Origin of the sequence: uncultured Sphingomonas sp. (assembly GCF_964243315.1) — a bacterium.
In the GTDB taxonomy this organism is placed as follows: Bacteria; Pseudomonadota; Alphaproteobacteria; order Sphingomonadales; family Sphingomonadaceae; genus Sphingomonas.
This window is the reverse complement of record NZ_CAXTEM010000014.1, coordinates 1-57671: the sequence shown is the minus strand read 5'-3', so window position 1 is coordinate 57671 and position 57671 is coordinate 1. Positions and strand designations below refer to the sequence as shown.

51 protein-coding genes, 1 tRNA gene and 1 pseudogene (1 of these 53 running past the window's edge) are annotated in these 57671 nt (G+C 66.1%); 22 read left to right on the top strand and 31 right to left on the bottom strand.

What is annotated here, in order from left to right; all coding sequences use genetic code 11:
• From ACFE77_RS06830 to ACFE77_RS06800, 7 genes and pseudogenes are all read left to right on the top strand, one after another.
• Positions 1 to 2358 carry the 3' portion of a bifunctional [glutamine synthetase] adenylyltransferase/[glutamine synthetase]-adenylyl-L-tyrosine phosphorylase gene (locus ACFE77_RS06830; protein ID WP_375420884.1) on the top strand. It extends 294 nt beyond the left edge of the window, so the window shows 2358 of its 2652 coding nt (coding positions 295–2652); its start codon lies off the left edge, out of view; the stop codon is at positions 2356 to 2358.
• Complete coding sequence (locus tag ACFE77_RS06825) at positions 2351 to 2806, top strand: peroxiredoxin (protein WP_375420879.1); 456 nt, start codon at positions 2351 to 2353, stop codon at positions 2804 to 2806. Before ACFE77_RS06830 ends, ACFE77_RS06825 begins: the two co-directional genes overlap by 8 nt.
• A 311-nt stretch (positions 2807 to 3117) precedes the next feature.
• Positions 3118 to 3783 (top strand): annotated as a pseudogene (locus ACFE77_RS06820) (M23 family metallopeptidase); the annotation flags it as partial.
• Positions 3784 to 3836: 53 nt separating this feature from the next.
• Positions 3837 to 4175, top strand: a complete 339-nt coding sequence (gene erpA, locus ACFE77_RS06815; protein ID WP_375420878.1) for an iron-sulfur cluster insertion protein ErpA — start codon at positions 3837 to 3839, stop codon at positions 4173 to 4175.
• Positions 4145 to 4945 (top strand): exodeoxyribonuclease III, encoded by an 801-nt coding sequence (gene xth / locus ACFE77_RS06810; RefSeq protein ID WP_375420877.1) that lies wholly within the window; start codon positions 4145 to 4147, stop codon positions 4943 to 4945. Before erpA ends, xth begins: the two co-directional genes overlap by 31 nt.
• A complete protein-coding gene (locus tag ACFE77_RS06805) occupies positions 4942 to 5733 on the top strand; it encodes a transporter (protein WP_375420876.1) in 792 nt (263 codons plus the stop codon). The genes xth and ACFE77_RS06805 overlap by 4 nt, the downstream gene beginning before the upstream one ends.
• A gap of 189 nt (positions 5734 to 5922) precedes the next feature.
• Positions 5923 to 6162, top strand: a complete 240-nt coding sequence (locus ACFE77_RS06800; RefSeq protein ID WP_375420875.1) for a hypothetical protein — start codon at positions 5923 to 5925, stop codon at positions 6160 to 6162.
• Positions 6163 to 6206: 44 nt separating this feature from the next.
• Here the strand turns inward: ACFE77_RS06800 and ACFE77_RS06795 are convergent, their stop codons facing one another.
• The gene (locus ACFE77_RS06795) at positions 6207 to 7361 is read right to left on the bottom strand and encodes an N-acetyltransferase (protein ID WP_375420874.1); all 1155 of its coding nucleotides are present in this window, start codon (positions 7359 to 7361) and stop codon (positions 6207 to 6209) included.
• Between the two features lie 138 nt (positions 7362 to 7499).
• Here ACFE77_RS06795 and ACFE77_RS06790 point away from each other — a divergent pair, with 138 nt between their 5' ends.
• Entirely contained in the window at positions 7500 to 8594 is a 1095-nt protein-coding gene (locus tag ACFE77_RS06790; RefSeq protein WP_375420873.1) for a fatty acid desaturase family protein, read from the top strand.
• Between the two features lie 20 nt (positions 8595 to 8614).
• On the opposite strand, the gene lptG is transcribed toward ACFE77_RS06790, so the two are convergent.
• From lptG to ACFE77_RS06745, 9 genes are all read right to left on the bottom strand, one after another.
• Positions 8615 to 9712 (bottom strand): LPS export ABC transporter permease LptG, encoded by a 1098-nt coding sequence (lptG, locus tag ACFE77_RS06785; protein ID WP_375420872.1) that lies wholly within the window; start codon positions 9710 to 9712, stop codon positions 8615 to 8617.
• Entirely contained in the window at positions 9709 to 10908 is a 1200-nt protein-coding gene (gene lptF, locus ACFE77_RS06780; RefSeq protein ID WP_375420871.1) for an LPS export ABC transporter permease LptF, read from the bottom strand. Before lptF ends, lptG begins: the two co-directional genes overlap by 4 nt.
• Before the next feature lie 87 nt (positions 10909 to 10995).
• Positions 10996 to 12957, bottom strand: coding sequence for an ATP-binding protein (locus ACFE77_RS06775; protein ID WP_375420870.1), 1962 nt, complete (start codon positions 12955 to 12957; stop codon positions 10996 to 10998).
• 120 nt (positions 12958 to 13077) lie between these two features.
• The gene (locus ACFE77_RS06770) at positions 13078 to 14340 is read right to left on the bottom strand and encodes an aminotransferase class I/II-fold pyridoxal phosphate-dependent enzyme (protein WP_375420869.1); all 1263 of its coding nucleotides are present in this window, start codon (positions 14338 to 14340) and stop codon (positions 13078 to 13080) included.
• 132 nt (positions 14341 to 14472) lie between these two features.
• Entirely contained in the window at positions 14473 to 14718 is a 246-nt protein-coding gene (locus ACFE77_RS06765) for an acyl carrier protein (protein WP_375420868.1), read from the bottom strand.
• Between the two features lie 45 nt (positions 14719 to 14763).
• On the bottom strand, positions 14764 to 15651 hold the full coding sequence (locus ACFE77_RS06760) for an NAD-dependent epimerase/dehydratase family protein (protein ID WP_375420867.1): 888 nt from the start codon (positions 15649 to 15651) through the stop codon (positions 14764 to 14766).
• Positions 15652 to 15823: 172 nt separating this feature from the next.
• Complete coding sequence (proB, locus tag ACFE77_RS06755; protein ID WP_375420866.1) at positions 15824 to 16924, bottom strand: glutamate 5-kinase; 1101 nt, start codon at positions 16922 to 16924, stop codon at positions 15824 to 15826.
• A 13-nt stretch (positions 16925 to 16937) separates the two neighbouring features.
• On the bottom strand, positions 16938 to 17987 hold the full coding sequence (gene obgE / locus ACFE77_RS06750; RefSeq protein ID WP_375420865.1) for a GTPase ObgE: 1050 nt from the start codon (positions 17985 to 17987) through the stop codon (positions 16938 to 16940).
• A 22-nt stretch (positions 17988 to 18009) separates the two neighbouring features.
• Positions 18010 to 18600, bottom strand: coding sequence for a TetR/AcrR family transcriptional regulator (locus ACFE77_RS06745; RefSeq protein ID WP_375420864.1), 591 nt, complete (start codon positions 18598 to 18600; stop codon positions 18010 to 18012).
• 67 nt (positions 18601 to 18667) lie between these two features.
• Between ACFE77_RS06745 and ACFE77_RS06740 the strand changes: the two genes are divergently transcribed.
• Complete coding sequence (locus ACFE77_RS06740; protein WP_375420863.1) at positions 18668 to 19513, top strand: metal-dependent hydrolase; 846 nt, start codon at positions 18668 to 18670, stop codon at positions 19511 to 19513.
• A 256-nt stretch (positions 19514 to 19769) separates the two neighbouring features.
• Here the strand turns inward: ACFE77_RS06740 and ACFE77_RS06735 are convergent, their stop codons facing one another.
• The 11 genes from ACFE77_RS06735 to ACFE77_RS06685 all read right to left on the bottom strand — a co-directional run bounded on the left by ACFE77_RS06735 (position 19770) and on the right by ACFE77_RS06685 (position 30016).
• Positions 19770 to 20087, bottom strand: coding sequence for a hypothetical protein (locus ACFE77_RS06735; RefSeq protein WP_375420862.1), 318 nt, complete (start codon positions 20085 to 20087; stop codon positions 19770 to 19772).
• A gap of 101 nt (positions 20088 to 20188) precedes the next feature.
• The gene (locus ACFE77_RS06730) at positions 20189 to 21826 is read right to left on the bottom strand and encodes an ATP-binding protein (protein ID WP_375420861.1); all 1638 of its coding nucleotides are present in this window, start codon (positions 21824 to 21826) and stop codon (positions 20189 to 20191) included.
• 97 nt (positions 21827 to 21923) lie between these two features.
• Positions 21924 to 22622, bottom strand: coding sequence for a PilZ domain-containing protein (locus tag ACFE77_RS06725; protein WP_375420860.1), 699 nt, complete (start codon positions 22620 to 22622; stop codon positions 21924 to 21926).
• Positions 22623 to 22680: 58 nt separating this feature from the next.
• On the bottom strand, positions 22681 to 23466 hold the full coding sequence (locus ACFE77_RS06720) for a PP2C family protein-serine/threonine phosphatase (RefSeq protein ID WP_375420859.1): 786 nt from the start codon (positions 23464 to 23466) through the stop codon (positions 22681 to 22683).
• Positions 23463 to 24473 (bottom strand): type VI secretion system-associated FHA domain protein, encoded by a 1011-nt coding sequence (locus ACFE77_RS06715; protein WP_375420858.1) that lies wholly within the window; start codon positions 24471 to 24473, stop codon positions 23463 to 23465. Before ACFE77_RS06715 ends, ACFE77_RS06720 begins: the two co-directional genes overlap by 4 nt.
• A 14-nt stretch (positions 24474 to 24487) precedes the next feature.
• Entirely contained in the window at positions 24488 to 26164 is a 1677-nt protein-coding gene (locus tag ACFE77_RS06710; protein ID WP_375420857.1) for a protein kinase, read from the bottom strand.
• Entirely contained in the window at positions 26161 to 26916 is a 756-nt protein-coding gene (locus ACFE77_RS06705) for a LysM peptidoglycan-binding domain-containing protein (RefSeq protein ID WP_375420856.1), read from the bottom strand. Before ACFE77_RS06705 ends, ACFE77_RS06710 begins: the two co-directional genes overlap by 4 nt.
• Positions 26913 to 28481: a putative bifunctional diguanylate cyclase/phosphodiesterase gene (locus ACFE77_RS06700; protein ID WP_375420855.1), complete on the bottom strand. Its 1569-nt coding sequence runs from the start codon at positions 28479 to 28481 to the stop codon at positions 26913 to 26915. Before ACFE77_RS06700 ends, ACFE77_RS06705 begins: the two co-directional genes overlap by 4 nt.
• A gap of 352 nt (positions 28482 to 28833) precedes the next feature.
• A tRNA-Gly gene (locus ACFE77_RS06695) sits at positions 28834 to 28907 on the bottom strand.
• A 286-nt stretch (positions 28908 to 29193) separates the two neighbouring features.
• Positions 29194 to 29541, bottom strand: a complete 348-nt coding sequence (locus ACFE77_RS06690; protein ID WP_375420854.1) for an ArsR/SmtB family transcription factor — start codon at positions 29539 to 29541, stop codon at positions 29194 to 29196.
• A gap of 1 nt (position 29542) precedes the next feature.
• Positions 29543 to 30016, bottom strand: a complete 474-nt coding sequence (locus tag ACFE77_RS06685) for an SRPBCC family protein (protein ID WP_375420853.1) — start codon at positions 30014 to 30016, stop codon at positions 29543 to 29545.
• Between the two features lie 547 nt (positions 30017 to 30563).
• On the opposite strand from ACFE77_RS06685, the gene ACFE77_RS06680 reads away from it, so the two are divergent.
• Genes ACFE77_RS06680 through ACFE77_RS06670 form a run of 3 tightly spaced genes read left to right on the top strand, consistent with a single transcriptional unit; the run spans position 30564 to position 33290 of the window.
• Entirely contained in the window at positions 30564 to 31010 is a 447-nt protein-coding gene (locus ACFE77_RS06680; protein WP_375420852.1) for a DUF2231 domain-containing protein, read from the top strand.
• Complete coding sequence (locus ACFE77_RS06675) at positions 31007 to 32374, top strand: PQQ-dependent sugar dehydrogenase (protein ID WP_375420851.1); 1368 nt, start codon at positions 31007 to 31009, stop codon at positions 32372 to 32374. The genes ACFE77_RS06680 and ACFE77_RS06675 overlap by 4 nt, the downstream gene beginning before the upstream one ends.
• Before the next feature lie 34 nt (positions 32375 to 32408).
• Positions 32409 to 33290: a hypothetical protein gene (locus ACFE77_RS06670; protein WP_375420850.1), complete on the top strand. Its 882-nt coding sequence runs from the start codon at positions 32409 to 32411 to the stop codon at positions 33288 to 33290.
• A 161-nt stretch (positions 33291 to 33451) separates the two neighbouring features.
• On the opposite strand, the gene ACFE77_RS06665 is transcribed toward ACFE77_RS06670, so the two are convergent.
• Positions 33452 to 35821 (bottom strand): TonB-dependent receptor, encoded by a 2370-nt coding sequence (locus ACFE77_RS06665; RefSeq protein ID WP_375420849.1) that lies wholly within the window; start codon positions 35819 to 35821, stop codon positions 33452 to 33454.
• A 326-nt stretch (positions 35822 to 36147) separates the two neighbouring features.
• Here ACFE77_RS06665 and ACFE77_RS06660 point away from each other — a divergent pair, with 326 nt between their 5' ends.
• Entirely contained in the window at positions 36148 to 37332 is a 1185-nt protein-coding gene (locus ACFE77_RS06660; RefSeq protein ID WP_375420848.1) for a carbohydrate porin, read from the top strand.
• Between the two features lie 245 nt (positions 37333 to 37577).
• Here ACFE77_RS06660 and ACFE77_RS06655 read toward each other — a convergent pair whose 3' ends face one another.
• Positions 37578 to 37886 carry an ArsR/SmtB family transcription factor gene (locus ACFE77_RS06655; protein ID WP_375420883.1) on the bottom strand — a complete coding sequence of 103 codons (309 nt, stop codon included), beginning with the start codon at positions 37884 to 37886 and terminating at the stop codon, positions 37578 to 37580.
• A 130-nt stretch (positions 37887 to 38016) separates the two neighbouring features.
• Between ACFE77_RS06655 and ACFE77_RS06650 the strand changes: the two genes are divergently transcribed.
• Positions 38017 to 38751, top strand: coding sequence for an SDR family oxidoreductase (locus ACFE77_RS06650; RefSeq protein ID WP_375420847.1), 735 nt, complete (start codon positions 38017 to 38019; stop codon positions 38749 to 38751).
• A 319-nt stretch (positions 38752 to 39070) separates the two neighbouring features.
• Positions 39071 to 40510 (top strand): NAD-dependent succinate-semialdehyde dehydrogenase, encoded by a 1440-nt coding sequence (locus ACFE77_RS06645; RefSeq protein WP_375420846.1) that lies wholly within the window; start codon positions 39071 to 39073, stop codon positions 40508 to 40510.
• Positions 40511 to 40723: 213 nt separating this feature from the next.
• On the opposite strand, the gene ACFE77_RS06640 is transcribed toward ACFE77_RS06645, so the two are convergent.
• Positions 40724 to 41143 (bottom strand): TfoX/Sxy family protein, encoded by a 420-nt coding sequence (locus ACFE77_RS06640; protein ID WP_375420882.1) that lies wholly within the window; start codon positions 41141 to 41143, stop codon positions 40724 to 40726.
• Positions 41144 to 41366: 223 nt separating this feature from the next.
• Here ACFE77_RS06640 and ACFE77_RS06635 point away from each other — a divergent pair, with 223 nt between their 5' ends.
• The gene (locus ACFE77_RS06635) at positions 41367 to 41666 is read left to right on the top strand and encodes a hypothetical protein (RefSeq protein WP_375420845.1); all 300 of its coding nucleotides are present in this window, start codon (positions 41367 to 41369) and stop codon (positions 41664 to 41666) included.
• Between the two features lie 270 nt (positions 41667 to 41936).
• On the opposite strand, the gene ACFE77_RS06630 is transcribed toward ACFE77_RS06635, so the two are convergent.
• A complete protein-coding gene (locus tag ACFE77_RS06630) occupies positions 41937 to 44927 on the bottom strand; it encodes a TonB-dependent receptor domain-containing protein (RefSeq protein WP_375420844.1) in 2991 nt (996 codons plus the stop codon).
• 202 nt (positions 44928 to 45129) lie between these two features.
• Positions 45130 to 46269, bottom strand: a complete 1140-nt coding sequence (locus ACFE77_RS06625; RefSeq protein ID WP_375420843.1) for an SDR family oxidoreductase — start codon at positions 46267 to 46269, stop codon at positions 45130 to 45132.
• A 199-nt stretch (positions 46270 to 46468) separates the two neighbouring features.
• On the opposite strand from ACFE77_RS06625, the gene ACFE77_RS06620 reads away from it, so the two are divergent.
• The 5 genes from ACFE77_RS06620 to ACFE77_RS06600 all read left to right on the top strand — a co-directional run bounded on the left by ACFE77_RS06620 (position 46469) and on the right by ACFE77_RS06600 (position 51544).
• On the top strand, positions 46469 to 46972 hold the full coding sequence (locus ACFE77_RS06620; protein WP_375420842.1) for a hypothetical protein: 504 nt from the start codon (positions 46469 to 46471) through the stop codon (positions 46970 to 46972).
• Between the two features lie 74 nt (positions 46973 to 47046).
• Positions 47047 to 48387, top strand: a complete 1341-nt coding sequence (locus ACFE77_RS06615; RefSeq protein WP_375420841.1) for a L,D-transpeptidase family protein — start codon at positions 47047 to 47049, stop codon at positions 48385 to 48387.
• A 457-nt stretch (positions 48388 to 48844) separates the two neighbouring features.
• Positions 48845 to 49132, top strand: a complete 288-nt coding sequence (locus tag ACFE77_RS06610; protein WP_375420840.1) for a hypothetical protein — start codon at positions 48845 to 48847, stop codon at positions 49130 to 49132.
• Positions 49133 to 49197: 65 nt separating this feature from the next.
• Positions 49198 to 49530: a DNA primase gene (locus tag ACFE77_RS06605; protein ID WP_375420839.1), complete on the top strand. Its 333-nt coding sequence runs from the start codon at positions 49198 to 49200 to the stop codon at positions 49528 to 49530.
• Positions 49531 to 49687: 157 nt separating this feature from the next.
• Positions 49688 to 51544 carry a M61 family metallopeptidase gene (locus ACFE77_RS06600; RefSeq protein WP_375420838.1) on the top strand — a complete coding sequence of 619 codons (1857 nt, stop codon included), beginning with the start codon at positions 49688 to 49690 and terminating at the stop codon, positions 51542 to 51544.
• Between the two features lie 28 nt (positions 51545 to 51572).
• Here the strand turns inward: ACFE77_RS06600 and ACFE77_RS06595 are convergent, their stop codons facing one another.
• Positions 51573 to 51983: a DUF4174 domain-containing protein gene (locus ACFE77_RS06595; protein WP_375420837.1), complete on the bottom strand. Its 411-nt coding sequence runs from the start codon at positions 51981 to 51983 to the stop codon at positions 51573 to 51575.
• Positions 51984 to 52019: 36 nt separating this feature from the next.
• Positions 52020 to 53117, bottom strand: coding sequence for an NADH:flavin oxidoreductase/NADH oxidase (locus tag ACFE77_RS06590; protein WP_375420836.1), 1098 nt, complete (start codon positions 53115 to 53117; stop codon positions 52020 to 52022).
• 276 nt (positions 53118 to 53393) lie between these two features.
• Here ACFE77_RS06590 and ACFE77_RS06585 point away from each other — a divergent pair, with 276 nt between their 5' ends.
• Complete coding sequence (locus ACFE77_RS06585) at positions 53394 to 54977, top strand: Na+/H+ antiporter (protein ID WP_375420835.1); 1584 nt, start codon at positions 53394 to 53396, stop codon at positions 54975 to 54977.
• Between the two features lie 49 nt (positions 54978 to 55026).
• Here ACFE77_RS06585 and ACFE77_RS06580 read toward each other — a convergent pair whose 3' ends face one another.
• The 3 genes from ACFE77_RS06580 to ACFE77_RS06570 form a co-directional block, all read right to left on the bottom strand.
• Entirely contained in the window at positions 55027 to 55545 is a 519-nt protein-coding gene (locus tag ACFE77_RS06580; RefSeq protein ID WP_375420834.1) for a hypothetical protein, read from the bottom strand.
• Positions 55546 to 55944: 399 nt separating this feature from the next.
• Positions 55945 to 56265, bottom strand: coding sequence for an HNH endonuclease signature motif containing protein (locus ACFE77_RS06575; RefSeq protein ID WP_375420833.1), 321 nt, complete (start codon positions 56263 to 56265; stop codon positions 55945 to 55947).
• Positions 56266 to 56305: 40 nt separating this feature from the next.
• Positions 56306 to 57361, bottom strand: a complete 1056-nt coding sequence (locus tag ACFE77_RS06570; RefSeq protein ID WP_375420832.1) for an NAD-dependent epimerase/dehydratase family protein — start codon at positions 57359 to 57361, stop codon at positions 56306 to 56308.
• Positions 57362 to 57671 lie beyond the last annotated feature (310 nt).

Sequence of the window (57671 nt, the reverse complement as noted above, 5' to 3'; positions counted from 1 at the left end):
CGCACGCCCGGTGCCGAACCGACCGGTTTCGCCGCGATCGCGCTCGGCAAACAGGGCAGTCACGAGCTCAATTATTCGTCCGACATCGATCCGATCCTGGTCTTCGATCCCGCGACGTTGCCGCGTCGCGCGAAGGAGGAGCCGGTCGAGGCGGCGGTGCGGATCGGGCGCCGTGCAGTCGAGCTGCTCCAGGCGCGCGACGGCGACGGTTATGTGCTGCGGGTCGATCTGCGACTGCGGCCGTCGCCCGAGGTCACGCCGATCGTGCTGCCGGTGGACGCGGCCATCGGTTATTACGAGTCGCAGGCGCTCGCCTGGGAACGCGCCGCCTATATCCGTGCTCGGGCCGCAGCAGGGGATATCGCGCTCGGCGAGGCGTTCCTCGATGCGGTACGTCCGTTCGTGTGGCGGCGGGGGCTCGATTTCGGCGCGATCGGCGAGATCCGCGCGATCTCGCGACGGATCCGCGACCATCATGGCGGGCAGGTCTTCGGTCCGGGCTTCGACCTCAAGCGGGGCAGGGGCGGGATCCGGGAAGCCGAATTCTTCGCGCAGATCCACCAATTGATTCATGGCGGGCGCGATCCGTCCTTGCGTGCGCCGGCGACCCGCGACGCGCTCGCGCGGCTCGCGGCGGCCGGGTGGATCGGGGCGGAGGAGGCGGGCGCGCTCACCCGTTCCTATGCACTGCTGCGGACGATCGAACATCGCGTGCAGATGATCGACGATCGCCAGACCCATGTCCTGCCCGAGGGCGAGTCGCTCGACCGGGTGGCGCGGTTGCAGGGGTTGTCGGACGGGGCGGCGCTGCTCGCGCTGCTGGCGGAGCCGGTGGCGACCGCGGGCAAGATCTACGACGCGCTCGACGAAGGACGCCCGTTCGGCCTGCCGCACGACACCGCCGCGCTCGGCAATGCGCTGGTCGCGACCGGGTTCGCCGACAGCGCAGGTGCCGCGCAGCGGCTCGCCGCGTGGCGGAGCGGGCGCTATCCGGCGCTGCGCAGTCCGGCAGCGCGCGAGGCGCTGGAGGCGGTGCTGCCGGTGGTGATGCCCGCGTTCGCGGCCGCGCCCGATCCCGCGGCGGCGCTGCTGCGCTTCGACATCATGCTCGAACGGCTGCCGAGCGCGATCAACTTCTTTCGACTGCTCGAGGCGCGACCGGCGCTGGCGACGCTGCTCGTCGCGATCCTCAGCCATGCGCCGCCGCTCGCCGAGGCGCTGGGGCGGCGCGCCGATCTGCTCGATGGACTGATCGACTCATCGGCGTTCGACGAGATGCCCGCGGCCGACCGGCTGGCGGCGGAGATGCGCGGCGGTGACGTCGCCGATTACCAGTCGCGGCTCGATCATGTCCGGCGGGTGGTGGGCGAGAAGCGGTTCGCGCTGGGAGCGCAGATCGTCGCGGGGGTCGCCGATCCGCTCGCGGTTTCCGCCGGCTACGCTCGGGTCGCTGATGCCGCGATCGAGGTGCTGGCGCGGGCGACGATCGACGCCTTCGCGCAATTACATGGGACGGTGCCGGGGAGCGAACTGCTCATCCTCGCCTTCGGGCGGCTCGGTGGCGGGGCACTGACGAACGCATCGGACCTCGACCTCGTCTATCTGTTCACGGGCGATTTCCACGGCACGTCCGACGGGGCCAAGCCGCTCGGCGCGACGCTATATTTCACCCGGCTCGCGCAGCGCGTGACCGCGGCGCTGTCGGTCGCGACCGCGGCGGGTCCCCTCTACGAGATCGATACGCGACTGCGGCCGTCGGGCACGCAGGGGCCGCTGGTGGTGTCGCTCGATTCGTTCGCCCGGTATCAGCGCGAGGACGCCTGGACGTGGGAGCATATGGCGCTGGCGCGGGCGCGCGTGGTGTTCGGGTCGGCGCAGGCGCGCGCTTCGGCCGAGGAGGTGATCGCCGCGGTGCTGCAGGGGGACCGGCGCGAGCGGGATGTGTGCGCCGATGCGCGGCAGATGCGCGCCGACATGGCCGCACACAAGCCGCCGACCGGGCCGCTGGATGCGAAGCTGCTGCCCGGCGGGCTCGTCGATCTCGAATTCACGGTGCATGTCGCGCAACTGGTCGGGCGTGCGGGGTTTGACGCGAACCTCGGCCGCGCGATCGCCCTGTTGGCGGAGGAGGGGCTGGTGCCGCCTTCGCTGATCACGGCGCATGATTTCCTGACGCGGTTGCTGGTGACGCTGCGGCTCGTCGCGCCCGATGCCGCCGAGCCCGCACCGGCGACTCGCGGGCTGATCGCGCGGGCGCTCGCCGCCGCGGATTGGGAGGAGGTGCTTGCCACCTTGGCGGCCACTCGGCAGGAGGTCGCGCGGTGCTGGGACTCGATGACGGGAGAGACGGATGGATGACGGTGCGACGATCCCCGACGTGGCGGTGACCACCGTGGACGGCACGCCGGCGCAGTTGCGGGATCTGCCGCGGCCGTTGGTGGTGTATTTCTATCCGAAGGACGACACCCCGGGCTGCACCCGCGAGGCGCAGGATTTTACCGCACTCGCGGCGGATTTCGCAGCGGCCGGCGCATCGGTGATCGGGATCTCCAAGGACACGCCGGCGAGCCACGCGAAGTTCGGCGCCAAGCATGGACTCGGCGTCGCTCTCGGTAGCGATGTGGACGGCAGCGTTTGCGATTCGTTCGGAGTCTGGGGCGAGAAATCGATGTACGGCCGGACCTATATGGGCATCGAGCGCGCGACCTTCCTGTTCGCCGCCGACGGCACGCTGACGCGCGCGTGGCGCAAGGTCAAAGTACCCGGCCACGCCGCCGCTGTGCTGGACACCGTCAAGACCTTGTAAACACTTGGCCGGGTTGGTTCCGTCGATCGATCGTCGGTAGAGCGACGAATTCAACGGCTCGGCGCGGTGCCACGTCCATCCGGCGCGCGAAGGCCGTCACGCTATTGCGGACGAACGCGCGATCCGCCCACAAGATGAGCGTCTGATACGCGGTGGGGCTGCGAATTAGGACGGAGTTTACGAGTTCGCATCCGCCGGTCGGATGTGGCGCATAGTGTTGGGGTCCGATGATCAGCATTGCCCGGAATTTGACGTCGATCGGTCTTGCGATCGCAGCAACGCTGAGCGTCGCTCTCGCAGGACCTGCTCTCGCCGCCGAGCGGCTGGAGCAGCCGGTCGCATCGACCCCCGGCACCGCCAAGATCGCGAAGCGCGGCACCGCCGTCGGTGGCATGTTGGTCGAGGCGAGCAGCGCCGAAGCGGCTGCCGACCTGAAGGCCGACAGCCAGTTCCGCACCTTGTTCCAGAGCTGGAAGAAGCTCGATTTCGGGCCGCGCGGCGGCATCGCCATCCCCTCGGTCCAGCCGGTTCAGAAGCTGCTGTTCACCAGCAATTTCGGCATCCGCTCCGATCCGTTCCGCGGCACCGCGGCGATGCATGCCGGCGTAGACATTCCCGGCCCGACCGGCACGCCGATCTACGCGACCGCCGACGGCATGATCAGCCACGCCGCGCGCCAGGGTGGTTACGGCAACATGGTCGAGATCAACCACGGCAAGGGTATCTCAACTCGTTACGGCCATCTGTCGAAGATCCTCGTCGCCGACGGCGCGCGCGTCACCCGCGGTCAGTTGATCGCGCTGATGGGGTCGACCGGCCGCTCGACAGGGCCGCATCTCCATTATGAAGTCCGGATCGACGGCCACGCGGTCAACCCGATCCCGTTCCTGACGACCGCGGATTACCTGCTGGCCGCACAGGACCGCGCGGTGCACGCCATCCCTGTGTCGACCGACGGCCCCGCCGCGCAGGATTGATCGCCACGCCGCGCTCGGTTGCCGAGCGCGGCTCCAGCGCCTATCTGAGCCGCATGGCAACACTCGCTTCAGACATCGCGTTGACGCCCTCCGCCGCGGCACGCGTCGCGGCGATCGCCACCAAGCAAGGCAAGCCGGCGATCCTGCGGCTGTCGGTCGACGGCGGCGGATGTTCGGGCTTTCAGTATAAGTTCGGGTTCGCCGACGCGGTGGAAACCGACGACACGATCGCCGAGACGGACGGCGTCCGGCTGGTGGTCGATAGCGTCAGCCTCGATCTGGTTCGCGGCTGCGCGGTCGATTATGTCGAGTCCCTTGGCGGCGCGGCGTTCAAGGTCGAAAATCCGAATGCCGCTAGCGGATGCGGCTGCGGTTCCAGCTTCGCGATCTAGTGAAGCTCGTCACCTACAACGTCAACGGGATCAAGGCCCGGCTACCGCGGCTGATCGAGTACCTCACCGAACAGCAGCCCGAGATCGTGTGCCTTCAGGAGTTGAAGGCGAGCGACGAGACCTTCCCGATCGCGGAGATCGAGGCGGCGGGTTACGGCGCGGTATGGCACGGGCAGAAGAGCTGGAACGGCGTTGCGGTCCTCGCGCGCAGTCGCGCGCCGATCGAGCGGCAACGTGGTCTGGCGGGCGAGGACGAGGACGATCACAGCCGCTATCTTGAGGCCGAGGTCGACGGCCTGGTGGTCGCGTCGATATACCTGCCCAACGGCAATCCGCGGCCGGGGCCCAAGTTCGATTATAAGCTGCGCTGGTTCAATCGCCTCGCCGACCGCGCGCGGGCGCTGCTGGCGGAGGAAGTGCCCGCGGTGCTGATGGGCGATTACAACGTCATCGCCAATGACGACGACACCTTCTCGGTGCGGGCGATGGCCGAGGACGCGTTGATGCAGCCCGAGAGCCGCGCCGCGTATCGGCGGTTGCTCGCGCAGGGCTGGACCGATGCGCTCCGCACCCGGCATCCGACCGGGCGTGTGTGGACCTTCTGGGACTATCAGGCTGGCGCGTGGCAGCGCGATGCGGGGTTTCGGATCGATCATCTGCTGCTCAGCCCGCAGGCCGCGGATCGGTTGGTCGATGCGGGCGTCGACAAGGAGTATCGTGGCCGCGAGCGCGCCAGCGATCATGCACCGACCTGGGTGAGGTTGCGTTGAAGATCGCCGCGGTCGTGCTCGCCCTGGCGCTCGCGGCGCCGGCGGCGGCGCAGGAACGCGATTACTGTCCGGCGCGGCCCGGCCTCGGCACGCCGGCTTGCACCATCGCGCCCGGCCGCGTCTCGGTCGAGACCAGCATCGCCGATTGGGAGCGCGACGAGGGCGCGGACCAGCGGTCCGACACCAGCCTGTTCGGCGACACCGTCGTCCGCGTCGGCTTGGCGGACACGATTGAGGGCATCGCCGGCTGGACCCCGGTCGGCATCGCCCGCGAGCGCGACAAGATGACGGGCACGACCGATCGCAGCACCGCGGTCGGCGACGCGTATCTCGGGCTGAAGGCGAACCTCGCTCATCCGGACGGCAGCGGCTTCTCCTTCGCGGTCCAGCCATTCGCAACGTTGCCGGTCGGGCGCTCGCCGATCGGCGCGGGTGACTGGGGCGCGGGGCTGCTCGCGCCGCTGAGCTATGATCTGGCGGGCGGCGTGAACGTGCAACTCACCCCGGAGGTCGACGCGGCAGTCGACGAGGACGGCAGCGGCCGGCATCTGGCGTACAGCGCCGTCGCCGGCGTCGAAGTGCCGTTCACGAAGACGCTGTCGGCGACCGGGGAGGTGCAGGCGCTGCGCGACCAGGATCCCAGCGGCCGATCGACCCAGACCTTCGCGGCGCTGTCGCTTGCTTGGATGGCAAACGACGACTTTCAGGTCGACGCTGGCTGCGTCGCGGGCCTGAACCACAGCGCGCCCGGGGCGCGGCTCTATGCGGGGCTGTCCCGCCGGTTCTAAGCGCAAGCACGGTTGGTTCGTTGCGCCAACCGATCGGGAATCCGGCCAACTTCTTGGTGAGTGGCCAAATGCGGACATCACACCGCCTTGCTATCTCATTGATCTTCCACCGTTCAGGTGTTTGGCATGCATAATGCAGTGCTACACATGCAGGCGCGATTGTCGCCTGAGATCGAATGGAGAGAGACGATGATCAAGGCCCTTCTACCAATGACCGCCGTCGCAGCGATCCTGCTCGGCACCCCCGCGCTTGCGGCTGATCGCCCGGAGCCGACTGCCTCGGCTGCTCCTGCGCCAGTAACTGCATCCCCGCAGCAGAACGTCCGGTATTGCGATGTGGGCGAGATCACCGGCTCGCGTATTCCGCGGCGGATCTGCAAGACGCGCGCCGAATGGCTGAAGCACGGCGTCGATCCGTTGGCGAAGTGACCGCGCATCGTCCGCACCCGCGCAGCCGGGTGCGGACGCGATGCCTACAGTGTCCGTTCGTAGATCAGGTAGACCTTGTTCACCTTGCTATCGATCGTCTCGGCGATCGATCGCATGCCTTGGTTGTCCTCGAGGATCCATCCGATCTCGCTGCGGGTCGCGCCGTATCTTTCGACCGATGCGCGCTTGATGTATTCGATCATCATGAAGGCCAGCTGGCTCGCCATGCGCGACGATTGCAGCTCCTTCAGCACGCCCATCAAGGGTACGCGCATCGTCCGCACCTTCGGCTTGCGCAGCCAGAGCAGCAGCTTGGCCCAGCCGAACGGCAGCAGATTACCCTTCAGCGGCGCGATCGCTTCGTTGAGGTCGGGTAGCGTGATCATGAAGGCGACCGGCCTGCCGTCGACCTCGGCGATGCGGATGAGGTCGTTGAACACGATCGGCTTCAACTTGACGCCGACGTCGCGAATCTCGGGCGGGGTGAGGGGGACGAACCCCCAATTGTCCGACCAGGCGTCGTTGAGGATGGCGAGGATGATCGCGGCTTCCTCGTCGAACCGGCGCTTGTCGACTTCACGGATGACGATGCGCGGATTGCGCTCGCCCGACTGGATGATGCGCTTGACGATGGGCGGGAAGTCACCGGTGATGTCGAGGTCGTAGGTCAGCAGCTTCTTGACCTGACGATAGTCCGCCGCCTCGATCCAGCCGCGATAGTCGGGCTTCGCATGGCCCATCATGATCGTCGGCGGGTGATCGAAGCCCTCTACGAGCAAGCCGGGTTCTTCCCAGATCGACATGCTGATCGGGCCCAGCGCGCGGACCATGCCACGCTTGCGCAGCCATTCCTCGGCCGCGGCGAGCAAGGCGCGGAACACGTCCTCGCGCTCTGCTTCCATCAGGCCCCATTGGCCGACCCCGGGGCCGAAACCCTGCGCGGCGGGCATCGTCAGCGCGAGGGTGTCGATATGCGCGGAGATCCGCCCGACGACGCGCTTGTCCTCCCAGGCGAGGAACAACTGCGCCTCGGCATGGCTGAACCAGCCGTTCTTTGCGGGATCGATCAACCCGAGCGCCTCGCCCCGCAACGGCGGCACCCAATTCGGATCGTCGGCATAGAGGCGGAACGGAAGATCGATGAACGCTACGCGATCGCGCTTCGTGGTGACCGGGCGGATCGTCAGGGGTGCTGCCATCGTCGTCGTCCAACTGCCAAGCGCGGTTCCTAACCGCCGCAGTCGATCATAGCGAGTGGCCTTTCCACGCGCCGGGCGCGCGTCGACGACCTGTTAAAGCCACCGTATCGCCACTATCTCAGTGCAATGGCGACGAATATGGATACCATTCTTACCCTCGATCGTACGGCGGCGGCTACGCCGCGTGCCAAGGTCGCGACGCATCTGGTTGCCGACGACAAGGCGATGCTGCGCACCGCCGTCGAACTGACGCGGGATCTGACTGCGGCCAAGCCTGCTATCTACTGGGCCGATCTGGTCGCGTCCGCGTTGGTCGGCTGGGGCGGTCTTGCGGTGGCGATCCTGGCATCGTCGACCGCGCTGGCGATCGTTGCTGGGTTGGTGTCGATGTTGGCGCTGTACCGTGGCATCAGCTTCATCCATGAACTGACGCATGTGAAGCACGCATCGCTGCCGGGTTTCCGCAGCGGCTGGAACGCGCTGATCGGTGTGCCGATGCTGACCCCGTCCTTCATGTACGAGGGGGTGCACAACCTCCACCATGCGAAGACGCGTTATGGCACCGCCGAGGATCCGGAGTATCTGCCGCTCGCGCTGATGAAGCCATGGACGCTGCCGCTGTTCATCGTGATCTCCGCGCTGGCGCCGATCGGGCTGCTGATCCGCTATGCGGTCTTGTCGCCCTTGTCGGTGGTGATCCCCGGGCTGCGGCGCGTCGTGGTCGAGCGATTCTCGGCGCTGGCGATCAACCCGTCGTTCCGCCGCCGCATGCCGGAGGGCGCTTTCCGCACACAGTGGAACCGGATCGAGGCCGCCGCTAGCCTGTGGGCGATCACTTTGCTGGTTCTGGTCGCATCGGGTGTGGTGCCGCTGCGGGCGTTCCTGATCTTCCTCGCGGTCGCTGCCGGTGTCGCGGTGGTGAACCAGGTACGCACGCTGGTCGCGCATCTGTGGGAGAATGAGGGCGAGTCGATGAGCGTCACGGCGCAGTATCTTGACACCGTCAACGTGCCGCCGCCGGCGCTGCTGCCGATGCTGTGGGCGCCGGTCGGCCTGCGCTATCATGCGCTTCACCACCTGCTGCCGAGCGTACCGTATCATGCGCTGGGCGAGGCGCATCGCCGGTTGTCTGCGGCGCTGGATGCGATCTCGCCCTACCATCAGGCGAGCTATCCGGGGTTGCCTGGCCTCGTCGCGCGGATCGCGCGCAGCACGATGGTCTCTCGGCGCTAGGGTTAGCAGAACCCGGCCGTTTATTCCTCCGTGCGGAACAGCACTGCTTCGCCGATCAGCAGGAACAGCAGGAACGGCGCCCAAGCGGCGAGGAAGGGTGGATAGGCGCCGAGGCTGCCCATCGCGAGCGCGAAATTGTCGGCGACGAAGTATAGAAAGCCGAGCGCCATACCGATGACGGCGCGGATGAACAGCTTGCCCGACCGCGCGATCCCGAACGCTGCGACCGCACCGAGGAGCGGCATCAGCACCGACGACAACGGGCTTGACAGCTTGTGCCACAAGGCGCCTTCGAGCGCGGCGGTAGGCCGCCCGGATTCGGAGAGGTCGTCGATCGCCGCCTTCAACGCACCGAACGACAGGCCGTCGGCATCGACGCTCGCCAGCGTGAACTGATCGGGACGAACCCCGCGGCCGATCACGACCGAGCCGAGCGGGGTCAGCGTACCCTTGGCGACGTCGAAGCGGGTGGCAGGCTCGATCCTCCATCCGTCGCCGTCGCGCCGACCGCGATCGGCGCGGATGATGCCGACCAGACTGCCGCCGGCCCGATCATAGACCGTCACCGCACCGAGCAACGCAGCATTGCCGCGGCCGCGAATCTGCCCGACCTCGATCAGGTCGTCGCCGTCGCGCACCCAGACATTGGAGCGATCGCCGCGATCGATCGGCAGCGGTCCGTAGTCGACCTTGTTCCACTGGGTCAGCGTCGCGGTGGCGCGCGACACGACCCGGTCGTTGAACGCGAAACTCAGGACCGCGACGCCGAGGCTGGCGACGAGCAGCGGGGCGAGCACCTGGTGCGCGGACATGCCGGATGCCTTCAGCGCGATGATCTCGCTATTCTGGTTCATCGTGATGAGCGTCAGGATCGTGCCGAGCAGCACCGAATAGGGCAGGCCGAACGCGATCAGCTCGGGCCCGCGCAGCGATACGTAGCGCCACACCTGCGCGTCGCCGTTGCCGGGCTGAGCGAGAATATTGCCCGATTCGCTCAACAGGTTGAGGGCGAGCAGCACCAGCACCAGCCCGCCAAGGATCGCGAAGGTGCGCACCAGGAACAGCCGCGCCATGTAGAAGGCGACGGTGCGCGAGGGAAAGAAACCGACGGTGCTCATGCGCCACTCTCCACGCGGCGGCGCCTGCCGGGCAGGCGATTGGTTATCGCCTTGGCGATGCGCGAGAAGGTTCGCTCGAGCGCGCCGATCGGCTGCCCGCCCGGCACATAGGCGATGGTGTAGTACATCCACAGCACGAGCGCCGCGAACAGTGCGAACGGCACCCAAAGCGCGATCAGCGGATCGACCTTGCCGGCTTCGCCTATCCCGGCGGCATATTGGTTGATCTTGAAGTAGGTGACGATCATCACGATCGCGAGGAAGACGCCGAGGGCGGAGGAAGAGCGTTTGGGCGGAACGCCGAGGGCGAGTGCGAGCATCGGCAGCAAGAACATCGTCGCGACCTCCGCCACGCGGAAATGGAATTCGGATCGGCTGCTGTCGCGCTGTTCGACGGTTGCCGCATGCTGCCCCTGTCGGGCGAGTTCGGGCAACGTGTATTCGAGGTTGCGGCCACCGCGCTGCCGGAAGCTTTCGAACTTGGGCAGATTGATCGGCAGATCGTGCGCGCTGAAGGTCAGCACCCGTGGCGCCTTGAAGGCGGCGTTGTTATGGATCAGCGTGCCGTTGGTCAGCCGGAAGATGATGACATTGGGATCGTCGGTGGCGAGGAACCGTCCGCGTTCGGCGGTGACCCCGATCCAGTCGCCCTTGGCGGTCAGCGCATGGACGAAGATGCCGGTGAGATCTCGGCCCTTGTCGCGGCTCTGTTCGATTCGCAGCGTCATCCGGTCGCCGAGATGCGTGAACTCGCCGACCTTGATCGACGCGCCCAGCGCCCCGGTGCGCAGCTCGAACCGCAAATTCTCGTAATAATAGCGCGAGATCGGCTGGAGATAGCCGACGATGAGCAGGTTCGCGATCGCGAGCGCGATCGCGTACATATAGGGCACGCGCAACAGTCGCCCGTAGCTCATCCCAACGCCGCGCATCACGTCGAGCTCCGAGGTGGTCGCGAGCCGCCGGAAGGCGAGCAGGACGCCGAGCATCAGCCCGATCGGAATGCCCAGGCCGAGATATTCGGGCAACAGATTGGCCAGCATCCGCCACACCACGCTCACCGGCCCGCCCTCGGTGGCGACGAATTCGAACAGCCGGAGCATGCGATCGAGCACCAGCAGCATCGCCGAGATGATCAGCGTCGCGAACAGCGGCAACGCGATCAGCCGGGCCATGTAGCGGTCGATGGATTGCATGAAGGATCGGCTCGGCGGCTGGGGAGCCACGGGCTATAGGCGGGACGCGAAGGGTCGTCAGCTTCTATTTCGGACGCGTCCCCGCGTCTATTCGGCGGCGATCTGTTCGGGCGCGGCCGGACGGTCGCGCGCCATCGCATCGGCGACCGCGCGCTCCAGTGCCGACAGCGTAAACGGCTTGCGCAGAACGTCGTGGTCGACGAATTCGGCAGCGTTGACGTCGCCCGCGAAGCCGGTGACGAACAGTACCGCGACGTGCGGGAAACGCGGCGACAATTGCGCGATCATCTCCGGCCCGGTCTGCCCCGGCATCAGCACGTCGGACAGGATCAGGTCGATACCGCTATGCCGTTCGAGCAGCGACTCCGCCGCGAAGGGATCGTCGCAGGGGATGCCGACATGGCCGAGTTCCTCCAGCGCGCCCAGTGCGGCGGCCATCACCCGCGGATCGTCCTCGACCACCAGCACGGTCAGCCGCGCGGTCGGGCCGGGCGCGACAGGCGCGATCGAGACGATGTCGCTGACCGTTTGGGGATCGTCGTCACGCGGCAGGTACAGCGTCACCGTGGTGCCCTGATCGGGCGCGGTGCGGATCGCGATCTCGCCCTCCAACTGGCGGACCAGGGCGAAGATCTGGCTGAGGCCGAGCCCGGTGCCCTGGCCCACCGCCTTGGTCGTGAAGAACGGCTCGTAGACTCGCTCGACCACTTCGGCAGTCATGCCGCAGCCATTGTCGGTGACCGCGATGGTGACGTATTCGCCGGCGGCACATTGCCCCACTGCGTCCTTGCCGAGCAATATCGTTCCGGTCGCGATCGTCAGCGTGCCGCGGCCGTTCATCGCGTCGCGCGCGTTGACGGCCAGGTTGAGGATCGCATTCTCCAGCTGGACGCGGTCGGCGCGGACCCGCCAGCCCTGAGCGCGGTCTTCGGTCAGGATCGTGACCTCGTCGCCGAGCGTGCGGTCGAGCAGTTCCGACATGCCCGTCACCAACGCCGCCGCGCCGATCGGCTCGGGTTTCAACGAATCCTCGCGGCTGAACGCGAGCAGCCGGCGGGTCAGCGCCGCAGCGCGGTTCGCGCCTTCGGTCGCATTGTCGAGGTGACGCGCGGCGGCTGCGGGATCGGTGTCGATCGAGCGTCGGGCAAGCTCGAGCCCGCCGAGCACGACCGCCAGCATGTTGTTGAAGTCGTGCGCGATGCCCCCGGTCAGCTGGCCGACCGCTTCCATCTTCTGGACCTGGCGCAGCTTGCGTTCCTGGACGCGCAGTTCGTCGGTCGCTTCGGTGACGGCGGCGGACAGTTCGTCGGCGCGGGCGTGCGCGGCGTCGGCGTCGGCACGCGCATTCGCACGTTCCTCTACCGCGCGAATCGTCAACCAGCCGAGCAGGATCGCGCCGAGCACCAGCAGGATGCCGAACACCGCCAGCACGCCCGCGATCCGGCTCGACTGGTTGACCGTCCGCATCGCCGTCGCGGTGCGCTTATCGAGCAGTTCGCGCTCATGATCGATGATCTCGTCGAGCAGCCCGTCGATGCGTTTGAGCGATGGCGCCTTGCGCGCCAGATAATAGCGCGACAGCGCTTGGTCGTTCTTGTGGTAATAGGTGCTGAGCGCTGTGAGCGAGAGTTCGCGACCGCGGGCTTCGTAGGCGTCGCGCAATGCGTCGATCGGTTCTTGCTGCGCGGGGTTGTCTTCGGTGATGTTGTCGAGCCGGGTGATCTGCGAGGCCGCAAGGCGCCACTGATCGAAATACACCTGCCCCAGCGATCGATCGGCGGAGATCACGTAACGCCCCAATGACGCCTCCGACCGCGCGATCGTGCCGGACAAGGTCCGCGCGAGGATCATCACGTCATAGCTATGGGCCTGAAGTTCGAGCGCGCGGTCACGCTGACGGTTGGCGCCGCTCAGCGTAATCAGCAGACCCACCAGGACCGCGACCGCAAGCAGCCCCATCACGACCAGCATGATGGTGCGCCAGGGGGCTAGGCCGCCATGGGCCGTCCCGTCGGCCTCTTCCTGCGTCACCGTACCGGTATAGCTCATCGACCGGACGGCGCAAATCGGATGCGCCGGGCCGAGACTGGGCGTTCCGAGAAGGCAGGCCGGTCGATCATGAAGCGATCGTGCCGCAACATGGTTGACGGATAGTTAAGGTGCGGATGCTCAGCCGAGGACGCCGATCGCGGTGCCGGCGGCACGGAACATCTCAATGACGCGGCCGATCTGCTCGTCGGTATGTTCAGCGCAGAGCGAGCAGCGCAGCAGGAAGGTGCCGGCGGGGGTCGCGGGCGGGCGTGCCATGTTGACGTAGAGCCCGCCCTCCAGCAGCGACTGCCACATCGCGACCGCCTGTTCCTGGTCGTCGAGGATCACCGCGATGATCGCGCTGTCGGGCGTCTCGGTGCCAAGCTTGAAGCCCATCTCGCGCAGGCCGCCATGCAGCCGGCGGGCATTCTTCCACAGTTGCGCGCGCTTCGCGTCGGCATGCATCAGCTTGCGGATCGATGCCGCGGCGGTTGCGACCACCGAAGGCGGCAGGCTCGCGGTGAAGATATAGGCGCGGCAGGCAAGGCGGATCGCCTCGAACTTCGGGTGGTTCGACACGCAGAAGCCGCCGACGGTGCCGACCGACTTGGAGAAGGTGCCGACCACGAAATCGACGTCGTCGCCAAGCCCGGCCGCTTCGTACACGCCGCGGCCGTGCTCGCCGAAGAGGCCCATCGAATGCGCTTCGTCGCTGAGTACCATCGCGCCGTGCTTCTTGGCGACCGCGACCATCTCCTTCAACGGTGCGATGTCGCCAAGCATCGAATAGACGCCTTCGAGCACGACCAGCTTGGCGGGCTCCTTGGGCAGGCGACCGAGCCTTTTGTCGAGATCCTCGACCGAATTGTGGCGGAAGCGGACGATCTCGGCATTGCCCTGCTGGCAGCCGTCATAGATCGAGGCATGGCTGTCGGCGTCGAGGATGACGTATTCGCCCTTGCCGACCAGCGTCGAGATCATCCCGAGATTGGCCATGTAGCCCGTCGAGAACACGATCGCGCCGGACACGTCGTAGAATTCACGGAGCGCCTGTTCGACGTCCATGTGATCTGCGAAAGTGCCGTTGAGCATGCGGCTGCCGTTGGTGCCGGAGCCAAACCGGTCGAGCGCGTTCTTGCCCGCCGCAATGACGTCGGGGTCGAACGTCATGCCCATGTAGTTGTAGGTGCCGAGCAGGATCGTGTCGCGGCCCTTGATCACCGCCTCCGTCGGCGACTTCACCTGTTCCATCACGATCGCGAAGGGGTCGGTGACGCCGGTGTCGATCAACGCCTTGCGTTCGGCGATGAGGCCGTCGAATTTCGACATCAGGTCGCGTTCGGGCGCGATCACCGGCGGATCGATCGGCAGTGCATGGGCGGTGGTGGCGGCTTCGGTCATGCTGTCGATCCAAATATTCCGTTCGTGGTGAGTAGGCGCTGAGCGTAGCCGAAGCGCCGTATCGAACCACCTGTCCCTCGATACGCCATTTCGACTTCGCTCAATGGCTACTCAGGACGAACGGGGTGGGGCTTAGTCTTGCTTCAGTTTCGCGACCGCGTCGACGAGCTGGCCGACCGTCTCGATCTCCGCCTGCATGTTCATCGTGATGATGATGTCAAACTCGTCCTCGATCGCGGCGACGAAATCCATCACCGTCAGGCTGTCCCATTCGAGATCGCCCTGGAAGGTGGTGGCGTCGGTCAGCGCGACGCCCTTCTTGTTGAAGGGCGCGATCTGCGCGGTGACGGTGTCGAAGATCTGTTGACGGTCGCTCATGGGGTCATCCGGTTGGCAGCCAAATGCGGCGGCGGTACGGCGAGGCTATAGCAAAGCATGAGCGCGATACCATCGCGCGGTCGCGGCGAGCCCCGCCGGGGTGTCGATCAGCGGCGCCCACAACGCGGCGGGCGGGCGTCGATCGGGTGCGGCCGACCAGTCGGGATGGCAGAGATAGCCGACGCGGTCGGGGGTCAGCTTCGCCTTGTCGCCGCGGATCAGCCGGTCGATCCTGGCGCCGAGCCGCATCAGTGGCTTCGGCAAATGGAGCGGCAGTACCGGACGGCCGACCGCCGCGCCCAGTGCGCGGGCGAACTCGACATGCGTCCAGGCGCGACCGTCGTCCACCTCGTAGGTATCGCCACCATCCGGGCGTTGGGCGAGGATCAGCAGGAGGCGCGCGAGGTCACTCACCTCCACCGCCGACATCAGGCCGGGTGGAGGGAGAAAGGCGAGGCCGAGCTTCGCGGCGCGGAACAGGTCGCGCATCTCCATGTCGCCGGGGCCGTAGATCGCGGTCGGGCGGACGATGGTCCAGGTTAGCGCGCTGGCTTCGACGAGCTGTTCCGCCTCGCGCTTCGACCAACCATAGTCCGATAGCTGGGGTTCGCGCGCGGACAGCGACGATACGTGGATGAACCGTCGCACGTCGGCCTCTGTGGCAGCGGCCAGGATCGTGCGGGTGCCGTCGACGTTTCCGGCCGCGAGGCCGGCGCGGTCGGGAGCGTTGACGATGCCGGCGACGTGGATCACCGCGTCGGCGCCCTGGGCGAGTGAGCCGGGTGTGGCGAGGTCGCCCTCGATCCAGATGACGCCGTCGCGCGGCGGCTGGGTGCGGCGGGTGAGGGCGCGGACCTGGTGGCCGGCGGCGAGGGCGCGGTCGATCAGGTGGCTACCGACGAAGCCGGTGCCGCCGGTGATGGCGAGAATCATGTCTCGCTACTCGAACGCGAAGCCAATCTACCAAGCACCACCCCGGCGGAGGCCGGGGCCCAGGTGGAAAGGCAGATGTAACGGCGTGCAGCGCTTACCAAGTTACGTCTCCCAACTGGGCCCCGGCCTTCGCCGGGGTGGTGGCGTAAATCGGGGCTAAACAGCTGCCGCATCACAGCAGCGCCAGATGATTGCGATGCACCAGCGCAGAACGTGGCGCGTAACCGAGCAGCGCAGCGTGTTCGTCGCTCCGCCGGCCGAGCAGCCGCGCGGCGTCGGCGGCGTCATACTCGATCAAGCCCCGGGCGACCGCCCCCGACGGCCCGTGGATCGCGACCAGATCGCCGCGCGAGAAGCCGCCCTCGATGCGGGTCACGCCCGCCGCGAGCAGGCTGCGTCCCGCGCCGAGCGCCTGCGCCGCCCCGGCATCGACATGCAGCACGCCCTTCGCGGTAAGCCCGCCCGCCAGCCAAGCCTTGCGTGCGGACGCGGTCTTTTCCGCCGCGAACAACGTGTGGCGCGCGGTCGCGGAGAGCGGGTGATCGATCCGTCCCGACGCGATCACCAGCGGCACCCCGGCGCCGGTAGCGATGCGTGCCGCGGCAATCTTGGAGATCATGCCGCCCGATCCCATGCCCGACGCCGAGCGTGCGTCGGCCATCGCCTCGATCGCGCTGTCGATCCGCTCGACCAGCGGCAGGTGTCGGGCGTCCGCATCGGCGGGGTTGCGGTCGTAGAGGCCGTCGATGTCCGACAACAGGATCACGCCCTGCGCCCCCGCCGCCTGCGCGACCCGCGCCGCGAGCCGGTCGTTGTCGCCGAAACGGATCTCTTCGGTCGCGACGGTGTCGTTCTCGTTGATCACCGGGACCACGCCGAGCCCGAGCAGCCGATCGAGCGTCGCCGCGGCGTTGAGGTAGCGGCGACGATCCTCGAGATCGTTCAGCGTCACCAGGATCTGCGCGGCGGTCAGGCCCTCCGCCGCCAGCAGTTCCGCCCAGGTCTGGCTGAGCGCGATCTGCCCGGTCGCGGCGGCGGCCTGCGCATCCTCCAGGCTCGCGCGGCCGCCCTTCGGCAGCGACAGCCGACGCGCGCCGAGTGCGATCGCGCCCGACGAGACGATCGCGATCTGCTGCCCCGCCCTGTGGCGTACGGCGAGATCGGCGACCAAGGTCGCGAGCCATTCGCGTCGCACCGCGCCGTCGGGATCAACGAGCAAGGCCGAGCCGATCTTGACGACCAGCCGACGGCACGAGGCAGGCGCGAAGATCATGCCCCGGCCGGCGTCAGGCGAGCGGCGACCAGGAGATCGCGTCGCCCTCGTCATTGTCGGGCACCGCGCCACCCGGGGCAGGGCCAATCGCCTCGATCATCTCGTCTAGCACCCAGTCGACGCCCGTGCCGGACACGCCCGAGATCGGCAGCACCGGCCGGCCGCTTGCCGCTTCCAGCTCGGCGGACAGCGCGGCGATCAGTTCGTCGTCGAGCGTGTCGATCTTGTTGAGCGCGACGACATAGGGCTTGTCGACCAACCCGGCGCCGTAGTTCTCCAATTCGCCGCGGACGACGCGGTAGCTCTCCGCGACATCGTCGTCATTGGCGTCGACCAGATGGAGCAGAACGCGGCACCGCTCGATATGGCCGAGGAAGCGGTCGCCGATCCCGGCGCCTTCGGCTGCGCCCTCGATCAGGCCGGGGATGTCGGCGATGACGAATTCGCGCTGCTTGTGGCGGACCACGCCCAATTGCGGGCGAGTGGTGGTGAAGGCGTATTCGCCGACCTTGGCCTGCGCGTTGGTGACCGCGTTGATGAAGGTCGACTTGCCCGCATTGGGCAGCCCGACGAGCCCGGCGTCGGCGAGCAGCTTCAGCCGCAGCCAGATCCAGCCTTCCTCGCTCGGCCATCCGGTGCCGTGCTGGCGCGGCGCGCGGTTGGTCGAGGTCTTGTAGCTGGCATTGCCGCGGCCACCGTCGCCGCCGCGCATGAACACCTCGCGCTGGCCGACCTGAGTGAAGTCGAGCAGCACCTCCTCCTTGTCCTCGGACAGGATCTGGGTGCCGACGGGAACCTTGATGACGAGATCGTCGCCACCGGCACCCGTGCGGTTGGATCCCGATCCGCCGCTGCCGCGGGGCGCGCGGAAATGCTGGGTGTAGCGGAAGTCGATCAGCGTGTTCAGCCCGGCGACGGCTTCGAACACGATGTCGCCGCCCTTGCCGCCGTTGCCGCCGTCGGGCCCACCGTATTCGATGAACTTTTCGCGGCGAAAGCTGACCGCGCCGGGGCCGCCCGAGCCGGAACGTACGAAGATCTTGGCCTGGTCTAGAAAATGCATTCGCGCCCTCTAGCGAGTCGGGCTATTTTTCGCCAGCGTCGGTGCGCGCCGCGACCAGCGTCTCGAGGGCGAGCTCGCGCGCCTTGCCGCGGTCGAGCCCCAGCGCGCGGGCCATCGGCGCGCCGAGCAACGCATCGCCGAGCGCCATCAGCACGAGCTGCAAGGTTTCCTCGTGGATCGGCTTTTCGGCGGGGGAGTGACCCTCGGCGAGCTGATCGACCAGATCGTGGATCGCGGTGAGGATCGGGTCGAGCGCGTCTTCGTTGCCGTTGAGGATCATCCAGCTGGCAAGCGCGCCGGCGCCATTCTTGCCGAACGCGTCGAAGGTGAGGTCTACCACCTCGCGCGGATCCTGGTCGCCGGCGCGGACGCGAAGCACTGCCGCGCCGATCGTGCCGACGATGTCCTCCGCGATCCGCGCGATCAGCGCCTTTTGCAGGCCCTCGGCCGAGCCGAAATGATGGAGCACATTGGCGTGGGTGCGCCCGATCCGCGCGGACACCGCCTTTAACGTGACCGCCTGCGGCCCGGTTTCTACCAGTAGCGCGCGGGCGGCATCGAGCGCGGCATCGCGCGATTCGGCAGGGGAAAGGCGTTTACGCAGGCTTGTCACGGCGCGGGTCGGAACCTATTAACATCGTTGTAAGTATCAATTGCGATCCCCTTGTTCGGAGACTTTCGTGGCGAAAGCAACAACGCCCGCCGATCTCACCATCACCCCGCGCGACCGGCGCTTCGGGCGCGGCACCGCGATCCGGCGCTGGTGGCTGAACGACGATCCGATTGCGACCGCCTTCTACAATGCGCTGTCGGTGACCTTCCCCAAGGGCGAGGGCTATTTCGTCGACAGCGTCCGGCAGTTCCGCGAGGGCACGCCGCCCAAGCTGCGCACCGAGATCAACGCCTTCATCAAGCAGGAGGTGATCCACACCCGCGAACACGTCGCGTTCAACCGCCATGTCGTCGATCAGGGTTATGACATCGCGCCGCTCGACCGCGACGTCGATGCCGCGCTGGCGCTGACCAAGGGACGTCCGCCGATCGCGAGCCTCGCGGCGACCACCGCGCTCGAACATTTCACCGCGATGCTGGCGCACGAACTGATCGCCGATCCGCGGCATCTGGCCGGTGGCGATCCGCAGGCGGCGGCACTGTGGCGCTGGCACGCGGCGGAGGAGATCGAGCACAAGGGCGTCGCCTACGACACCTGGCTGCACGCGACCCGCGATTGGTCTCGGGCGCGGCGTTGGCGCGTGAAGTCGCTGGTGATGCTGATCACGACGTGGCGGTTCTTCACCGGGCGGACGCGTGGGATATTGGAATTGCTGCGGCAGGACGGGTTGACCGGACCGCGGATCTGGGCGCGGCTGGCGTGGTATGCGCTCGGTAACCCGGGGATGGCACGGAAGATCTCGGGGGTGTGGCTGGCGTATTTCCTGCCGGGCTTTCACCCGTGGAAGCATGACGACCGGGCGCTGATCGGGCTGGCGGAAAGCGACTATGAGGCGGCGGTGCTGCGGGCCTGAGGTCGTATTGCGCTGCATGGGCGGCGCATGTTCGTCTGCCTCAGGCACCGTGAATTGGCACTCTCCGGCTTGTGCTCCCGCGAAGGCGGGAGCCCAGTACCGGGTCCCCGCCTTCGCGGGGACACAAGGAAGGGGAAGATCCTTGGTATTCGAACGCACGAGCCGAGCGATCACCCGGACCCACCCCAAACGCCGAAACGGCGGCCCCGTCAGGGACCGCCGCCGGTAGTAGCTCATCCCGCTCGCGCGGGCGCGCTTACTTCTTGTCGTCGGTGACGCCGACCACGGGAACGTCGATCGTTTCCTTCTCGGTCTTCACCTTCGGCACGTCGACCGTGGTCGACTTGGTGCCGACGACGACTTCCTTCGAATCGACATCGACATCGGGCAGTGCACCGCCCTTGGCGCTGACATCGACGTCGGGCAGAGCGCCCTCCTTCACGTCCGCGCTCCAGAAACCGGTCGCGAACAGGATCGCGGCGATGATGGCGGCGATCGCGAGCAGGATCAGGATGGTCCGGCCGGCGCCGCCCCGGCGCGTGGTGGTACGGTCGTCGTCTCGATAGTCAGCCATGTTCATCCTCCCTAGGTAGTTCGTACGTGTGCAACTCGTCGAACCCGGCCGATGTTCCTTCATCGAAACGACTTTGACAACATAGCCGATCCCGTCTTGGGTCAACTTGCGATGACCTCGCGGACCTTGCGCGCAAGCTGGTCGGCGGTGAACGGCTTCTGCAGCAGGTGCACGCCGTGATCGAGCATGCCGCCATGGACGATCGAGTTGCGCGTATAGCCGGTGGTGAACAGCGTCTTCAGCCCGGGTCGCCGGCGGGTCGCTTCCTGCGCCAGCGCCTCGCCGGTCATGCCGGGCATCACCACGTCGGTGAACAGCAAGGCAAGCGACGGCAGCGACTCCAGCAGCGCCAGCGCGCTGTCGCCATCCGCCGCCTCCGCGACCGAATAGCCGAGCTCGCGCAGCGTCTCGACCGAAGTCGCGCGAACTGCGTCCTCGTCCTCGACCACCAGGATCAGTTCGTCCGTCGTTCCGCCGGGCGCGGTTTCGCGCGCTCGCTGCGGTTCCGCCGCATCGGCGGCACCGTGGTGGCGGGGCAGATAGAGGCGGATCGTGGTGCCGTGCGCGGGTTCCGAATAGATGCGCAGATGGCCGCCGGTCTGCTTGGCGAAGCCGTAGATCTGCGACAGTCCGAGCCCGGTACCCTTGCCGACTTCCTTGGTGGTGAAGAACGGTTCGACCGCGCGAGCGACGACCTCGGGCGTCATGCCGCTGCCGGTGTCGGACACCGCGAGCATCACATATTGGCCGGCCGCGAGCCCGTTCTCGTGCGCGACATAGGCGTCGTCGAGATGCGCGTTCTGTGTCTCGAGCGTCAGCTTGCCGCCATCGGGCATCGCGTCGCGCGCATTGATCGACAGGTTGACGATCGCATTCTCGAGCTGGCCGGGATCGACATGCGTCATCCACAACCCGCCCGCCAGGATCGTCTCGATCTGGATCTCCTCGCCCAGCGTCCGGCGGACCATGTCGGTCATGCCGGTCACCAGCCGGTTGACGTCGACCACCGCGGGTTCGAGCGGCTGACGGCGGCCGAAGGCGAGCAACCGCCGCGTCAGCGTCGCGGCGCGCGCGGCGCCTTCGTTGGCACTATCGAGATAGCGGACGATGTCGGCATTGCCGGTGGCGATGCGCCGGCTGGCGAGGCTGAGATTGCCCATGATGATCGACAGCATGTTGTTGAAGTCGTGCGCGATGCCCCCGGTCAATTGCCCGATCGCCTCCAGCCGCTGCATTTGCCGGACCTGCTCTTCCGCGGCGGCCCGGTAGGCGATCTCCCGGGTCAGGCGATCGTTGGCGTCCTTCAGCTCCGTGGTACGCGCGACCACCCGTTCCTCGAGCTCGGCATTGAGCGCTGCGCGGGCGGCGTCGCTGCGCTGCGCGCGGTCGAACGCGCGTGCCATGCCGTCGATCACCGCGACGATCAGCGCCGAGATCGCGGCGAACGCGCCGAGCTTCAGAAATCCGACGGGCCATACCACCGCGAAACTGCGGATCGGCTCGATCAGGAAGTACCAGGCGAAGAGCGTTGACAGGGCCGCGCACACGATCCCGCCGCGCCGCCCGCCAAGCAGCGTCGCCAGAAGTATAGCGGGCGAGAAGGTCAGTAGCGGATAACCGCCGAGCCAGGGATCGAGCGTGACGCGCGCGGTCATCGCGAGACAGGCGAGCGCGATCGAGAGCAGCAGCGACGCGATGGGCCTGCGCCGGCCCATGTCGCTTAAGGCAGCCCAGTTCATGCCTGCACCCCGATCCAGCCTCTCCCCGAATCGGCCCTATCCGGTGTCGTTCGTTCGAGCAAACCGGTTCGGTAGCGCACCGTGATTATGAGCGTGATCAGTCGCTACCGGTACGATCGATCCGTGGCAGGTGGATCAGCTTGTCGGTCGCGAACCGTTCGACCGCGGCGGCATCGATCGGCTCGACGAAGGTCAGGCCCGCATTTCTGCTATCGGACCAGCAGACGGTGGCGCGCACCTGATCGAGCCCGTGCATCGACAGCATGACGTCGAGGCCCGGCGACAACCGTACGTCGGAACTGACCCGGCAACCCGCGCTCGACAGGTCGAAGAGCCGCGCGACGATCGGCTCGCCGCCATCGCGTTCGCGCTGACGTTCGATGACGATGTCCTTCGCCACGCGCCAGCGACGGTCCCCCTCGTCGCGCCGCACTAGCGCGCCGCCGAGCAGGCGTTGCGCGCGCTTGCGCCCTTGGCCGAGCGCGACGATCTGGCGCAGCACCGCCGGGTGCAGCCGCTCGTCGAAACGAATGCCGGTGGCGTTGCTCGACGTCCACGACACGGTACATTCGAACGCCGCGAACCCATCGAGCGTGAGAATCACTGTGGAGGCGTCGCCGAGCCAGTCCGATTGCGCGATCTGGCATCCCGATTCCGACACGTCGTGCAGCATCACCGCGACGCTCGGGCCGTGTCCGACGACGGCGTGCCCGACGAGCTTGATCGCGTGGCGCGGGGCACTGCGGCGATCGTCGTCGTGTTGCGGTTCGGTGCGGCGCTGGGGGTTCGCGGTCATCGCAACATGCTAACCGGCAATGCTTTTCACGCGCCTGCCGAGTATCGTGAATCGATCTTTAGGACATCGTTGCCGCTGCGTCGCCGAGCAGATCGACAAGGATCAACGTGGCATTGTCGCTGCCGTCGCGTTGCAGCGCGTTGGCGAGCAACCGATCGGCACAGGCGTCGATCGCGACCGGCATGGTCGTGAAATCGCGCGGGTGGAGCGAGCGCGAAATGCCGTCGGAGCATAATAGCAGCCGGTCGCCCGTGGCGAGAGTGACTGCCGCGACGTCGATCTCGACGGCGGGCGCGACGCCCAGCGCGCGCGTGACGACATTGGCGCGGGGGTGCCGTTCGGCCGCGTTCTCGGCGAGTACGCCGGCATCGACCAACTCCTGCACCAGACTGTGGTCGCGGGTCAGCCGCTCGGCGATGCCGTTGCGGATGCGGTAAGCGCGGCTGTCGCCCGCCCAGCAGATCGTCGCCCGGAGGCCTAGGACAGTCATTGCGACGATGGTTGCGCCACTCGTGCCCGCGTCGGCGGCGCTCCCCGCATGGATGCGGTCGTTGGCGTCGCGTATCGCGGCGAGCAGGTCGGCCCGCCCGATCGGCGTTGCACGGTCGGCGAGCCGTGCCAGCACCTCGACCGCGGTCGTCGCGGCGGCGGCACCCGCATGGTGCCCGCCCATGCCGTCCGCGATCACCCACAACCCCTGGTCGCCGCGATCGAGCAGCCTGTCTTCGTTGACCGACCGGACCCGGCCGACATGCGTGCGCGCGGCGGAGCGGTAGCGTACCGTCGCTGCCTCAGGCACGGATGCGGCGAACCGCGCCCAGCGCGGCAGGATCGCGCGCCTCACGCCGGATCGCGCATCATCGCCGACTCGGCATCGCCATAGGCCGCGACGAACGCGTGATCGAGCGACCCGGGCGTCGCCTGGTCGAGCTGGCGCACGAGATCGGCATGGCGATCCGCCACGGCGCCCATCTGTAGCGCGCTGCGGCTCTTCAACAGGGTCGCACGGTCGGCGATCGCCGCGTCGAGCGCGGCCGGATCGAAGGTGCCGATCGCGGCGCGCAGGCTGCCCTGCAGTCCGGCAAAGGTCGCGACGAGGTGGCGTTTGACGTCGCGGAACGACGCCTTCAACGCAGCGGGACCCGACAGGAAGCCGGTCGATCCGACCAGCAGCAGGTCGATCGCAAGTCGCTGGGTCGGCGCCCATTTGAACGGATTGTTGTTGCTGCCGCTGATCGTGGTTCGGGTCAGCTGGTAGCGGGTGCGCGCCAGATCGCGCTCCGCCATAAGATCGCCGATGCCGAGCACCATCTGCCGGTAGACCGCGCCGGCGCGACGCATGATCTCCTCGGGCTCCTCTTCGGACAGTTGCGAACAATCTAGCCCGGCGCCTTGGCAGAACGCTTCGAGCAGCGATCCGCCCGACGCGACCGGCGCAGCGGTGGCGTCCGACCAGTCGCTCGGCACCTCGACCGACGAGCCGAGGGGCGGCGTCAGCACCATCGTGCGGCTGGTATCGATCGCGCTGTCGTCGTGCGGCGCCTGGGTCGCGACCATCCTGAACCGGCCGAGCCGCAGCGCGCTCGGCACCGGCAGCTCCACGTCGGTGGCATCGGGGAAGCGCTCGCCGGTGTCGTCGTCGAAGACGCCATTGGCGCCGAGCGACCGCAGCGTCAGCGCGTCGCCGGTCACCGCGAGCTCGCAATGCGCGCGCGACAAGGCGCAATCGGGGTCCGCGATCGCCCAATCCGCGTCGGCGTCGCGACCGATCCGCAGGATGCCCTCGCGGATCAGCCGGACGTCGACCGGGGTCAGCATGTCGTCGGCATCGAACAATTGCAGCATGTACATGGCGGCTGGCTTTCTCAGGCGGCGCGGCGGATCGGGGGAGCGATCTGCGTGGCCTTCATCGAGGCCTCGGTCTTGGCACCGGTGCCGCCGAGATGTGGTTCGACCGCGGCGGCGGCGCGGTTGAAGGCGTCGAACACGCCGCCGAACTCGTCGCGCCGCCGATGCGAGATGCGGAGCGCGAAGTCGCTTTGCGCCGCCTCGTCGAGGGCGAGCCGCAGCCGCGCCAAGGGCCGCGCGACCATCGCCCCGCTGAGGTAACCGACCACCATCACTACGCCCATCACCACCAGCGACAACAGGATCAGCAGCAACCGCGCGTTCGCGATCGCTGCGTCGAGTGCGGTGCGGCGGATAACCAGATCGACCTTGCCGAATTCGGCGCCGGCGTAGCGGATCGGGCGAACGAAGCGCAGCCCGGGTCCCTTGCCCCGATCGGCGGCAGCGGTGACCCCGCCGGCATCGACGTCCATCGGTGCTTCGCCCGATGCGGCGCGATAAGCCCTGCCGATCAGCCGCAGATCGCTGGCGGCGCGGACGATCCCGCCGGTGTCGGCGACGACGAGGTCGCGGATACCCTGGTCGCGCGCGGCGGTGGTGACGAACGCCTGGAGGCTCGTCCAGTCCTGGTCGGCGGGCGCGAGGCCGGCATTGTCGGCGGCGAGCACCGCCGAATTGCCGGTGACGAACGCCGCGATCGAGCTGCCCGACACGATGGCCATATGTTCGAGCGTCAGTCGCTCGCGCGCGAGCATCATCGTCACGCTCGCCGCCAGCGCGGCCGCGGTCAGCGTCACCAGCATCAGCGGCAGCTTGACGCGCAGCGACAGCCCACGCCGCTGCACCGACGCCTCGACGGTGGCGGCGAGCTCCCGTGTCAGCGCCTTCAGCAAGGCGTCGCCGTCCGCGAAGCGCTGGTCGGGCTTCTTGGCGAGCAGCTTGTCGATGATGAAGCGCAGGCCAGGCGGGCAATCCGAGGCGGAGCGGTCGATCGGTTCGACCCGCTCCTGCGCGATCTGGATCGCCAAGGTCGCGAGCCCGACGCCCGGGAACGCCACCTTGCCCGTGATCATCTCGTAGAGGACGACGCCGAGCGAGAACAGGTCGGAGCGCCGGTCCACCGCGATGCCGAGCGCCTGTTCGGGGCTCATATAGCGCGGCGTGCCGATCATCTGCCCGGCCTGGGTCTGCGCCAATTGCTGTTCGCTGCCGCCGGGATCGAGATCGCCGATCCGTGCGACCCCGAAGTCGAGCAGCTTGGCGGTACGGCCATCCGCAGTGAGCAGGATGTTCGACGGCTTGACGTCGCGGTGGACGATGCCGGCACGGTGCGCGTAATCTAGCGCGGACGCGAGCTGCTGCCCGATCGTGAGCACGCGTTCATAGGGGAGACGCCCCTGCGACTGGATCAGCTGATCGAGCGGTTGGCCCTCGACCAGTTCCATCGCGATATAGGCGACGCCGTCCGCCTCGCCGACATCGTAGATCGTCGCGATATTGGGATGGTTGAGCGCCCCCGCGGCGCGCGCTTCGCGCAGGAAGCGTTCGCCGAGTTCGGCATTGCGGCCATATTCGGGCTTGAGCACCTTGATCGCGACGGTGCGGCCGATGCCCGGATCGTGCGCGCGGAACACGTCGGCCATCGCACCTTCGCCGAGGCGCCCTTCGATGCGGTAGCGGCCGAGCATGGTCATCGGCGCGCCTTCACGGTCGCGGCGATCCGCTGCGCGCGGCCGAAATCGCGTGCGATCATCGGGTTGTTCGGATCGAGCTGCGTCGCGCGGCGCAGCAGGTTGGTGGCGCGGGCGACGTCGCCTTGGTTGAGCGCGGCCAGCCCCGCCGCGCGCGCCTGCCGCGCGGCGACGGGATTGGCGGCGGGCTTCGTCGCCACCACCGGCTTTGCCGCAGCCGGTTTCGGCTTGGGCGCGGCGGTGGCTGGAGCGGCGGCACGGGGCTCGCTACGACGCACCGGCTCGACGCGTGGCGGCTCACCCGGTATGCGCAGCGTCTGTCCCGCTGCCAGTGTCGCCGGCACCAAGATGCCGTTGTAGCGCGACAGCTGATAGCCTTTCAGCCGGGTGCCGAGGAAGCGCTCGGCAAGCCCGTTCATCGTGTCGCCCGGCTTGGTCGTATAAGGGTGGCTGACCGGGCCGAGCAGCTGTTTGGGATCGTCGGTGATCGAGTCGCGCAGCACCTGGATCGACGCGTTCATCGGATCGCGCTTCAGCGCGGCGGCGATGCGGCGGCCGGCGTTCTTGGTGTCGCCCGCGTCGAGCAGCCCGATGATGGCGTCGATCTCGCCATCTGCGGTCGCGGCGCGGGGCGGGGCGGGGAGTTGCGCCACGGGCTTGAGCCCACCGCCCGAACAGGCGGCGACCGCGATCGCGAGCGTCAGCGCCGCGAGGCGTGGGGCAAGCCCGACCATGTTTCGGTGCATCACTGTCATGCGGTCAGCCTTTTGGTCAGTCGATCAATGGTGGCGGGCCCATCGACGGCGAGCAGCCGCGCGAGGTTCTCGCCGTTGCGCGCGAACGCGACGAAAGCCGCGCCATCCAGCGGCGGCGCGAAATAATAGCCCTGGAAGTGCGTACAGCCGTGTCGCCGCAGCCATTCATATTCGCCGCGATGCTCGACACCCTCGGCAAGCACCCTGATCCCCAGCCCGCGACCGAGCGCGATGATGCTCTGGCAGATCGCCTGCGAATCCCGGCGGGTGTCGACGTTGGTAATGAATTCGCGATCAATCTTGATCTTGTCGAAGGACAGCGTTCTCAGCGTGCTGAAGCTCGAATAGCCGGTGCCGAAATCGTCGATCGCGATCCGCACGCCCGTTGCGCGCAATTGCTGGAACAGGTGCGCCGCGTGATCGCCATCGCCCATCGCGACGCTCTCGGTCAGTTCCATTTCGAGCGCGTCGGGGCCGAGCGAGTGGCGGGCTAGCGCGCGTTCGACGAGCGCGGGCAGGTCGTCGCGCTGCAACTGGTGCCCCGACACGTTGACCGCGACGCGCAGCCCGGCGAGCCCCTCGCCATGCCAACGACGGGCCTCGCGACACGCGACGTTGAGGATCCACATGCCGACCGGATGGGCCATCCCGCCCGCCTCCATGATCGGCACGAACCGCGACGGCGGTATATTGCCGCGCACCGGGTGGACCCAGCGGATCAGCGCTTCGGCGCCACACACCCGCCCGACCGCAGCGTCGACCAGCGGCTGATAGTGCAACTGCAACTGGTCGCGGGCGATCGCCTGGCGCAGGTCCTGTTCGAGGGCGTAGCGATCGCTCGCCACCGCCGCGGGGTCGATCGTCAGTCCGGCGTCGATCGCAGCGGCGCTCCCGTCGAGCGTCAGCGACGCCAGCGCGCGGGCGAGCAGGTCCTGCGGCGTGCCGCCGTCGTCGATCAGTGCCGCCTGACGAATCCGGATCTCCGGGAGGATCTTGCGGCCGCCTACGACGATCGCGTCGCTCAGCGCGTAGCCGATCACGTCGAGCTCGCCTTGCGCGGCAGCGGTGTCGACATCGGGACCGAACCAGATGGCAAGATTGGCGCGATCGACATGCGCAACCAGTCGTTCGGGCGGCAACATTCGCGCGAACCGATCGACGATCGACAGCAGCACGCCTTCGCCCAACGTCGGATCGAACGCGCACAGCCGATCGAAATCGCCGACACCGACCACCCCGAGCAGCCCATGACGATCGCGCATCATCGCCGAGATCAACGGCTCGCGTGTCGGCAACCCGGTCAGCGAGTGGCGCTGGTCCGCGCGTCGGGCAGGTTCCAGCCGCTGCTCCACCGTCTCGATCCCGCGCGCGAGCCGGTCCGCGACCGACCCGATGCCGATCTGCCCGACGATCTTTTCGAGCCGAGCCGCCAGCGTGCGCGCATGGATCACCTGCCGCCACCAGATCGCACCGATGGCAACCAATGCGACGCTGGCGAGCACCGCCCAGACCCAGGGTCCCGTCGTCAGGTCGATCCGATCGATGTGCGTATGATCTGCACCCATGCAGATCGATTAGCCGAGACTATGATACCGACACGTTAAGGAGACCGCGCTTTTAGCGTGTTCCGGTAGCAACTTAGATCAATGTGAGCGCGGCGGGATGCGGCAGAAAACGGAGCCCGACATACAGAGATGCCGGGCTCCAGGACGCCGATCGCACATGCGATCGACGTGGGCTGCATCGATGGAATGCGGCACACGCGAACCGGTTCCGGCGTGAAAATGGCGTGGGGCTGGCGGTGTCTCGAAACAAGACAGGCGCGGGTGCGCGGGCCATCAGCGGCGTAGAACGGAGCGCTAACCCCAGGCCGCCGGCCAGCATTTTACGTCGAGGTTCGATAGTTGGCGTTGAGGGTGGAGCGGGTGAAGGGAATCGAACCCTCGTCATAAGCTTGGAAGGCTTCTGCTCTACCATTGAGCTACACCCGCAGATCAACGACTTAGCGTGCGTATTGTGCGTGTTTGCACTCGCGTCACGGCTGGATCGTCGAAGCGTCGGTCCCTGGCATAGTCACAGGCTGGAGGTCAACGCGTTTGCGTTTCGACTGACCTTCCCCGGTCGCCGGGATCGCTCTACCCGACAGCGCGCGTCTCGAAGCGGCAGCCCTCACTGAACTCGACCGTCTGCTTACGCAGGGCAATCTTCGTGATCCAAGATTCCTCCAACGGGTGGGCAAGGTTCAAGCGGCTTTCTCTGGTCCTGCCGCCCGACCACTCATCCCTCTTCCCTACGGGCGAGTTGCGCGCCAAGAGCGTCGAGGCGCTTCTCCCAGGTGGATCGGCGGGCATCTAGCCAACGCTGCAGGATCGCAAGTCCGTCCGGATCGAGCTGACAGGAACGGACCCGGCCGAGCTTGCTGCTGGTCACCAGGCCGGCCTTCTCAAGAACGCGGATGTGCTGGCCGATAGCGGTGATGGTGATCCCACAGGTCTCGGCCAAGGTCGTTACCGCGTGCGGACGCGTGCCGAGCATTTCGACAAGGCGCCGCCGCGTCGGATCGCCCAAGGCCTGGAACATCAGGTCGGTCGGATCGGTGCTTGCCGATCGCCGCGGACGGACCACCTTAGCTCGCCAGTGCGAGACCGAGCCGGTCCAGCAGGTCGCGCCAGCCTTGTTCGCGCATCGCTGGACCGTCGGAGCCCTCGAAGAACACGCCTTGGAAAGTGCAGGTGAGGCTGGTTTCTTTCCCTGCCGCGGCGATCTCGATGGTCTCTAGTGCCACCGAGATCGGTCTCCCTTCTAGCGCCATCCGAGAGGACGTGACGATGCGCTGCTGGTCGACGATGTCGTGATAAACTCCCTCGTTGGTCAGCTTTGCGCCGGGAAAGGGCGTACTCGACCCGAACCTGTAGGTCAGGCGCTCTTCACCGCCGACGCGGAAATCACTCTCGTATGCCTCGATCTCGTGTGTGTCGCTTTCGGCGAACCAGCTCCTCTTGAGCATCGGATCGGCGCAAGCCGCGAAGACCTTGGAGGGAGCGGCCGGGTAGCGCCGTTCGATCGTAAAGCTGCCGTGGACGGCGGCGACTGCTGTCATGGTAAGCTCCTCGCTGAAGTATGTACTTCGCCATCTCAATGGAGCCGTCAATAGTCAAGCATAAAATTCACCGACAACCAGCGCTGAGCGTGCCAGAAAGCGCCTGACGGCCGAAACCAGCGCAGTGCCGCCTCCACGCTCCTGTAGGTTAGAAGGAAATAAGGGTGAGCGTTGGTGTCCGGCCCCGCGCAAGCAAGCCTCGCATCCCCCGTAAATGGTCGATGAACGCGCGGAGCGGCGGCGGCACGGGTGTACGGCTGGAGTGATGGAGGAACGGCCCGGAGAAGGGCTGCCACCAGTCCTCGAGCACCGGCTGCAGCAGCGCCCTTCTCCGGAACGGGCGGGGCGCTGTCCTCGGCCATCAGGTCGGATGCTGTTGGGGCAGTGACAAACCGCCAGCGCGACAGGTCGCTGCGTCAGGCGAGGGAGCATCATAGATCAGCCGTGAGAGGGCGAGGGCTAGCTAACATCCTAACATCGTTTCGTTTTGGGAACTGTCGTCGCGACCGCTCGTACTCTCGGCAGCTTCACGGTGAGGATGCAGACGATGGCAAGAAGCGCAGTTCCAACCCCGATGAGGCTGCTCGGACCCAGGGCGCATCCGCTATATGCGGCAGTCTTGCCGATCCCGATCATCTGCTTCGTCGGCGTGCTGATCACAGACTTGGCGTACATCGCCAGCGCCGACATGATGTGGCTCGATTTCTCGTCCTGGCTCCTGCTTGCCGGCCTGATCGGTGGCGGCGTTGCGGGTGCCTTGCTGATCGTCGAGTTGATCCGCGCGCATGATCGGCGGCGGCTCTTGCCTCATTTCCTGTTGCTGCTCGCCGCTTGGGTGGTCGAGGTCTTCAACTCGTTCATCCACGCGCGCGACGGGTGGACCGCCGTCGTGCCGACAGGATTGACGCTTTCGATCGTCGCCGCGTTGCTCGGCCTGCTGGCCGGGTGGTTCTGGCAATCCGCTTACCACCGCACGGCGGAGTTCGTACGATGAACCGTAGCTTGCTCGCCACCCTGTGCCTGCTGTCCCTGGCCGCGTGCGGCAGCGGTCAATCGATCGACGCGAATAGTCAATTCGGCGCCAATCCGCTGCTGCCCGCGCCACACGAGCAACTCGTAGCCGACGTCGGCGTATTCGAGACGGTCGGCTGGCAACGCGGCGAGACCCCGACCGTCCCGGCGGGCTTCCGGATCGCGGCGGTGGCGCAAGCCCTGTCCAACCCGCGCAACGTGCTGGCGTTGCCCAATGGCGACGTCCTGATCGTCGAATCTCGGCACGAGGGCGGCGAGCCGGTCCAGCGGCCGAAGGATCCGATACGGGATTGGATCATGGCGCGCGCGCACTCGCAGACCAAGAGCGGGCAAGCACCACAGGCGAGCAACCGGATCACGCTGGTCCGCGATGCGAATGGCGATGGCAGGCCCGAACTCCGCTCGGTGCTCGTCGATCATCTGAACGCGCCGTTCGGTATCGCGGTGCTGAACGGCTCCCTGTTCGTCGCGAACACCGACGCGATCGTCCGCTATCCGTTCACGCCGGGCGAGACGCGGATAAGCGCACCCGGCACGAAGCTCGTCGATCTGCCCGCAGGATCGATCAACCACCATTGGACCAAGAGCCTGGCGGCGAGCCCGGACGGATCGCGGCTCTACGTCAGCGTCGGTTCGAACAGCAACGCGATGGAGCGCGGGTCGGATGCCGAGCGCGATCGGGCGGCGATCCACGAGGTCGACCCGCGGACCGGACTCATGAAGACATTCGCGACCGGTCTGCGCAATCCGAACGGCCTCACCTTCTATCCGGGATCCAACACCCTGTGGACGGTGGTCAACGAGCGCGACGAGCTCGGACCCAACCTCGTTCCCGATTACATGACGTCGGTTCGTCCGGGCGGCTTCTACGGCTGGCCTTATAGCTATTATGGCCAGCACGTAGATCCGCGCGTGCGCCCCCAGCGTTCCGATCTCGTCGCGCGCGCGATTCGGCCCGACTATGCATTGAGTTCGCATGTCGCGGCGCTCGGACTGACCTTCTACACCGGCGCCAGCTTCCCCAACCGTTTCCGCGGCGGGGCTTTCGTCGGCGAGCACGGTAGCTGGAACCGCACCGATCCGCATGGCTACAAGGTGGCGTTCATCGGCTTCCGTGGCGGGCGCCCGACGGGCATCCCGCAGGACTTCGTGACGGGCTTCTTGAGGGACGGGAAGGCTCACGGTCGGCCCGTGGGGGTCGCGATCGATCGCACCGGCGCGTTGCTGGTCGCGGATGACGTCGGCAACACCCTCTGGCGCGTGAGCTACGCCGGCGATCGCGTGGCCTCGCAGTCACCGCCTGCGACGGGCGGAAGGTCGCTGTAGCGGATCGCGTTGGGCGCATCCCCCGGGAATTGTCATGTCGAGCATCGCGTCACGGAAATTGTTCGCGCTGGCGGTTGCGATGGCGTTGCCCGCAACCGCGAGCGCACAGGAGGTGCCGACGATCGACACGGAGGATGCCTCGCTCGGATCCGCGTCGGTTGGTAGCGGCCGCGTGCATCCGTCCGTGGGACTCAACGTGCGCAACGGCGATTTCGCGCGCGGTAATTACGACGACGATGCGGCAGACCTCGACCGACTGCCGGTGCATCTTCAGCTTGGGTTCGCGGCCGAACTCCACCGGAACGCCGCAGACGAGGCGGACGTGTACCTGGTGTTCAATAGCTCGAACGGCGTCCACGCCCCGGTATCGGCGGAGCGCGCGTCTCCGCGTGCATGGTACGAAAGCAACAACGCCCTCGCGGTCGTCGTAACGCCCGCTGAGAACTTTCAGACGGGCATCGTCTACACGATCAAGACGAGCCCGAACGGTGTCTCCTCTAGCACCCACGAGTTGAGCCTCACCAGCGCACTAGGCGGCGGAGCCGCGCTCGGCTCTTTGTCGCCGACCGCGGTCGTGACCTGGCGACCGAAGGGCGGGCGCGGTCTCTTCACCCAGATCGGCATCGAACCTGCGATCGACCTGACGCGGCAGGACGATGGACCCGCGTTAAGCTTTCCCGCGCTGGCGGGCGTGGGTTGGGACGATTTCTATGACGCGGGCAGCGGCAACGCGCCTTATGGCAGTATCGGTGCGGCCTATTCGCATCCGATCGAGATGGCAGGCGCCAAATGGCAGTTCCGCGCCGAAGCGCTCGCCGTCGTGCGCAGCGACAGGCTGCGGCGCCTCGGCGGTCCGGATGCCGAGCACGGCACGGTGGTGCCGTTGGCGACCATCAGCCTCCGGATCGCCTACTGACCGCTCGAGCGGAATGCCGCCTCGGGGCGGTGGCATCGGAGTAGCGATCATCGCTGATGCTCGACGCGGATCGTGGGCGGTATGCTTGGCGACTGCGTACCGGGTGCAACGCACATCGGCTGCAATCAACCAAGCTACCTACCTGCACCGCCCTCGCGCGATCAGCGGGTTCGGGCGCTGAACGACACACCGATCACCCGCGGCTCGTTGAACACCGCCGCCATGTAATTCTCGATCACACCCTTCAGGTTCTTCTGGTTGGTGATGTTGCGGCCGAAGAGAGCCAGCTCGTAGCGATCGTCGGGCGTGACGTAGCCGAGTTTCACGCCGGCCTCATAGTTGCCGTTCGCGGCGAACTCCTTGGTGCGGTACAGCACGAATTGCGTATAGCCCTGGATGTTGAAGTCGCCCGCGACGAACGCCTTGCCGCCGTTCCCCAGCGGCTGATCATAACGCGCGGTCAGATCGATGTTGTATTCCGGTGCGTTCGGCAGCGGCTCGCCGTTGATCTGCGCGAAGGTGTTCGCCCCGACCTTGATGGTCGGGTTCTCGACGGTGCACACGACGAGACCGTTGAGAGCGCAGACCTGCGCATAGACGCGAGGGTCCTTGATCTCGCTATGCAGCAGCGAGAGACCGGCGCCGAGCGCCAAGTTGGACACCGGCCGCCAGTCGATCTCCGCCTCCAGGCCATAGGCGCGCGCCTTGTCGGCGTTGAACAGGACGCCATTGCCATTCACGTCGTTGCCGTTCAGCTGGATGTCCTTCACCGTGTAGGTGAACGCGCTGGCGTTGAAGCGGAGCGTATTGTCGAACAGCTGCGATTTGAAGCCGGCCTCCCAGCTGACGTTGGTCTCGGACTCCGCGGTCGTGAAATCGGAATTGAATACCGCGGAACGGCCCTGGATCGTCGGCCCGCGAAAGCCGCGCGCAACGCGAGCGTAGAGGTTGACCGAAGGCGCTGCTTCATAGAGCGCGGACACGTCCCAGCTTGGCTGGGTGTCCGACAGCGACACGTCGGTACGGCCGCGATAGGTAACCGCGCCCGCGGCGGTGTCGGCCGTCTTGATCAGCCGGGTCCGCTTGTTGTCCTCGGTGACGCGGCCGCCCGCCGTCAGCGTCAACGCCGGGGTAAACCGATAGCTCGCCTGACCGAACACGGCGTAGCTGGTGTTCACGTTGCGCAGCCGCACCCAATTGTTCGGATTGCGTGCGGCGGTGTTCAGGAAGAAGGCGCGCTGGTAGAAATCAGTGGTGTCGCGGCTGTCGAACAGGAAGCCGCCGAACTGCCACTTGAAATCGGTGTCGCCGTTCGATGCGACGCGCAGCTCCTGCGTCCATTGATCGAGATCGCGCAAATTCCCCTGGCTCTCGCCGAACCCGTTGGGCACGCCGTTGACCGGGAAGTTCGCCGCCGCGCCGCCATCGGTGTCGCCGCGGCTATACCCATGTGCGGTCTCGTACGCGGTGATCGACGTGATCGTTGCGAGGTCCAGATCATAGGCGACGTGCGCGGACCCACCATAGCTCTTGTACCGCTGCGGGTTGTTCTGTGCCTCGTCATAGGCAACCCGGCTACGCGGTTCCGCAGAGACGTCGTTGGAGCCCTTCTGCAGCGCCGCGCGGTGGAACAGGGTCGAGGTGCCATCATAGTCCCGCGCCCGCCCCGACAGCAGGATCGACAGTCGATCGACCGGCGTCGCAAGAAGCTGAAGGCGCACGTCACGCTCGTCGAAGCCGCCCATGGCGTTCTTCTTGGGCGTCACGGTGCCATCGGCGCTCGTGCCCGCGAAGACATTGTCGACCCAATCGTCGCGATGCTGGTACAAGGCGGACACGCGGAAGGCGAGCTTGTCGGCGACGATCGGTCCGCCGACACCGCCGTCGAAGGTGACGGTGTTGAAGCTGCCGAAGGATCCGGCGGCACGCGCCTCGAACGTCTGGCTCGGCCGGATCGTGTCGAACTTGATGATGCCGGCGGTCGTGTTGCGGCCGAACAACGAGCCCTGCGGGCCGCGCAGAACTTCGGTCTGAGCGACGTCGAACACCGGGTTCGACTTCAGCACCACATGTTCGAGCACGACATCGTCCTGCACGATCGACACCGGCTGCGATGCGCCGAGATAGAAGTCGATGTTACCGAGGCCGCGGATGTAGAAGCGCGGGAAGATCCGGCCGGTCGTGGTTTCGACGTACAGCCCGGGGACACGGCCCGAGAGCGCCAGGATGTCGTCCCCGCCTGCCTGGAAGGTACGGAGGTCTTCGCCGCGAATTGCCGAAACGGACAGCGGCACACGCTGGATGTTCTCCGATCGACGCTCGGCGGTGACGACGATGTCGCCGAGGCCGTTCTCGTCCGCGGCGGCCAATTGAGCACCGCTGATGCCCTGATCGGACGAGGCCGCAGCGGTGGTCGGCGCCGCGGCTGCCGGATCGGTCGAGGGTGTCGTGTCCTGCGCCCCGACGGGGGCAGCGACAACAAGAGCGACACTGGCAAGCAGCACGCGACGCGAGACGTTATAGATCACCATGATTCCCCAAATGGCTGGCCGGGCATCCGACATTACTGCGACTCGCAGCATGCGAATTGTTGGCCCTGTTCCAACCTTCAAGGCATAGCCGTTATGCATGAACGGTGACAGAAATGTGACCCACGGCCAGTCGACCGCGGCCTGAGCGGCGCTCGTTACCTCAGGCATGACCGGTCGCACCCCTCCCGATCGTCCTGCTGCCGAGACACCGTGGCTCATCTCCTTTAGCAACGGTCGCGATGTCGCAACCGTCAGACCGATCTGCACCTCTATTCGAAGGGCCGGGGGCCGGCCGCACGAGGCCGTGCAGGCGCAGCAAGCGGGTTTTGTGGATCTGCTTCGGGCTGCTCGCTACCCCGACGGCGGCCCTCGCCCAGGATGAGCGTCCGACCGGCTATCCTCGTTCCGCGAACGAGCGCGCCGGCAAAGCGGTCGAATTCTCGGCGGTTTACACAGCCGAGCTGCGGGCGAATGTCGACGGTGGGATAGAACAGGGCGCGCGGTATCTCGACAACCTGGATCTGCAGGTCGCGGTCGACGCCGAACGGGCGCTCGGTTGGCGAGGCGCACGCCTGTTTGCCTATGCGATCTACAATAATGGCCGATCGCTATCGGAGCTGGTCGGTGACTTTCAGACGATCTCCAACATCGAAACCGGTATACGCGCGGCGCGATTGTTCGAAGCCTGGATAGAACAGGACGTCGGTGGACGAGGGTCGCTGAAGGCTGGGCTCTACAACCTGAATTCCGAATTCGACACCACGCAGAGCGGCGGGCTTTTCTTGCTCTCCTCGCACGGGATCGGGCCTGACTTTTCCCAATCAGGGCGAAGCGGCCCATCGATATTTCCGAAGACCTCGCTGGCGCTGCGCGGTGAGGCCGCACTCGACGGTCATTGGCTCGTGCGGGCGGCAATACTCGATGGGGTGCCGGGCGATCCCGATCATCCCCGAAGAACCGCGATCAAGCTATCCTCGCAAGATGGTGCGCTTCTCGTGGCGGAACTGAACTACTTGCGCGGTGGCACCAAGGCCGGGATCGGAACGTGGGGCTATACCGCCCGGTTCGCCCCCATCACCTCCAGCGACACCCGCCGCGGCAACAAAGGAGTCTACGTCTTTGCCGAGCACCGTCTGACAGGCGGTCGTAGCGATGATGCCGCAGGTCTTGCCGGATGGCTGCGGTTTGGCTTGGCTGATGCGCGGTACAATCCGGTCCATCGCTATTTCGGTGTTGGCCTGGTCTATTCAGGTCTGAGCAAAAGCAGAGGCGGCGACCAGATCGGTCTGTCGTTTGCGGCAGCTGATTTCGGCCGGCGCTACCGCGCCGCGCAGCGCAACGAAGGCGTGGACGCCGGCAAGCGGGAGATCGTGTTCGAAGCGGTCTACAATGCGGTCCTCACGTCGTGGCTAAGTGCACAACCAGACGTGCAATATATAGTAGATCCCGGCGGCGACCGCAGAGTTCGTGACGCAGTCGTCATCGGCGTGCGGCTAAAGATCGGTCGGTGAAAGCCTGCAGCCGTCAGTCTTGAAGCTTTTCTGGCAATGATCCGACAGGGCAGCTCATCCCGCGCAAGGCGCCTCTCTTCCTTGATGTGCTTAGGGACAAACTTCATGAATTTGCATGCAGTTTCCAAGAACTCCGGAGAGGCAATCATGGTATATCGACGCAAGTGAGGTAATTTGGCTCTTCCCAGCCGAAGTCCGCCCACGGTTATACTCCGCTACTTACTACATACTGCACACGCGCATCACTAAGGTTGATGAGCCAGCACCGCGTCGAGCAGACCAGGGAAGCGTTGGTCGAAGTCGCTACGGCGAAGGGTGTTGATCATTTCGCGACCGGATTGTGTCGTCTCGATCAACCCGGCGGCGCGTAACAGCTTCAGATGGTTGGAAAGCGTGCTCTTGGGGATGGAATCACAGGGCGCCGCATCGGTGCAGCTCAGCCGCTCGGTCGCTGCCAGCCGCGCCACCATGCCGAGCCGGTTGGGATCGGCCAGCGCGTGCAGCGCGAGGTCGAGCGGTACGTCCGCAAGCCGGGGATGGGTGAAGCGAGGCATGACGCCGATGTAAGAATGCTTCGTCGATTTCATAGTTCGGCAATACTGAACTATTGGTAAAGCGTCCCATCTGCTGGTCGGCCGACAGCGCACAGTGGCGTGATCGCGGGCAACAATTTGGAGAAATTACATGTCGCTTCAGGGCAAGAAGGCGCTCGTCACCGGCGGATCACGCGGCATCGGCGCGGCGATAGCCAAGCGGCTGGCAGCCGACGGCGCAGCGGTTGCGATCACCTATGCCGGCAACAAGGCGGCGGCGGACGCGACCGTCGCAGCGATCGGAGGCGCTGGCGGCACGGCCTTCGCGTTCCAGGCAGATGCTGCCGACGCTGCTTCGCAGCGGGCTGGCGTCGAGCAGGCGGCCGCAGCGTTAGGCGCGATCGACATCCTGGTACACAATGCCGGCATTGCCGAATTCTCTGCTGTCGCCGAGGACACCGACGATACCTATGATCGCCAGTTCGCCGTCAACGTCAAAGGTTTGCACGTCGGCACCCGCGCCGCCCTGCCTCACATCCGCGACGGCGGACGGATCATCTTGATCGGCAGCGTATCGGGCGAACTCGCCTTTCCAGCGACCGCGGTTTACAGCGCGACGAAGGCCGCGGTTGCAGCATTGGCACGCGGCTGGGCGAAGGATCTCGCATCGCGCAACATCCTGGTCAACACGGTGCAGCCAGGGCCGATCGACACCGATATGAACCCGGCCGACGGCGAGTTCGCGCAGCAAATGATCGGGTTTATTCCTCTCGGCAGGTATGGCAACGTCGAGGAAATCGCGGGCGCGGTCTCGTTCCTCGCCGGGCCTGATGCGAGCTACATCACGGGCACGACGCTCAACATCGATGGCGGCGCGGCGGCCTGACGTAAGCCGGCGGCTCCTTCGCATCGCGGAGGGGCCGCTGTCCTGACGGACTCTATCGATAGCGGCGTCACGTCGGGCCAGGCGGCTTACCGAGCGCTAGCTCTTTAAGAGCGAGGCTTGGGCCTCGACGTTAAATCTTGGCGACAAGACGACCTTGAACGGTCGTTCGCGCTAAGCTTTCTCTCCTCAACACTTGGCTCGGCGTCATCGGTTGCGGCTGCTGCCGAGCATCCTGAAATGGCAGCCGATGAGAGCAGCTTGCCTTCGTTGAAGTGCTGCCCATCTAGTTCAGCGCGTCTTTTCGTCTGGAGTTAACCCGATGGCTTACCTTGACACTCAGCTTTTCCTCGGTGGCGAGTGGCGGGATGCGATCGACGGGCGGTCGCTTTCGGTTCGCAACCCGGCAACCGGACAAGAGATTGGCCGGGTCGCGCATGCCGGCCGGAGCGATCTCGACATCGCGCTCGCCGCCGCACAACGTGGCTTCGAGACATGGCGCGATTTCATGCCTGCACAACGCAGTAAGATCATGCGGGCGGCTGCTGCGTTGCTGCGCGAACGGGCGGGCGACATCGCGTTGCTGCTCACCCAAGAGCAAGGCAAGCCGCTCGCTGAGGCGCGCGGCGAAACGCTTGCCGCCGCCGACATCATCGAATGGTTCGCCGAGGAAGGCTTCCGCGTCTATGGCCGGCTGGTCCCGCACCGGAGCAATCCCGCGGTTCGGCAGATGGTCATCAAGGATCCGGCCGGCCCGGTCGCCGCCTTCACGCCATGGAATTTCCCGATCAATCAGATCGTCCGCAAGATCGGCGCCGGGCTCGCTGCCGGATGCTCGATGATCGTCAAGGCTCCCGAGGAGACCCCCGCCAGCCCCGCGGCCCTGATCCGGGCGTTCCAGGATGCCGGGCTTCCCGAAGGGGTGCTCGGCCTGGTTTTCGGCAATCCTGCAGAGATTTCTGAGTATCTGATCGCCAGTCCTGTCATCCGCAAGATCACGTTCACCGGCTCCACGCCGGTGGGCAAGTTATTGGCGGGCATGGCCGGTCAGCACATGAAGCGGGTGTCGATGGAGTTGGGCGGTCATGCGCCGGTGATCGTCTGTGCCGATGCCGATGTCGCACTTGCCGTGAAGAGCGCGGGGGCAGCCAAGTTTCGCAACGCCGGACAGGTGTGCATCTCGCCCACCCGGTTTCTGGTTCACCGTAGCGTCAAGCAGGAGTTTGCCGCTGCGCTCGCGGATCTCGCCCGGGGTTTGAAGGTCGGTCACGGGCTCGCTGAAGATACGCAGATGGGCCCGCTCGCCAATCCACGCCGGCTCGCCGCGATGGCGGAGTTCCAGCAAGACGCCGTCGAGCGCGGGGCGACCGTACTCACCGGCGGTGAGCGGATCGGGGCGGAAGGCAATTTCTGGGAACCCACCGTGCTGACCGACGTGCCGCTAGACGCCAAGCTCTTCAATGAGGAGCCGTTCGGCCCGGTGGCGGGCATCCGCGGCTTCGATCGGCTGGAGGAAGCGATCGCGGAAGCCAATCGCTTGTCCTACGGCCTTGCCGGCTACGCTTTTACCCGATCCTTGGCCAGTGCCGACCTGCTGGCCCGTCGGGTGGAGGTAGGCATGCTGTGGGTGAACACGCCGGCCGCGGGTTCGGCGGAATTGCCGTTCGGGGGGCTGAAGGATTCGGGCTATGGAACCGAGGGCGGCCCGGAGGCGCTCGAAGCTTACCTCAACACGCGCGCGGTCGTGATCGCCAATAGTTGATCGCCAGGGGTCTAAACGCGGACCGCGCGCGCGGACGGGGACGGCGCTACAAGGACCCACTTACAGCCGTTCGACGGCGGTGTACGTATTCGTCAAAGCTGACGCTCGTTCCCCACTTGGGAGGACAGATCGTTAGCGTACGATCAGCGCTGCAGAACGCCTCCGGAATGCTCGTGAGTGTCGGCCCGCACCTCGATCTGATCCTCGTTCACTTCACTCGGCTTTTGTTGAACTTGACCGCTTGGCGCGGGGTCTGGGACGGGGAAGAGCAGCTGCGGACACGCGGAAAAGCTCCGTCAGCCAGTCGCGGTCATCCCAGTACTCGGCATCGATGAGGAGGCATGGCTTCGCCCCAGGGTATGGCGGAGCTTCGCCTACGTTCCGAGCGATCGATCGCCCGGCGGGCGTTGGCTTCACGAAGAGCTGATCATCGCAGATCATCGCCACCATCTTGCCGTCGCAATAGATGCCGTACTCGCCGAACATCGGCTTAGCGCGAACATCCCCAGCGCCGGACGTTTGGTCGACGATGAAGGTGACGGTTTTCAAATCTGACGCCATGGTGACGTTCTGCGCGATCTGAACGAGAGAAGAAAGTACGCGCGAATGGCGGCTTTGTTGCCCGGCAAACATGGCCACCTAAGACCGGACGGTACATTGCAGTCATTCGCGTTGCGACCCTCTCCCTCGCGTGCAAGCGCCCGAGGGCCAATTTCGCGCTTGCGAGGTCATTGGAGGCAACCATTCGGCATCGCGATGATTGCTGCGTCTAGGGAGAGTTCTTGTGCGTCTAGCAATCCTAGTGACGTTGTGCCTCTCGGTCGCAGCGTGCGGCGCGAACGACGATAGCCCGACCGTGATCGATGGAAGCAGCCAGCAGGCCTACGAGCAAAGCCTCAGCGCCGCCAAGCGCGACCTAGGACCGAAAGATCGCCTCAAGTTCGAGGCGGCCTTGACGGAGTTCAAGGCGCAGATGTTCGCAAAGGCAGGTACGCGTCAGGAATATGGCCGTCTCGTCCGCCAAGGCATGGACGGGCTCACTGCACCCGCGATCGTGGAGCAGTTCAACGAAGACGTAGATCGGGTAAGCGGCAAAGCTGCCGACGCGGTCTTCGACGCCAAGAGAGCTCTCAAATCCGGCAATACGGCGCCGTAACGCGTGCCTAATACGGGCGGGGGTTCGCGCTCATTGTCGCGCGCGGCTCACAGGTGCTCCTCGTCTTCGCGTATTCGTATGGCATGCATTACCGGCTGTCACTGCGCACAACCCTCGTGCTGAAGGCCGTTCCCGACGCGTTAGCGGACCGCCCGCTCGTGGTAGCGGTCGTTCATCTTCGCCAAATACCGCAAGGGCGGTCAGTCGCCTGACGGATCATCAACCACAGGCAAGCTGCCGATAGGTTGATGATCCCTCCGCCAGTCCTCTTCAGAAGCTGACCTTGGCGCCCGCGCGGAACGTTCGGCCGATGATGCCGCCGAACGAATAGGTCGGGTTGTAATTGACCGCGGCGTAGTTCGCGGGATTGAACGGCGGCTTCTCGTCCAGCGCGTTGATCACGTTCACGTAGAAGGTGAAGTTGTCGCCGGCCTTGACGCTGCCGACCAAGTCTACCTGGATATACTCCTTCGTGCGGCAGAACGCGGGATCATAGAGCGCGGTGGAGCAATCGGAACCGGTGCCGGCGCCGTTCTGATCCTCGGCGGTGCTGCGATAGCCGCTGGTATAGTAGGCGGTAGCGGTCAACGTCGCCGGGCCGGCATCGATCGTGTTCGACCAGTTGCCGCGCCAGCGCGGCGTCCCTGCACCCGACGAGGTGATGTAGGGACCCTGCGTGCCGACGCAGCGTTGGACCTGCTCGCCCGGTCCTGGCGTGAAGTTGGACCGCAGCAACGCGGTCACCTCGAGCGAGCTGGAAAACCGCACCTCGCTTGCGACCGGCAGCTGCACGCTGGCGGTGAAGTCGATGCCGTCGACCAACTGCGCCGCCGCATTCTGGAACGGCGAGTTGACGATCGACACCGTGCGAATGGCCTGCGGGAAGTCGGGATCCGGCGCATTCAATGTATAGGTATAGCCCGGCGGCAGCGCCGTGCCCGCGTAATAGGCGTCGAGTGCCTGGGACGACAGCGGACCGGCCGAGATCACGTCGGTCTTGCGCACGTTGAAATAATCGACCGTCGCGCTGAACCACCGTACCGGTTGGAACACTGCCCCGACCGTGAAGCTTCGCGACTTCTCCGGACGCAGATCCGGGTTGCCGACGCTGAAGAACCCGATGGAATAGGGATTGGTATAGGCGCTGCCGCCCGCGCAACTGCCGGACGTGAACGTCCCGCCATGCTGCGTGCAAACCGACTCGATGGAACCCGGGTTGGTGGTCGTGAAACCGACCACGCTGCCGGTCGTCTCGGCGAATTGCGGCGCGCGGAAGCCTTGCGAATAGGTCCCGCGGATCGCGAGTTCGGGGATCGGCGTCAGCTTGGCGCCGATCTTGGGCGAGAAGCGGCTATAGCCTTCCGAATAATGGTCGTACCGGCCGGACAGATTGACGTCGAGGATGTTCAGCACCGGGGCGTTCAGCTCGAAGAAGGCGCCTTCGATCCAGTGGTCGCCGTTCGCCGAATAGCCGTTGAGCGTGATCGTCTGGTTGTTCGGATTGGCGCTCGGCGCGTCGATCGCCTCGTAGCGCACCGAGCCGCCGACGCCGAGCTGCAACGGACCGCCCGGCAGTTCGAACAGATCCTTGGTCACGGTTATCTGTCCCATGTACAATTCGGAGCTGGCGGGCGTGCGGATCGTCGGCGAGATCTGTTCGCGGATCGCGGCGGTGTTCTGCGAAGGATCGCTGAAGTTGTACGCGCCGGTGTTGATCGCGGCGGTAAGACCGGGGACGTTCAGATACCCTCGGCCGGTGCGGTCGAGATCGGTGTACATCCCGGTCACGTCGGCTGAGATCCGCCAGCCGTCACCGACCGTGCCATGCACCCCCAGCGCACCCCGGTAAGTGCGGCTGAGCGTCTCGCTACTCTGCGAAATATCGCCGAAGCGGTAGTAGATCTGCGCCGCTTGCCCGGTCGCCGCGAACGGATTGTTGGGGTTCAGTTGCCGGTCGGTTGCGGTGGCGCAGTCGGTTCCCGCGGCGCATACATAGACCGGTAGCACTGTATTCGCGGTGTAGACCGGGCTGGTTGACCGGATCGTGGACGGGGTGCCGGTGCTGCTCACGCGGCTCTGGAAGTAGGTCGCCGAGGCATAGGCCTGCACATCGTCACCCAACGCGACCGTGCCCTTGGCGGTGACGCCGATGCGTTCCTGCTCGGGCAGGATCTGGCTGTACTGGTTGATGATATCCTGTTCGCAGAAGTTGCTGCCGGCGGCGGTGCTGCGCGGGATCGTTCCGGCGCCGCAGCCGCTCGGGTTAAGGACCTGGAACGTGCCCGCACCCGCGTTCAGGATGTTGAAGGGGTTGTTGGGGTCCGGCTGCGTGGCAGGACGGACGACGGCGCTGGTCGTCGCCCCCGCGGTGCTGGCCCCCGGATTGCCGTTGATGCAGGGCTGGGTGGTGGCGCCGGTGCCGCAGGTCAGCGAACTCAGGTCGCCGGTGTTGAATGGGAAGCCGCGGGCGCTGTTCGCGAGCGGATCGGCCCGGTAATATTCGCCGCCCGCATAGACGTTCCACCGATCGTCCTCGAGCGAGCCGGTGCCGATCAGCGCGGTGAACCGTTGCTCCGCAGCGTCGCCGCGCTCGGACACGCCGGCTTGCCCAGATGCCTGGAAGCCGCTGAATTCCTTCTTGGTGATGACATTGACGACGCCGCCGATCGCGTCCGCGCCATAGGTGGACGATGCGCCATCGCGCAGCACCTCGATACGATCTATCGCGATGTTGGGAATGGTGTTCAGGTCGACGAAGTTACGCTGCCCATCGTCCGCGAGCGGATAATAGGCACCGCGCAAGCCGTCGAACAGCACCAGGGTCGAGTTGACCGACAGGCCACGCAGCGAAACGCCCGACGCACCGTTCGCGAACCCGCCCGTGAACGACAGCGGCACCGATCCGCTATTGTCCGACGATAGCGATCGGATCGCATCGGCGGGGGTGATGATGCCGCGGCGCGCCAGCGATTCTGCGGACAGCGTGGTGATCGGCGATGGCTGCTCGTCGTTGGTGCGGCGGAACAGCGATCCGGTGACGACGATGTCGCCGCCGGTTTCCTGCGCCTGATTGTCGTTGGTCGTGGTGACCGGCGCGGCGGGCGTGTTCGCCTCTGGTCCGGCGGTGGAACTGGCCTGCGATCCGGGGCTCTGTGTCCCCGGTAGATCGGTGGCGTCCTGCGCGAGCGCGGCGCTACTTATCCAGGCAGTGCTGCCGAGCAGAACGGTGAGCAGCAGGTGTCGATGGCCAGACCGTGACATAAGTAAATCCAAACCTTCGATGCCGACCGTCGGCATCTATGGGCAAGGGAACTGCTCCATCTTGCTAGATTTCCATCGCAGGAGAACTATTGTCGACGCGTTGCAGCGTAGCAACAACGTCTGTTAGACGGAGTTAAATGGATCATAGCTCCATTTAATTGACGTAATTCGAGGTGAGGCATCGTAGAATATCCGAACTACATCATAGTGCGGGCTCGATACTTGTCTCCGCATATTCCACCTCGATCAACACGACGTCGTCATCGTTGCCGCCGCCCTTCACGAGCTGTTCCGGTGCGGGTAGCGACTTGACGACCGGCTCGGGGGTGCGCCGACGTTCGGCGACCGCCCGTCGGCGCAGGGCCACCGCGCCGGTCGCGACCGCGCCGAGCGCCAGCGTCCGCGCGAGCGGGTGCAGTTCGAGCCAGGTATAGGCGCTCGGACGCGCGCGGCGCTCGAAGTCGCCCCGCGTGCGGTCCTCGGGTTCCGCGATGTAGAGGTTCCCGCCTTGGCCGTTTGTCGTCGGCGTCGATGTCTTCGAGGCGGGGATGCCGAACTTCGCCAGCATCGCGTCCATCAGGCCGGGCGCCAGCTTCTGGTTGACCGCCATCGCCTTGCCGGCCCCACCCGCGAACAGATCGCGCACCGGATGTTCGGCGGCGTAGAGCACGCAGTCGGCGACCATTTCCGGCTGATAGATCGGCGGTGGCCCCTTCGGCATCACGTCGAGCTTGCTTCCCGCATTGCTGAAGAACGGCGTGTTGATCGTGGCTGGCTTGATGCTCGTTACCGAAACGGGTGCCTTTTCGGCCATCAGTTCGCGGCGCAAGCCGTCGAACGCGCCCTCGATGGCGTGTTTCGACGCGCTGTAGGCGCTGTGCAGCGGCAATGCCACGATGCTTTCCACCGACGAGATGACGATCAGCGCGCCGCCATGTTCGCGAAGATACGGGAGCGCTGCCTGCGCCCCGTGAACGAAGCCGATGAAGTTCACGTCCATGATCTGCCGGAATTCTGCGGGCGTGGTGTCCTCGAAACGCGCATAGACCGACACACCGGCGACATTCACCCAGGTGTCGATACGCCCGAACCGCGCCACCGCATCGCGCGCGACATGCCGCACCTGCGCTTCGTCCGTCACGTCGCACGCGATATAGGCGGCCTTGCCACCCGCGAGGGTGATCTCGTCGACGATGGAGGCGAGCGCATCCGTGTCTCGCGCCGCGACGAGTACGGTCGCACCCTTGCGCGCCGCGCGCTGCGCCGTGGCGCGGCCGATGCCGCTGGCGCCACCCAGGATGACCATCACCTGTTCGGAGAGCGGTTTCAATTTGATCGCCATATCGGAAGTTCCATGAATAGAGCGGGAGAAGTGCGTCGATCCGAGCTAACGGCGGCGCTCTATTCTTGTTCCCGCTGGAAAACGCGATCATCAATATGATAAACATGCGTTAACGAACTCAGTAGTCGGCATCGGATCGCGGAACACCGAAGAATTGTCGGCGTTTTCTGCGGAGAGGTACTTAGTGGAGGATTGATTTATGTTTGACAAACTGGCGACTGTAAGTGCGGCGGCTCTGCTCATCATTGGCAGCGCGGCCACGGCGCAAACCGGCGGCGCCGGCACGACGTCTGGATCGCAGACCGGATCGACCGGCGGGACCACCGGTGGCTCGACCACTGGCGGATCGACAATGGGCGGATCGACCACCGGCGGATCGACCGCTGGCGGATCGACAATGGGCGGCTCGACGACGGGCGGATCGACATTGAGCGGCTCGACCACCAGCGGCTCGACGACGGGTAGCTCCACGCCGGGCGGCGGATCTCAGGACACCGGCACCGGCACCGGCACCGCCGGCACGGGGGGTGGTAGTGCGGCCGGAGGCAGCTATGGCTCGACCGGCGGCGGCACGACCACGGGTGGGTCCTACGGCACATCGGGGACCGGTAGCGGAACCACCAGCGGCGCCAGCGGCGGTGCTTATGGCGGTTCAGGTACGTCGGGGTCGGGGGGGTATCAGCAAGCGGGAGAGCGCGGCTGACCCTGCACCACCCATCATCCGGTGGGGCACCGCGTCGCGCCTTTCGCGCGTCGCGGTGCTGGCCGGCGGCTGTGTTGATCGCGGCGATCGCAGGGACGTCGGGCGTCGGCGGTGCCGCAGGCGCGCCTATATCGATCGAAGCTCGGTCGGCCGAACTATCGGAAACGCTGCGGCAGCAACTAACGCAGCGCTCCAACGACGCGGTCGCCGCCTTCTACCAGAAACGCGGGTTCGCTCCCTTGTGGTTCGGCCCCGAAGGGCTGCGGCCCGAAGCACGCGTCCTCGTCGCGATGCTCGCCGGTGCCCGGGCGGACGGTCTGGACCCTTTGCGTCTCGGGGCGGAGAGGTTGCGCGCTACAGTGGCTCGACCCGCTCATAACATTGCGACGACCGAACTCGCGCTATCCGCCGCGCTAGCCGATTATGTAACGGCGCTACGGGCATCGACGCGCCCGATGATCTATGTCGAACCGCTCCGCCGCGGGTCACCACCTTCCGCCGAGGACGTGTTAGCGCAGGCCGCCGCGGCGCCGTCGCTATCCGGATATCTCGCAACGGTCGCGCGCGTGAACCCCGTCTATGATCGGCTCCGCGCCGCCTATGCCGTCGAACTTGCGGCAGGGCCCTTGCCCCGCGAGCGGATGGCGCGGATCGAAGCCAATCTCGACCGCGCGCGAGATCTGCCCTCACGCCCCGGCGATCGCTACGCTTTGGTCAATACCGCGACCGCAACGCTGCATATGATCGAGGGCGATCGTGAGGCGGCAACGATGCGGGTCGTGATCGGCAAGGCGGCGATGCCGACACCGATGATCGCCGCTTCGATCGGCTTCGCGGTCGTCAATCCTTATTGGAACCTGCCTCCCGACCTGATGGCGCACCGCGCTGCGACGATCGCGCGCGACGGGCCCGGCTTGCTCAAGCAGCAGCAACTCGAATTGTTGTCCAACTGGACGCCATCCGCGCGGCGGATCGAAGCGTCTCAGGTCGATTGGCATGCGGTCGCCGTCGGCACTGTCCAACTGCGCGCACGACAAACGCCAGGGCCCCGCAACATGATGGGCCGCATGAAGTTCATGCTGCCCAACCGGCTCGGCATCTATCTCCACGACACGCCCGACAAGGCGGCGTTCAAGCGATCGGATCGGCGCCTCAGTTCGGGTTGCGTGCGGGTCGAGGACGCACCGCGGCTGGCTCGCTGGCTGTTTCGTGGGAGCATGCCCGCAGCGGATGGAACGGCGGAGCAGCGCGTCGATCTGCCCGCCCCCGTGCCGGTCTACATCACCTACCTTACCGCGATGGTTCGCGACGGGCGGATCACCTTGCAGCCGGACGTTTACGGCCGCGATCTGCCGATTGGCGCGGGAGCCCACGACGAACGCCGCTTTGCGCGGGCTGAGAGAGCCACGTCCTAGATGTTATCGCCCAGCGCCGTTCGGACCTGTTCGAACGACTGGTCTGCGTAGCGATCGGCCAACTCGTTGTGGATGGAAGCAACGCGTGGGTGCAACGCACGAGTCGCTAGGTCGCGTTGCAGGCGTTCACGTCGTTCGACGTAGTCGTCACGGGGAATTTCGGGTTTCGGGGTATCCATCGGTCGAGGTCATAGGCCGCCGATCTGGGACCGCTTTCATGCACGTTAATACGGCGGCCACTCACTTTTCACGACCGTGGCTGCGGCCATCGAGACGTGTCGAAAAACAATCTCGTGTCATGTTGATCTGGTTGACCCGTGTAAGCCGAGTGCCCGCATCGCTCTCAAATTTTTGCGTTAACCTGCATTGATACTGGCTTTCTTACAGCAACTTAGCGAATTTTTCGGTGTTGTGTTCGGTATGCTCGGCGGTCGCGGCGCAAGCAACGGAGAAGTCGATGCCTGACAAGCAACCCATGCAGGCGATGAGCACCTCGCACGACGGTGCGCATGACGGCGTCGCCGATCGCCCCGACAAGGACGGCGGTGTAGACGCCGGCGGCAAGGGTGAGAGCGATGGCGGCGCGTACCCCAACCCGCACACCGGCAAGAAGGCGCCGGGCGGATTCGGCAAGTTTCTGGGTCATGGCGGCCAGACCGAGCAAGGCTATTATGGTGGAGGGCAGGCGGGTGCCGATGTCGACGACGACCGTCCCAACATCAACGCCACCTCGCGTGAACCTTGACCACCCCGCTTCTTGGAACGGCCGAGAGGCCCACCTGAAGGTACAGTCGGCGAAAGGAGTTCATCATGGTCGGCAATCGCAATATCGGGATCAGCAACGGCAGCGGCATGGACGAGGAGGGCTATGACGAAAGTCAGGGCGCCGAGATCCTGGAAGTGATGCGCGGCGGCCCCTCCGACGGTCTGCTGCTCACGGATGTTTTTGCCGGGGAGAGCGACGATCCGGAGGACGAGCCGATCGATGATCTCGTCATGGAGGCGGAGGAGGTCGGGACAGTCGATGCCGAGCTCGACATGGACGAAGACGCGATGGACGAGGATGATGTCCAGGATGCCTTCGACGCCGACGATCTCGGCGAGGATCTGGACGACCGTGACGATGTCGCGCTGCGACCCTGATCCACTCGTCAATGATTGACAGGCTCGCCAGTGTCTCGCCGAATACGGAGGCATTAACGTACATCACCACTATCGGCGTCGGCCTGACATCAGCACCCTAGATCCTGCTGTCGCATGTTAACGACAGTCACGGGTATGCCCGCCAACGCTGATCCTCATGGTCGATCTTCCCCAGCCCACACCGCAGCCCGATCCCGTTCCTGAGCCCCAGGACGTACCCTATGAAGGCGTGGTTCGCCTCGCCGTCGACGTCACCGACATCGATCGTCGCATCTACCAGGCGCGCGTGATTATCCCCGTCGAACGCCCGGGGCGGACGATGCTGCTCTATCCCAAATGGCTGCCGGGCTTCCACGCGCCGCAGGCGCCGATCGAGCTGTTCGCCGGGCTCGTCATCACCGCCAACGGTCGTGAGCTCGACTGGACGCGGCACCCCGTGACCGTCAACGCCTTCGCCCTGGATGTGCCTGAAGGCGTTACGGAGATCGAGGCGGCCTTCCAATTCCTCTCGCCCACGCAGCCGTCGCAAGGCCGGGTGATTGTCACCTCGGAGATGTTGGCGCTGCAGTGGAACACCGTAGTGCTCTATCCGGCCGGCCATTTCGTCCGCCAGATCCACGTCGAGGCGAGCCTCACGCTGCCGGAAGGGTGGCAGCTAGCGTGCGCGCTCGATCAGGAGGGCAGGGAGAGGGACACCATACGCTTCATGCGCGCACCGCTCGACGTGCTCGTCGACTCGCCGGTGCTGGCGGGGCGCCATTTTCGCCAGGTGCCGCTGGACGATGCCGGGCTGGTGAGGCTTAATCTGGCCGCGGACCGGCCGGAACTGCTCGACGCGACGCCCGAACAGATTGCGGCGCACGCCGCGCTGGTCGCGCAATGCGATCGCCTGTTCGGCGCCCGGCACTTCGATCATTTCGAGATGCTGCTGGCACTCAGTGATGAGATGAGCAGCATGGGTGTCGAACATCATCGATCGTTCGATGCGGTCAGCATTCCCGGCTATTTCAATGATTGGGAGAACACCTTCGTGCGGCGCGACACCGTGCCGCACGAATATGTCCACAGCTGGAACGGCAAGCATCGCAAGGGCGCCGATTCCTGGTCGCCCTGCTTCGAACTGCCGATCCGCAACAGCCTGATGTGGGTCTATGAGGGGCAAACCCAATATTGGTGCCGCCTGCTATGTGCTCGATCCGGCTTATGGACGTTCGACCAGGCGCTCGGCGCGCTCGCGCACACCGCCGCTACCTATGACACCAGGCCTGGAAGCCGCTGGCGGCCGATGATCGACACCACCCGCGACCCGATCATCGCGGCGCGCAATCCGTTGCCATGGACCAGCTGGCAGCGCAGCGAAGATTATTATTCGGAAGGCGCGCTGATCTGGCTCGACGTCGACACGCGGCTGCGCGAACTGTCGGGTGACACCCGGTCGCTGAACGATTTCGCACGGGCGTTCTTCGGGCAGAACGACGGCGAGTGGCGGATCACCGACACCTATGTCTTCGAAGACGTGATCGCTACGCTTCAGGCGATCGCGCCGTTCGACTGGACCGGGTTCTTCACCGAACAACTCGAGGGCAAGCGAGAAGGCACGCAGCTCGACGGGATCGCCCGCGGCGGATATCGGCTGGTCTACCGCGATCGGCCGAACCCCTTTTCCGCCTGTTCGGACGCGGTATCCGGGATCGTAAGCCTCAGCTTCTCGATCGGCGTCACGGTCGATCCGCAAGGTGTGCTGAAGGACGTGACATGGGATAGCCCTGCATTCGCGGCTGGCCTGACAGTCGGCGCGAAGCTGCTCGCGGTGAACGGCGCCGCCTTTGCCGCCGACGCCCTCAAACAGGCGGTCGCACGCAGCGGCGAGGGTGAGCCGATCGAGCTGCTCGTTGAGGCCGGCAAGCAGGTGCGCTCGATCGTCGTCCCATATGACGGCGGCTTGCGGTATCCGCACCTGGAACGGGTCGAGGGCACACGAGCGCGGCTGGAGGAGATCTACGCGCCGCTTTGAGCGGATCGGACGATCAGCGACGCAGGTCTCACCGACCCCCGCCGCGGCGCATCGGCATCGCGTCGATGGTGCCCTCGAGCGTGACGGCCGGGATCGGCTCCGTCCGACGCAGCTTGGTGCCGCCATCCTTGCCGATGAGCATCACGGCGAAGGCATCGTTCGGCAGATCGTAGCGTGTTCGAAGCGCGTCTGCCCGATCGCTCGCGCCGACCACCTTGTCGCCGACGATCTCGACTATGATGAGGTCGCGCTCCTTCGCGCCGGCCTTCCAGCTTGCCACGATGCGGCGCTGCTGTTGGAAAGCCGGGTCCTCCGCGCTCGGCGCGCAGACCAGCAGGATTCGCCGCTCCCATTTCAGCGCCGAGATGCTTGGCAATGACGCAGCCAGCATGGCTGCCGCTGCGAGGATGGCTGGTGCGATCATCCGGCGATAACGCATCAGGCGGGCCGGCGTGCCCGGACCACCGACGACCGTTTAGCCGCTAAGTAGATCCTTGTATCGCCGGGGCTGGCTGCGGAGATATTGCGGTGGCGCCTTCACGGTGCCGCCGAGTGCCGCAGCGGCATGCCAGGGCCAACGCGGGTCGTACAAGGCTGCCCGCGCGATCGCGACCAAGTCCGCATCCCCGGTTCCGACGATCGCTTCGGCCTGTTCGAAGTCGGTGATCATGCCCACCGCCACGACCGGCATCGTCACTGCCTGCTTCACATCACGCGCGAGCGGCACCTGGTAACTCGGTCCGACCGGAATCTGCTGGGTCGGAGTCAGCCCACCGCTCGAAACATGGATCGCATCACAACCTCGCGCCTCGAGGGCCTTGGCGAAGGCCACCGTCTGCGCCGAATCCCAGCCGCCTTCGGCCCAGTCGCTGCCGGAAACTCGCATCGTGACCGGCCCGTCGAACGTCGCCCGGACGGCGTCGAACACCTCGAGCGGAAACCGCATCCGGTTCTCGAGGCTGCCGCCATAAACGTCGTCGCGCTGGTTGGAGAGCGGCGATAGGAACTCGTGCAGCAGATAGCCATGCGCCCCGTGCAGCTGGATCGCGTCGATCCCGAGCCGCTTCGCGCGGACCGCGGCCGACGCGAACGCCTCGCGAATCCGCACCAGTCCGCCCGCGTCCAGTGCCGACGGCGGGTTCTCATGCCCCTCGAACGCCAGGGTGGACGGCGCTTCGGTCTGCCAGCCGTTTGTGGCGTCGGGTGGGATCTGCTTGCCGCCGTCCCAGGGCTTCGCGCACGACGCCTTGCGGCCCGCATGCGCCAGCTGGATCGCGAACGGTATGTCGGACCAGCGACGCACGCCCTCCAACACCCGCGCCATCGCAGCTTCGCTGGCATCGTCATACAGCCCCACGTCGCCATAGGTGATGCGTCCCTCGGGTGTCACGGCGCTCGCCTCGATCGTCAGCAGCGCCGCACCCGATAGCGCCAGCTGTCCGAGATGGATGAGATGCCAGTCGGTCATGCAGCCGCCCTCGGCCGAATATTGGCACATCGGCGCGATGACGATGCGGTTCGCGAGCTCCAGCGAGCCGACGCGATAGGGGGTGAAGAGGACAGGGCCTGGCATGATGTTCTCCGAGATCTACCGGTGCCTTAACGTCTGAGCGCCTCGATGCTCCGGCGTGAAATGCAATGGCGACTATCTGCCCGATGTCGGAGACGAAGGGACGGCTACTCCTCATACGTGCGAGGAGGTGCGCTCCGGTCCAGCCGCTCGCCTACGCCCGCCCGCTCGCTTGCGGGCGTGTAGATGGCTGACCGACCAGTTCGGTCCGCCGTGACATTGACGACGCTCGGGCCAGATTGCACAGCGCCTCCCGACAAGCGCAAAGGGGGCAGCTTCGTGCATGCAGCGGCGAACTTTGAGCTGATCATCGGCATGTTCCTGGTGGTGCTTGGGCTCCATTATCTGGCGCGCCGATTGTCGCTGCCGCCCGCCGCGGCGCTGATCGTCGGTGGTTGCGCGGTGGCCTTCGTACCCGGTCTGCAAGGGATAGCGATCGATCCGGAACTGGTGCTCGTGCTTTTCCTGCCGCCCTTGTTGATGGACGGCGCATGGTTCACCGCCATCGCGCCGTTCCGACGTCACATGGCCGGCATCCTGTCGCTGGCGATCGGTGCGGTCTTCTTCACCACCGCGGTCGTTGCCGTCGTGACCAGGTTGCTCGTGCCCGAGCTTCCCTGGGCAGCCTGCGTCGCGCTCGGCGCGATCCTGTCCCCTCCAGACGCGGTGTCCGCCCGCGCCGTGTTGCAGCGGGTCAAGTTGCCGCGCCGGTTGACGACCCTGCTGGAGGGCGAAAGCCTGTTGAATGATGCCGCGGGGCTGGTCCTCTTCCGCTTCGCCGTCGCGGCCGTACTGACCGGCAGCTTCGATCCGGGCGCGGCGGCCGGCACCTTCTTCCTGCTGGTCGTGGGCGGCATTGCCGTGGGCGCGGCGATCGGGGGGCTTTGGGTGCTCCTGCTCCGCCGGCTCGGCGACGACACCCTGATGATCGCAGCGACCGTGCTGGTCTGTTGGAGCGCGTACATCGCGGGCGAACTGCTGCACGTCTCCGGCGTCATCGCCGTCGTCACGGCGGGCCTGACCTGCGGTTGGTACCAGCACGTCGTATTCACGGCGCGCGTGCGCATCCGCGCGCTGGCCTTCTGGCAGGTGCTTGTGTTCCTGCTCGAAGCCGCCGTCTTCCTGCTCATCGGACTGTCGCTGAGGAGCCTGCTGGACCGGGTGGGCGGGCTCGGCGTGGTGGTGAACACGATGGCAGAGCCGGTCTTGCTCATCGTCCTTGCAGTCGTCGCCGCGCGCTTCGTCTGGATCTTCGTCGTCGATGCCGGCGTACGCGCCGTTCGCCGCGTCGGGTGGACTCGTCAGCAACCGCTCGGCGCCCGCGCTGCTGTGGTAATGAGCTGGGCGGGGATGCGGGGAGTGGTGACGCTGGCGGTCGCGCTCTCGCTGCCGGAGGCGATGCCGGCGCGGGACCTGATGCTCGTGACCGCCTTCGTCGTGATCCTCGTCACCGTGCTGGTGCAGGGCACGTCGCTCGGAAGAGTCATAAACTGGGCGAAGCCGCCCGACGACGGCAGCGCCCGCGCGCCGCTCGATTTGCCCGCCGCCGAGTCGATGATATTCCAGGCGCAGCTGGCCGTGGTCGAGCGCGAGGCAGTCGATGCCGAAGGCACCGTCGTCCATCCCCAGCTGCTCCGACGCTATCGGACCCGCGCGACCGCGGCGGATGCGTTCGACGGCACGAAGGAGGAGAGGGATGCGGCGATAGCCAGCCATTTTGACGTCATCATCATGGCGGCTGCGGCCGGCCGCGCCGAACTCGTCCGGCTGCACCGCACCGGGTGTATCGACGACGAGACGCTCCACGACCTCGAACACGACCTGGATCTCGAGGAGCTTGCCGCGACGGCGGCGAAGGGGTGAACGAAACAATCGTGAGCCGACGGCGGCAAGGGCGGCTCGTCGGTCGAGATCAGATCAGCCACGCGAACGCTTGCTTCAGTCTTGCCGCGCCGTCGCTGTCGAAGTGGCGTCCATGGGCGAAGATCACCTGGGCGGGCTCCAGTGCCACGATCGCCCGGATAGCCTTCTTCGCTTCTGCCCCGCCCAGCCGGACCGGCAGGCGCAGATAACGGGCCGTCGTACCCCGCGTGGCGGCAGCGGCCCGCATCAGCAACCGCGCGATCGGCGGCAGCTTCTCGTCATCCAGGTTCTCGATCAAATCGACGAGCACCAGCGTCCGGGTCTGCCGATGAAAGAACCAGGCCTCGTTGAAGCCGGCGCCCCCCACGACCAATCCCTGATCGAGCGTATCCGCCCATTCCGCGGGTGCTGCCTCGCCGAGATCGGCATCGATCCGCACGGCCGATGCACGAACCTGCGCTCGGTCCCGCAGGCCTGGCACGGCCCATGTGGTGGCGTCAGAATAGGCGCGTTGCCAGTCGGTGAGGAAAGTCCAGTGGGCGACATTCGGGGCCACAAGATGGCGCACGCGACCGAGCTTCGACCGACGCGGCCACCGCCGTAGAGAAAGGCGTCGGCGAGTGGAGCACCAGATCTCCGTTGCTCAGCCGAAAGATCGTCATGCGGACGGGCAGCTTGAGACCCATCGCGTTCATCGGCCCGCTGTCGACGATCCAAACGCCTTCGCCCGCTGGCTTCGGGACATCCAGCGGCGGGTAGGTCGCACGGGCGCGATCGGCCGGATCGTCCGAACGACGGGCACTGCGCGACAATGCCCAGACGCCGGCCGCTGCGACGGCGGACCCCGCCAAGATCAGGCTTTTCGATCGTGAGCGCATGATGACTTCCTGCTTCCTTTCGCCTCATGATTTTACGGCTGACATCGGCGCAGGTTCCCGCGAAATCACCATCGCTCGACGAAGCGTCGTCAAGGCAGACGTTGTCGCCTCGTCGGCGCACGAAAATCCGGTGGCTTGTCCTCGATCCATCGTAGAAATCGACGGATGTCGTCGCGGGTGCGCAACTGGTCCATCGTCGCGTAAGCCGTCGCCAGCTCGCGATTGGCGACGAAGGCATGGATCGTCCGGTGGCAGATCGGGTGAAGCGGCGTCGTCTCCGTGCCGCCCTCGCTTTTCGGCACGATGTGATGCCACTCTGTGCGTTGTCCCAGTGGCCGGCTGCACAATCCGCAACCTATCTGGTCCGACTGCGACGCCACCCTCGCCGCAGCTTCCGCAAGCCCTGCCAACCGTTTTACGTGACCGCCCACGACAACGTAGCTCCAGCGCCTAAACGGCTCGTTGACGGTCGGCTTCGATACGCGGGATCACGCCAGCGGCTTGCTGGCGCTCGATCGCGCCGATCAGTGCATCCACGGGGTCGAGATCGTCGCGGAAGCCGGCGAGGCGGATCTTGGTCATGTCCGAGATCACATCGGCCTCGGTGCCGAAGATGAAGTCGCCGAAGCCCCACCCCACCGCCTTCGAATAGTCCGTCTGAACGAGGCCCGCTGACAATCGCTGCCACACGGGCTCGAGTGCGGGCATGTGCGCGGCTAGCGAGAACGGGATCGGCTCGCCGGTCTCCAATCCGAAGTGCAGCGCGATCTTCTCCCACATGCGCCGCCAGCGGAACGGCGGATGGACATAGTTGAACGCCTCGCCCGAAGCCTCCCGGGCGATCGCGGCCCACAGGCTTGCGCGCGCCAGCGCATGCGCGTCGGTCACTTGGGCCAGGTAATCGTCATAGGTCTTGCGAGATCCCGGAAAGCGGAACGCTGCTCCATCAGCCGCAGACAAAGCAGCATAGGCGCCGATGACGGTGGCGATGTTCATCGCGTTCCCGGCCGCGTCGCCCACGACGACGTCCGGCCGCAGGATCGACCATTCCGGTCCACCTGCGGCGCGGCGCCGTTGCAGCTCGCGTTCCTGCGTGAAGTAGAAGTTCGGGCCGATCGGGCGTGGGTTCTCGTCTTCGTAGAACGGCGTCGTCACCGGACCGAGGTGGACGCCATAGACCTTTGCACCCTGGTACAGCACCACCCGGTCGACCGCCGCGCCCCCCGCTTCAAGCCCGTCGAGCAGGTTGCGGAGCATCGTCGAATTGCGCCTGTCTTCTTCGCCGAGCCCGCCACCCGGGGCATAGGCTGCATAGAAGACGTGAGTGACCTCGCGCGCGCCAGCCAGGACCGCCCGGCTCGCCTCCGCATCTTCGAGATCGACGACGTAATCGCCATTGCGCCGCGACAGAGCCGTGCCCCGCCACGCCGACGTCCGCGCGATCTCTTCCAGCAAAGCCTTCCCAATGATGCCATTTGCACCGGCGACGAGCGCGACGTTGGTCAACTGATTACTCCAGGCATTATCGGCAGGCTGCAAGAACGATCCGCGCTGCCAAACTATCCACCCGGCTGGAGCCGGCAGTCTTAGACCGCGGCATGAACGTCGCTCCGTTCGGCTTGAATTCGCCCGGGGACAAACATCCGAGTTCGAGCGTTTGCCGCACGCATTCGAGGAGCTTGGCATGAAGACAATGGCGTTGCAGTCGCCGATCGGGCTGGACAACCTGGTGGCGGAAGAGCGCGTTCACCCGGGAGATCCTGGTCCGGGAGAGGTCAGGGTCGCCCTGCATGGCAGTTCCCTCAACTTCCACGAT

Coding starts and splice junctions, on each gene's coding strand:
- ACFE77_RS06675 (WP_375420851.1), top strand. CDS start 31,007: ATGAACCGTAGCTTGCTCGCCACCCTGTGCCTGCTGTCCCTGGCCGCG.
- ACFE77_RS06600 (WP_375420838.1), top strand. CDS start 49,688: ATGGTCGATCTTCCCCAGCCCACACCGCAGCCCGATCCCGTTCCTGAG.
- ACFE77_RS06595 (WP_375420837.1), bottom strand. CDS start 51,983: ATGCGTTATCGCCGGATGATCGCACCAGCCATCCTCGCAGCGGCAGCC.
- ACFE77_RS06610 (WP_375420840.1), top strand. CDS start 48,845: ATGCCTGACAAGCAACCCATGCAGGCGATGAGCACCTCGCACGACGGT.
- ACFE77_RS06655 (WP_375420883.1), bottom strand. CDS start 37,886: ATGCCTCGCTTCACCCATCCCCGGCTTGCGGACGTACCGCTCGACCTC.
- ACFE77_RS06705 (WP_375420856.1), bottom strand. CDS start 26,916: ATGACAGTGATGCACCGAAACATGGTCGGGCTTGCCCCACGCCTCGCG.
- erpA (WP_375420878.1), top strand. CDS start 3,837: ATGGCAACACTCGCTTCAGACATCGCGTTGACGCCCTCCGCCGCGGCA.
- ACFE77_RS06715 (WP_375420858.1), bottom strand. CDS start 24,473: ATGTACATGCTGCAATTGTTCGATGCCGACGACATGCTGACCCCGGTC.
- ACFE77_RS06710 (WP_375420857.1), bottom strand. CDS start 26,164: ATGACCATGCTCGGCCGCTACCGCATCGAAGGGCGCCTCGGCGAAGGT.
- ACFE77_RS06590 (WP_375420836.1), bottom strand. CDS start 53,117: ATGCCAGGCCCTGTCCTCTTCACCCCCTATCGCGTCGGCTCGCTGGAG.
- ACFE77_RS06670 (WP_375420850.1), top strand. CDS start 32,409: ATGTCGAGCATCGCGTCACGGAAATTGTTCGCGCTGGCGGTTGCGATG.
- ACFE77_RS06765 (WP_375420868.1), bottom strand. CDS start 14,718: ATGAGCGACCGTCAACAGATCTTCGACACCGTCACCGCGCAGATCGCG.
- ACFE77_RS06735 (WP_375420862.1), bottom strand. CDS start 20,087: ATGGCTGACTATCGAGACGACGACCGTACCACCACGCGCCGGGGCGGC.
- ACFE77_RS06665 (WP_375420849.1), bottom strand. CDS start 35,821: ATGGTGATCTATAACGTCTCGCGTCGCGTGCTGCTTGCCAGTGTCGCT.
- lptG (WP_375420872.1), bottom strand. CDS start 9,712: ATGAGCACCGTCGGTTTCTTTCCCTCGCGCACCGTCGCCTTCTACATG.
- ACFE77_RS06760 (WP_375420867.1), bottom strand. CDS start 15,651: ATGATTCTCGCCATCACCGGCGGCACCGGCTTCGTCGGTAGCCACCTG.
- lptF (WP_375420871.1), bottom strand. CDS start 10,908: ATGCAATCCATCGACCGCTACATGGCCCGGCTGATCGCGTTGCCGCTG.
- obgE (WP_375420865.1), bottom strand. CDS start 17,987: ATGCATTTTCTAGACCAGGCCAAGATCTTCGTACGTTCCGGCTCGGGC.
- ACFE77_RS06650 (WP_375420847.1), top strand. CDS start 38,017: ATGTCGCTTCAGGGCAAGAAGGCGCTCGTCACCGGCGGATCACGCGGC.
- ACFE77_RS06790 (WP_375420873.1), top strand. CDS start 7,500: ATGGATACCATTCTTACCCTCGATCGTACGGCGGCGGCTACGCCGCGT.
- ACFE77_RS06680 (WP_375420852.1), top strand. CDS start 30,564: ATGGCAAGAAGCGCAGTTCCAACCCCGATGAGGCTGCTCGGACCCAGG.
- proB (WP_375420866.1), bottom strand. CDS start 16,924: ATGATCTTCGCGCCTGCCTCGTGCCGTCGGCTGGTCGTCAAGATCGGC.
- ACFE77_RS06685 (WP_375420853.1), bottom strand. CDS start 30,016: ATGACAGCAGTCGCCGCCGTCCACGGCAGCTTTACGATCGAACGGCGC.
- ACFE77_RS06605 (WP_375420839.1), top strand. CDS start 49,198: ATGGTCGGCAATCGCAATATCGGGATCAGCAACGGCAGCGGCATGGAC.
- ACFE77_RS06625 (WP_375420843.1), bottom strand. CDS start 46,269: ATGGCGATCAAATTGAAACCGCTCTCCGAACAGGTGATGGTCATCCTG.
- ACFE77_RS06770 (WP_375420869.1), bottom strand. CDS start 14,340: ATGACCGAAGCCGCCACCACCGCCCATGCACTGCCGATCGATCCGCCG.
- ACFE77_RS06730 (WP_375420861.1), bottom strand. CDS start 21,826: ATGAACTGGGCTGCCTTAAGCGACATGGGCCGGCGCAGGCCCATCGCG.
- ACFE77_RS06800 (WP_375420875.1), top strand. CDS start 5,923: ATGATCAAGGCCCTTCTACCAATGACCGCCGTCGCAGCGATCCTGCTC.
- ACFE77_RS06795 (WP_375420874.1), bottom strand. CDS start 7,361: ATGGCAGCACCCCTGACGATCCGCCCGGTCACCACGAAGCGCGATCGC.
- ACFE77_RS06775 (WP_375420870.1), bottom strand. CDS start 12,957: ATGAGCTATACCGGTACGGTGACGCAGGAAGAGGCCGACGGGACGGCC.
- ACFE77_RS06640 (WP_375420882.1), bottom strand. CDS start 41,143: ATGTTTGCCGGGCAACAAAGCCGCCATTCGCGCGTACTTTCTTCTCTC.
- ACFE77_RS06645 (WP_375420846.1), top strand. CDS start 39,071: ATGGCTTACCTTGACACTCAGCTTTTCCTCGGTGGCGAGTGGCGGGAT.
- ACFE77_RS06725 (WP_375420860.1), bottom strand. CDS start 22,622: ATGACCGCGAACCCCCAGCGCCGCACCGAACCGCAACACGACGACGAT.
- ACFE77_RS06825 (WP_375420879.1), top strand. CDS start 2,351: ATGGATGACGGTGCGACGATCCCCGACGTGGCGGTGACCACCGTGGAC.
- xth (WP_375420877.1), top strand. CDS start 4,145: ATGCGGCTGCGGTTCCAGCTTCGCGATCTAGTGAAGCTCGTCACCTAC.
- ACFE77_RS06620 (WP_375420842.1), top strand. CDS start 46,469: ATGTTTGACAAACTGGCGACTGTAAGTGCGGCGGCTCTGCTCATCATT.
- ACFE77_RS06630 (WP_375420844.1), bottom strand. CDS start 44,927: ATGTCACGGTCTGGCCATCGACACCTGCTGCTCACCGTTCTGCTCGGC.
- ACFE77_RS06700 (WP_375420855.1), bottom strand. CDS start 28,481: ATGGGTGCAGATCATACGCACATCGATCGGATCGACCTGACGACGGGA.